Origin of the sequence: Amycolatopsis sp. NPDC052450 (assembly GCF_044547565.1) — a bacterium.
Taxonomy (GTDB): domain Bacteria; phylum Actinomycetota; class Actinomycetes; order Mycobacteriales; family Pseudonocardiaceae; genus Amycolatopsis.
This window is the reverse complement of sequence record NZ_JBIUAQ010000001.1, coordinates 290,323-343,223: the sequence shown is the minus strand read 5'-3', so window position 1 is coordinate 343,223 and position 52,901 is coordinate 290,323. Positions and strand designations below refer to the sequence as shown.

Below are 52,901 nucleotides of genomic sequence, written 5' to 3'. Positions count from 1 at the left end.
GGGGGTGGTGTTTGCCCACCCCCAGGTCCCCACCGTGGGCGTTGGCTATTGGGCCTCCCCCCACGTCGGTGGGCGACCCTTCCCGACGAGCCGCTTACCCAGCTCAGACCCGCTCGAAGATCAGGTCGTGCGAGATCCGGCCTTCGACGTCGGCGCGGTTCTCGAACTTCGTGACCGGCCGCCACTCCGGCCGCGGCGCCCACCCGCCGGGCTCGCCGGCGTGGCGGTTGCGCAGGAGCGGCTCGGCCGAGCAGACCTCCATCATCTGTTCGGCGTAGTTCTCCCAGTCGGTCGCCATGTGGAAGGTCCCGCCCGGCTCGAGCCGCGAGGCGACCAGCGACACGAACTCCGGCTGCACGATCCGCCGCTTGTGGTGCCGCTTCTTCGGCCACGGGTCCGGGAAGAACAGCCGGACCCCGGACAGCGAGCCCGGTTCGACGTGCGAGGTCAGCAGCACGACGGCGTCACCGTGCATCAGCCGCAGGTTCTTCACCCCGAGCTTCTCGGCACGCAACATCAGCTGGCCGAGGCCAGGTTCGTACACCTCGACCGCGACGTAATTGAGCTCCGGGGCGGCGGCCGCGAGCTGGGACGTGGTCTCGCCCATGCCCGAACCGATCTCCACCATGACCGGGGCCCGCCTGCCGAACCACTCGTCGAAGTCCACCGGGCCCTCGGGCAGTTCGCCGACGGTACGGCCGAGCGACGGCCAGAGTTCGTCCCAGGCTCGCTGCTGCCCGACGGTCATCCGGCCGCCGCGTTTGACATAACTGACCACGCTGCGCATCCGTGGCTGGTCCTCGTTTTCCACCCACCCATTAAACGTGGGGTTACCGGACCGCTTCGAACTCCCCCAGCCGCGAGCGCAGGCCCGCGAATCCGGCGACCGGGATCGGCGACGGCGTCGTACTGGAATGGGCGGGGAGGACGTCGATCCAGCCGTCGTGACGGCTGGTGTTCAGCACGGTGGTCGGGATCGAATGTCCGGACGCTCCGCGTTCGGAAGGCATGAACTCCCAGTAACCGGATTCTCCGTCCGCGGCCCACGGGACGAATTCCCAACCTGGCCGCCTGCCGAGCAGGCCTGCGATGCGATCTTCGATGCGGAAACCGAGTTCCCGCGATTCGAGCCTGCCGTCCACGACGGCACGGAGCCACCACGGCGCGGGAATTTCGCCGTGCATTCCACTGGACGCGCGGTACAGCGCGACAACGAGATCTTCGGGTGCGCGGTGCACCCAAGCGCGGCGGATATCGGATGGCCGCGTCGCGGACGCGACCGTGCGGGGCAGTTCGATCGCCTGTGACCATTCCAGGTCGAGCATGGGCTCGAGCCGGGGCTGCATACTTTCCGTGCGGGCTTGCGGGATCTTGCGTTCCACTCCCTGACCGGAATCCACCGTCAAGGATCACCTCCGGGGCCGAAGAGCCGAAATGGGCTCATCCCGAGCATCGCCCGGTGGGGAACAGTATGTCCGCTTCCTGTGAGAGAAGCCACAGCCTCTTAACGTGGACTTAACTCCTTTGGAGGCGGTAAAAGCTCACGCGTCCCGTCGATGGGTGATCATCAGCCCGGCCGTATACACAATCACGCAGATGCCGCCGAAATAAGCCAAATAACCCCACGGGCCCAACGGCGGTTCGAGTTTCAACATCGCCACCGTGAGATCCGGTCCGGAAAACTGATTGGCCGCGAAGAACGGCATCCACTGGTAGATGTCGCCGCCCACTTTCGGAATCAGCACGACGAGGCCCTCGATCAACTGCGTCCAGACCAGCGCGAACCCGAGGGCGAACGCGGGGTTGCGGAACAGCAGCCCGAGACCGACGCCGAGCAGCCCGGTCAGGAGGAAGGTCAGGCCCTGGCCCGCCACCGCGCGCCAGTCGGCTCCCGAGGCGATGCCAAGGCCGGCGGCCGGTTCGATCAGATACGCGACCGCCCACGAGCCGAAGCCCACCAGCAGCCCGATCAGCCCCGAGAACACCCCGACGACGGCGCCCTTCGCCAGCAGCGCGGGCACCCGCGAGGGCACCGCCTGGAAGGTGAGCTTCATCGTGCCCCAGTTGAACTCCGTCGCCGCCGCGAGGATGGCGAGGACCAGCACCACGGTGCGGCCGAGCGCGCTGGCGACCTGGGTCGAGTTGACGCCCGTCTGGCCTTCGAGCGGCACGAAGCCGAAGAAGAGCGCGGTGTAGGCGAGCGCGACCACGACCGCGATCCCCGCGCACCACCAGGGCGCGCGGGTGCTCAGCAGTTTGATCCGCTCCGCGCGGAGCATGTTCGCCGCGGTCATCGGACGACCTCCGGAACCGGGCCGGTGCCGTATTCGACGGCTCCGGCGGTGAGCTGCATGTACGCCTGTTCGAGCGAGCCGGTGAGCGGCTTCAGCTCGTGGAGGGTCGCGCCGGCGGCGAACGCGAGTTCGCCGATGTCGTCGCTGTCCATTTCGGACACGATGAGCGCGCCGTCCTCCTCGCGGAATCCGGCGCCCTTCTCGGTCAGCGCCGTCCGCAGTTCGGGCAGCTGCGGGCTGCGGACCCGGACGCCGAGGCCCTTCGCCCGGCCGATGAAGTCCTCCATCGTGCCCTGGTAGATCAGCTTTCCGCGGCCGATCACGACGAGGTCCTGCGCGGTCTGCGCCATCTCCGGCAGCAGATGGCTGGACACGAACACGGTGCGGCCCTCGGCGGCGAGCGCGTGCATCAGCTTCCGGATCCACACGATGCCCTCGGGGTCGAGCCCGTTGACCGGCTCGTCGAACAGCAGCACGCGGGGGTCGCCCAGCAGCGCCGTGGCGATCCCGAGCCGCTGCGACATCCCGAGCGAGAACTGCCCGGCCCGTTTGCGGGCGACCGGTTCCAGCCCGACCAGCCGCAGCACCTCGTCGACACGCTTGTCCGGCAGGCCGTTGGTCGCGGCGATCCACCGGAGGTGCTCGCGCGCGGTGCGGCCGGGATGCCGCCAGGTGGCGTCGATCATGCCGCCGACCGTCCGAAGTGGATCACGCAGTTCGCGGTAGGCCTTGCCGTCGATCGTCACCGTGCCCGACGTCGGGTTGTCGAGCCCGAGCATCATCCGCATGGTGGTGGACTTCCCCGCCCCGTTGGGGCCGAGGAATCCCGTCACCCGCCCTGCTTCGGCGGTGAAGGAAAGGTCGTCGACGGCGAGCTTGTCGCCGTAGCGTTTCGTGAGTCCGGTGGCCTCGATCATCAGCCCTCCCTCCGGTGGATTCCGACATTACGCGGGAAAGGACCGGGCTGCCCCCCGATTAGGCGGCCCGGTCCTTGTTCCCCTTTTTCTCCCCGCCCGGACGTCTCACTCCCCCGAGTGAGACGTCCGGCTTTCCCCTGTGGAAGTCCTTACGCGTCGCGCTTGTTCGCGACGACCAGCGAGATGACCAGCAGCACCAGCGCGAAGCCGGCGAAGTAGGCCAGCGATCCGGCCTGGCTCAACGGTGCTTCCGCCCTGGCGGGGCCCGAACCGGTGAGGAACCTGTCGGCGACACGGAACGGCATCCACTCGTAGATGTCCTTGCCGATCTTCGGGATGAGCTGGATCAGGTTCTCCACCGCGAGGGCGTAGATCAGCACGAGTGAGATGGCCCCGGCGCTGTGCCGGATCAGGATGCCGACGGCGATCGCGATCACCGAGGCGAGTGCGAACACCACGCCCACCCCGGCGACACTGGTCCACTCGGCGGCGGTGTTCAGTGCGAGGTCTTCCGGCCGCATGACCGAGGCGAGACCCCAGGCGCCGAACGCGGCGACCTCGCCGACCACGAGCGACAGGGCCGCGACCACGCCGGTCTTGGCCAGCAGCGCCGCGGTGCGGTTCGGGACGGCCTGGAAGGTGGTCCGGATGGTGCTGAAGCGGTATTCGGTGGTCACCGAAAGCGCGGCGAGCACCATGATCACGGCCATGCCGAAGCCGTAACCGAACTGGGTCAGGCTGACGTCGGTGAGTTCCCCTTCGGGTGCGGCACCGGAGACGATGGCGGCGAAACCGATCACGACCGCGAGTGCGGCCAGCGCGCACCACCAGGGTGAGCGTGTGGTGAACAGCTTGATGCGTTCCACGGCGAGCAGAGTCATGGCTTTTCTTTCTCGGAAGGTGAGCGGCTACTGGGCGGCTGTGACCACTTCGGCGGCTTCGGCTTCAAGACCCGTGTGGTACTCGACCGAATCGCCGGTGATCTGCATGAAGGCCTGCTCCAGGGAGCCGGTCTGCGGGCTGAGCTCGTGCAGCACGATCTGGTTGGCCGCGGCGATCTCGCCGATCTTGTCACTGTCCAAACCGGACACGACGAGCGAGCGGTCGGCGTCGGTGACCTGGGCGCTCGCCTGGGTCAGCGCGGCGCGCAGCGCGGGCAGTTGCGGCGACCGGACCTTGACCGTGTTCTCGGCGGCCCGCGAGACGAAGTCCTCGGTGGAGGACTGGGAGATCAGCTGCCCCTTGCCGATCACGACCAGGTGGCTCGCGGTCAGCGCCATCTCCGAAAGCAGGTGCGAGGAAACGAATACCGTGCGGCCTTCGTCGGCGAGCCGGTGCATGAACTTCCGGATCCAGAGGATGCCCTCGGGGTCGAGGCCGTTCACGGGCTCGTCGAAGAGGAGGACCTCCGGGTCGCCCAGCAGCGCCGCCGCGATCCCCAGCCGCTGCGACATGCCGAGGGAGAAACCGCCGGCGCGCTTTCCGGCGACGCTGGTGAGCCCGACGGTCTCGAGCACCTCGTCGACCCGGCTTTCCGCGATCTTGTTGGACTTCGCCATCCACCGCAGATGCGCCCGCGCCGACCGGTTGGGGTGCACCCACTTGGCGTCCAGCAGCGCGCCGACCGTCCGCAGCGGTTCCTTCAGTTCGCGGTACAGCTTGCCCCCGATGCGCACCTGGCCCGCGGTCGGATTGTCGAGGCCGAGGATCATCCGCATGGTCGTCGACTTCCCCGCCCCGTTGGGGCCGAGGAATCCGGTGACCTTCCCGCCCGCGACTGAGAAGGACAGGTCGTTCACCGCCAGTGTCCTGCCGTACCGCTTGGTGAGGCCCACTGCCTCGATCATGTCTGCTCCCCTCGGCGACTGCGAGAACAATCGTCGTCCATGTGGGTGGTCGAGCGCGTCATCCTGAGGTGCCAACCTGATACCCGACCTGAGACGTAGCTTGCCGTCTCCAGGCGGCGTACGCGATCGGTGATGCCCCTGAGAGTGACCCTGATTCGCCAGGGTTAATGAACCATGGTTCAATAACTCCCATGGCGAGGCCTCGCACCATCACCGACGAACGACTGCTGACCGCGGCGGAGACCGTGATCGGCATGGTGGGCCCGGGTTTCACGCTGGCCCAGGTGGCGGCGGAAGCCGGGGTCGCGGTCGGCACCGTCGCCCAGCGATTCGGCTCGAAAAACGGCCTCTTGCAGGCATTGAGCCGGTTGAACACGCGGTCGGTCGTCGGGCGGATGCGGGACTGCGGCGAGCTGTCCGATCCCGTCGAGGCACTGCGGGCGGCGGTCGTCGTGGTCTACGAGGGGCTGGGCACCCCGGAGACGGCGGCGAACCATCTCGGGCAGCTGGGGGCGGACATCGGGGATCCGGAACTCCGTGCCCTGCTGGGTGAACATTTCACCGCCGTGGAGGCGGAATTGCGGCGGCTGACGCGCGTCGCGGCACGGGACCTGCCGGGCGCGCCCGGCGTCGTCCGTGCGGCGCGGGTGCTGCTGGGGGTGGCGAACGGGGCCGCGCTGGACTGGTCGATCCGGCCGAAGGGCCGAATCCTCGACCGCATGGGGCAAGACGTGGACGCGGTGCTGACCGCGTGGAAAGGAGTGTCCTGAATGGACCGGAAAGTGGCCGTGGTCACGGGGGCGACGCGGGGCTGTGGCCGCGCGATCTCGGTGGAACTGGGCAGGCTCGGCTGGACGGTGTTCGTCACCGGCCGCACGACACGCGAGCACCAGTCGCCGATGAAGCGGTCGGAGACGATCGAAGACACCGCGGAACTCGTCGACGCCGCGGGTGGGCGGGGCATCCCTGTCCGGACCGACTTCACGGTGGTGTCCGATGTGGACGCGTTGAAGGCGCGGATCGAGTCCGAAGTGGACGGACGGATCGACGTACTCGTCGACGACGTCTGGGGTGGTGACCCGTTCGCGGACTTCGAGGGGGCGTACTGGGACTCCAGCCTCGACGACGCGCTGACGCTGGTGCACAACGCGATCGACACGCATCTGATCGCGTTGCATCGGCTCCTCCCGCTGGTGGTGAAGCGCGAGGGCGGCCTCGTCATCGAGGTCACCGACGGCGACCACGACGAGTACGTCGGCGCGGGGATCCCGTACTTCCTCGCGAAATGCGGGATCCGCGCGATCGGCAGGGCACTCGGCGCCGAATTGAAGAAGTACGACTGTGTCGGCATGACCGTCACGCCGGGCTTCCTGCGTTCGGAAGCCATGCTCGACTACTTCGGCGTCACCGAGGAGACGTGGCGGGACGCGGTCGGCAAGACGGCGCCTGTCGACTTCGCGATCTCGGAGACCCCGGCGTTGCTCGGGCGAGGGGTCGCGAAGCTGGTCACCGACCCGGAGGTCTCGCGGTTCGCGGGCAAGACGCTCGCGTCGTGGACGCTGATGAACGAGTACGGCCTGACCGACGTCGACGGCTCACGCCCCGACTTCGGCAAGTGGATGGCCGAAGTCCGGGACGCGGGCAAGGATGCGGAGACGGCGGACCACGCCCTGTACCGCTGAGAGCGTGCTGGCCGACCCTCGCCGAAAACCGCACATGCCGCCAGAAGGTGTCCTTTGTGGACTCTCGGCCCGTCTGGTTCCCGTCGACCGTCCGGAATAATGCCGTGAGGGCCTCCTTCCCTACTTTCAAGGTAGGGAAGGAGGCCCTCACGGCATGGCACGTTGGCCTTGCCTTCATTACTTCTTCCCGGCCAGCACGTCCAGGTAGTGCTGGTTGACCATGACGCCGAGGACGTTGCCGAACGGGTCGACGACGGCTGCGGTCACGAAGCCCGGCCCGCGCTCGATGATCGGCTCGTACTCCTTCGCGCCCTTCTCGAGCAGCTTCGCGAAGACGTCCTCGACGTTGTCGACGGCCCAGTTCGCGATGGCTCCGCCCGGGCCGGGCTGGGCCAGCGGCGGTCGGTAGTCGCCGCGGACCAGGCCGAACTCGTGCTGGTAGTCGCCGATCCGGTACTCGACGTAGGCCGGCGCTCCGTCGGGACCGTTGCGGACGAAGTACGGCTCGATCCCGAAGAGATCGGAGTACCACTCGATCGCGGCGGCCATGTCGTCGGCGTAGAACGTGGTGGTGGTGAGACCTCGCAGCATTTCCTTCTCCTCCATCAAGTGACTCTGGAGACAAGGATCCACCGCAAAGTGCTCACCGAATGACCACTTTTCCGGAGGACTTTCTCAGCTGACCCCGGGGCGCGCCAGGCCGGTCTCGTAGGCGAGCACCACGGCCTGCACCCGGTCGCGCAGGTCGAGCTTCGACAGGATCCGCCCCACGTGCGTCTTCACCGTCGCCTCGGACAGGAACAGCGTCTCGGCGATCTCCAGGTTCGAGAGGCCCTTCGCGATCAGCACGAGCACCTCGCGCTCCCGTTCGGTGAGGACGTCGAGTTCGGCCGCGTCCCGCATCGGCTTTCCGCCGCCGCCGACGAAGCGGTCGAGCAGCCGCCTGGTCACCGAAGGCGAGACCACGGCGTCGCCCGAAGCGACCGCCCGCAGCGCCGACACCAGGTGATCCGGCTGGGTGTCCTTCAGCAGGAACCCGCTCGCGCCGCCCTGCAACGCCGAATAGACGTACTCGTCCAGGTCGAACGTCGTCATCACGAGCACCCGCGCCGTCCCGGCCTCGACGATCCGTTTCGTCGCCTCGACCCCGTCCAGCACCGGCATCCGGACGTCCATCAGCACGACGTCCGGCCGCAGTTCTTCGGCGAGGCGGATGGCCTGCGCCCCGTCACCGGCCTCGCCGACGACATCGATGTCGGCCTGCGCGCCCAGGACCATCCGGAACCCGACGCGCATCAATTCCTGGTCGTCGACGACCACCACCCGTATCACGTCGCCAACCTAACCGGGAGCCTCGCGTGCACTTGCCACCCTCCACCGGGAGCGGGTCCGACCTCCAGCGTGCCGCCGAAGACGTTCGCCCGTTCCTTCATTCCGATCAATCCGTTCCCACCGGGGACGGTGAGTCTCCGCGGGCCCGACGGCGCGCCGTGCGAACCCGTCTTCGTCGCGGCGGGCACCAGCTGGTTCGCGCGGCCGGCGCCGTCGTCGGTGATCCGGACGTCGATCACGTCGGCCTCCCGGCGCACCAGCACCTCCGCCTGCGCGCCCTGTCCGGCGTGTTTCAGCGTGTTCGTCAGCGATTCCTGGACGATCCGGTACACGCCGAGCGAGACACCGGCGGGCAGCCCGGCCAGCGCTTCGGAACCGATCGCCAGCGTCACCGGCACACCGGCCTGGCGGATCCGGTCCGCGAGGTCGGTCAGCGCGCTGGCGTCCGGCTGCGGCACCCGCGGCTCGTCGTCGCCGTCACTGCGGAGCACGTCCAGCAGCCGTCGCAGCTCGGCGAGCGCGCCGCGGCCCGTTTCCGAAATCGTCTGAAGAGCCCGTTTCGCCATCTCGGGATTTCCGTCGACCGCGTAGGACGCTCCGTCGGCCTGCACGACCATCACGCTCACCGCGTGCGCGACGACATCGTGCAGCTCACGGGCGATCCGTCCGCGTTCCTCGCCGACGGCGATCCTGGTGGCCTGGTCTCGTTCCGTCTCAAGCAGATGCAACCTGGCTTCCACCTCCTCGTGATAGGCGCGCCTCGCGCCGGCGAACTCGCCGAGCGTCCAGCACAGTGCGCTGGAGAAGATGCCGATGATCGCCAGCACCCACACGTCCTCCGGCGGGTCGGCCCACAGCTGGAGCCCGGAGGTGACCAGCGTCGCCAGCAGGTACAGCAGTCCCTGTTTGCGCCCGACGTAGACCAGCACCGAGTAGATGCTGATCATCACCGCGAACGCGCTGGCCGCGCCGAGCTCCAGCGCCCCGTGCGGGATGCCGATCAGCAGCACCAGATACGCCGACCACAACGTGGCCTTCCGCCGGAAGACCAGCGGCGCGACCATCGCGATGTCCAGCGGCACCGCCACGTACCAGGGCGGCATCGACGGCACTTCCGGCGTCTCGGCGGCCGCCACGTAAAGCAGCAGGTCGGTCAGCAGCAGGACGACGGCGATGGAACTGTCCCCCGCCATGGGGTGGGCACGCATCCAGAGGCTCAACCGTCGCACCTGGTAACACTATGTCGGCCTGTGCCGTTCGCGCGTCGGTCGCCGGTACCACCTTCGGTGCGACCCGAGGATGAGCGGCATGGCACGATTCTCCTCGGCAGGCTCGACGACTGGGAGGGGCAGAGCGCCGTGACGTCACCTTCGGAGCAGGGACGGCTCGCCGGTCCGCTGTCGATGTCGGTGGCCAATCTCTGCCATCGCCTGCAACCGCAGGTGTCCGCGCGGACCGCCGCCGGCTTCGCCGAAGTGCTGCGCAGGCTGGGCGGACCACTGCAGGTCGCCGTCGCGGGCCGGATCAAATCGGGTAAGTCCACCCTGGTCAACGCCCTGATCGGGCGCCGGGTCGCGCCGACCGACGTCGGCGAGTGCACCCGGCTGGTGACCAGGTTCCAGTACGGCACCGTCGACCGCGTCGAGATCGTCTTCAACGACGGCCGCAAACAGGTGCTGCCCTTCTCCGCCGACGGGATGATCCCGGCGGAGCTGGGCATCGACATCGACAAGGTCTCGCATATCGAGGCGTACCTCACCAACGCGGTCCTGCAGGGTATGACCGTCATCGACACCCCTGGCCTCGGCTCGCTCGACGCCGCTTCGGTGTCGCGGACCGAGGAGCTGCTGGGCGCGGCGAAGCACCGCAAGCCCGACGGCGACGAGGACGAGGACGAAGGCTCCGACGAGCTGGACGACACTTCGCGCAACGCCGTCGCGGGTGCCGAGGCTGTGCTTTACGTGGTCACGCAGGGCGTCCGTGCCGACGACCAGCAGGCCTTGGCCGCGTTCACCGCCGCGACCGCGAGCCGCGAGGCGGGTCCGGTCAACGCGATCGCGGTGCTCAACAAGGCGGACACCATCGCGCCGGAGTCGGTCGAAGGCTCGGGTGGCGACGTGTGGAAGGCCGCCACGCTCCTGTCGGAGAAGCAGGCTTCGACGCTGAAGCCCCGCGTCGCGGACGTGCTGCCGGTGATCGGGCTGATCGCGGAGTCGGCCGAGTCCGGCGGCTTCACCTCCCCCGACGCCGAAGCGCTGCGCCAGCTGGCCGAGATGGACGACGACATCCTCGAGACCATGCTGATCTCGGCGGACATCTTCACCAGCTGGGAATGCGACGTCGCGGCGGGCACCCGGCTGCGGCTGCTGGAGAAGCTGGACCTGTTCGGCGTCCGGTACGCCGTCGAGGCGATCCGCAAGGAACCCGAGATCACCGCGGGCTCGCTGCGGCGGAAGCTGCTCGACGCCTCCGGGCTCGAAGCCGTCCGCCAGCGGCTGAGCATCGTCTTCGCCGCCCGCGCCGACGGCATCAAGGCCGCCGCCGCGCTGGCTTCGGTCACCGCGCTGGCCCACGCGTCCGGCGACCCGGCCGAACGGCAGCGCGTCCACGACGCGATCGAGGTCCTGCTCGCCAAGCCCGAGGCACACCAGCTCCGGCTGCTCGAAGCGCTCACGCTGGTCGCTTCCGGCGCGGTCGACATGCCCGAGGACCTGTCCGAGGAGGTCCTGCGGGTCGGCAGCAACGCCGACATCGGCGCCCAGCTCGGCAAGCCGGGTGCTCCGCGCGCCGAGCTGGCGGCCCACGCCCTGGAACGTGCCGGCTGGTGGCGCTCCTTCGCGTCCTTCGGCGCGACGCCCGCCCAGAGCCGCGTCGCGCACGTCGTGCACCGGGCCTACTTCCTCATCTGGCAGCAGATCCGCGACTGACCCCTCCGCAATTGGTCACCTACTTGCCCCGACCGCACGCGCGCGCCGGAAAGCGTCCAGGCAAGTAGGTGACCAATTGCGGGCCCGGTTTGATAAACCGAGCGCTCGGTCTAATAATGGGCGCATGGAAACGATCGTCGACGAGCCCCAGTGGCTGCGCACGGCCTCCTGGCTCGGCTGTCCGCTGGCGGGCGCCGCGATCGGCTGGTTCCTCCAGTCGATCTCCGGCTGGGTGGCGTCCCTGAGCTGGGTCCCGTTCAAGGGCCCCTTCCAGCTCGTCTCGGACATGCCGCGGCCATGGGGCGTGGTCACCGGGATCGGCGTCGGCCTGGCCTTCGGCCTGTTCTTCGCCGCGGTCTGGGCGCACGAACGGCTGATCGTCAAGGTGACACCGACCCGCATCACGCTGACCGCCAAGGGCCGCAGTCGCGCGTACGAAGCCCAGCTGGAGGCCGTCTTCTTCGACGGCAAGGAGCTCGTCCTGCTCGCCGCGGACGGCCGTGAACTGGTGCGGCAGAAGGGTGACGTCGACCGCGAAGCCGTCGCCAAGGCCCTCCTCGACCACGGCTATCCGTGGCAAGACGAGCCGCCGGCGGTGAAATGAGGACGGTCGACCCGGCCAAACACGAGGCGAAACGCCGCGCCATCCTCGACGCCGCCGCGGGCTGTTTCGCGATGAAGGGCTTCGAGAAGACGACGACGGCGGAGATCTGCCGCGCCGCGGGGATCAGCACCGGCAGCCTGTTCCACTACTTCCCGAACAAACGCGCGGTCTTCGTCGGCATCTTCGAGCAGGACGGCGACGAGACCGCGGCCCTGCTCGCGGCCGCCGAAGAGATCGAAGATCCGGGGGAAGCCATCCTCCAGGTCATCGCCCATGTGTCGGAACAGCTTCTGCACCCGGTCATCGCCAAGCTCGTCCTCGAGGTCGCCGCGCAGTGTTCCCGTGACGCCGAGCTGGCCAGGCTCATCCAGCGCAACGATCGCGCACTGCGCGACGGTCTGGTCGGCCTGGTGACGCGGGCGGTGGACGCGGGCCGGATCGATCCCGGCTTCGCTCCGAAGACGGTGGCGAGCTGGCTGGTCGCGTTGGTCGACGCACCGCTTTCACGCGTGATTCTGGAGCCGGACCTCGATCCGAAAGCGGAACTCGCGGTGATGAAGGAGCTGATCACCAGATTCCTTCGTCCCGTTCTGCCGATTTCGCCCCCGGCCGACGGGCGTTTGGTCGACACTGGTGAAATCTCCCCGGGCTGATCAGCAGGCCCGGGACACCAGTTACGGGGGTCGATTCGGGTGGGTGCTTGGCTGCGCAAGAAGGCGGTCGACGAGGTGGACCCGGACGAAGTGCCGACCGGCCAGATCTCGGCGGCGATCATCGCCGAAGCGGATGGCGCGACTTCGCCGTCCGAGGGAACCGTGGCCGTCGAAGCCACGTCGAAGACCGATGTGGAGTCCACGACCACGGGTCCGGCCGACCTCGAACAGGCTCTCGCCGACCGGCAGGCGCTGATCCAGCTCTGCCTGTACGCCCTCGATCGCGCCCGCAGCGGCGGCGTCGTCGAGCGGCTGGAACACGGTCTCGCCGGGATCGGTGTCCGTGCCCTGCGCCCGGACGGTGAGCGGTTCGACCCCGCCGTGCACGAGGCGGGCGGCGCGGTCGCGACCGAGGATCCGGCGCTCGAAGGGCTCGTCGCGGAGACCGAGGTCGTCGGGTTCGCCGATCACGACCGGGTCCTGCGCGCGCCGATCGTCATCGTCTACGCGAAGAAGGCCCAGTGACCGCTCCGAGCGCGGCGGCCAATCTGCCGGCGGTCGTGAAGAGCACGCGCGAGCAGTTGCTCACCGTCGTCCGCGAAGCCGATCCTCAGGCCGCGAAATGGGTCGAGGACATCCGGAAGGCGCGGCCGAAGAAGCCGTCGGTCGTGGTGGTCGGCGAGACCAACCGCGGCAAGAGTTCGCTCGTGAACGCGCTCCTGTCCATGCCGGGACTGTCCCCTGTGGACGCCGACGTCGCCACGGCGACGTATCTGGTCTTCGAGCACGCCGAGCAGTGGTCCGCGCAGGCCTGCTACCCGGGCCAGCTGGCGCCGGTGCCGATCAACCTCAACGGCCTGATCCACTGGGTTTCGGCCGCGCACGACCTGCCGGAGGGGCAGATCCCGCCGCGTTACGTCGAAGTCTCCGGGCCGGTCCCACTGCTCGAACGAGTGTCCATTGTGGATACTCCTGGGGTCGGCGGACTCGACTCGATGCACGGCGAACTGGCGAAGGAGGCCGCCGCGGGCGCCACCGCGCTGCTGTTCGTCGTCGACGCCTCCTCGCCGTTCACCGCGCAGGAGCTGCACTTCCTGCAGGACATGGGCGAGCGCGTCGAAACCGTGCTGTTCGCGCTGACCAAGACCGACCAGTTCCGCGGCTGGCGCGAGGTCCTCGAAGCCGACCGGCGGCTGCTCGCCGAGCACGCTCCCCGGTTCGCCGACGCGGTGTTCCACCCGGTGTCCGCGCGGATGTTCGAAACGGCGGCCAAGGCCCCGAACGAGCAGATGGCCATGATGCTGCGGGAAAAGGCCGGGATCGGCGCACTGCAGGGCGCGTTGCAGGAGATGCTGGTCGGCCGCTCGGCGATGCTGGGCGAGGCCAACACTTTGCGCGCGCTGTCGAGCGCTCTCGCCGAGCTCAAGGCGAAGTTGCAGGCCGAAAGCCGTGCGTTGTCCGCCGGCGAGGCCGAGGCGGAACAGCTCCGCCAGCGCCGCGACGACCTGACCACCGAACGGCGCTCGTCGACGCGGGGCTGGCAGCTGAAGCTGCGCGCGGAGATCCAGCGGACCCGCGTCGAGGTCGGACACGAGACCAGTAGGCAGATGCGCGACGCGTCGACGCATTTCCGGCAGCAGATCGACGGCGCGAAACGGGACGCCCTCGCCGCGTTGCCCCAGCAGGTCGACATCGCGTTGCAGACGACGTCGCAGCGGATTTCGATGCTGCTCTCCCAGCGGCTCAACCAGGTCACCAACGTCGCGCTTTCGGAGCTGTTCTCGGCCGAAGAGCTCGACATCATCCGCGGCCAGTTCGCCAGGGCGGGCGGCCCGCCGGTCGTGCTGCGCCCGCCGGACAAGAAACCGCCGACGGCCGAGGACAAACTGCTCATCTTCATGGGTGTTTCCGGCGGTCTCGGCGCCGGGAAGGTCGCCGCGCTGCCGCTGGCGGGCGTCGCGATCCTGAACCCGGTGATCCTGCCGGCCACGATCATCATCGGCCTCGGCGCCGGCTGGTGGATGGCGCGCACCCGCAAACACGCCTCGGACAAGCAGCATATGAAGCAGTGGCTGGTCGAGGCGATCGCGGACGCGCGGTCCACGCTGGACCAGCTCGTCGCGGAGCAGCTGATCGAGGCCGAACAGCAGCTGTCGATGGCGCTCGACGAGGCCCTCGGCCGCCGCATCGACGCGATCGAGGCGGAGCTGAAGGAAGTCGACAAGACGATCAAGATGGGCGCGCAGGAACGGGCGAAGAAGATCTCGGTCGTCGCGAAGCGCCTGAAGGACGTCTCGGACGGTCGCGATCGCGCTGAGGCACTGCTCGGTCGCATCCGGTCACTGCGCGACGCCTGACCAGGGTGGTCCTGTTGTGGACCGGAACCGAACCGGCCTACGGTGAGTCCTAAGCTTCGACACACCAGCAGGTCAACGAGGGGGTTATCCCATGTGGGTCGACGAGAGCGGCGGCACGGACACCGAGACGGGCTCCACGGAGGCGGTCACGGTCCACGTTGACGGCGAGGAGTACCAGGCCGAGCTCAACTACGACCTCGACAAGGACGGCGTGAACGACGCCGCGGTGATCCAGCACGAAGACGGCACCGGCCAGGCGTTCGTCGACACCGACGGCGACGGCGAGGCCGACCAGTACGCGGTGCTGGACGAGAACGGCAAGGTCGTCCAGGAAGCCGTCTACGACGAGGCGTCCGGCGCCTGGGTCGAGGCCGGTGGCGGTAGCGACGACGGCGGTTCCGACGCGGGCACCAGTGGCACCATGCACGCCGACATGCCCAGCGGCGACGTCGAGATCGGCCCGCCGACGATCGACACGAACGGTGACGGGACTCCCGACACCGCCGTCGTCCAGACGGAGGACGGCCGCACGATCGCCTTCACCGACAAGGACGGCGACGGCAACGCCGACATCGCGGTGGAGACCGACGCCTCCGGCAACTCCAAGACCTACGAGCACACCGGCCCCGGCCAGTGGACCGAGGTCAGTAGCGGCGTGGTCAACGACGACATCGGCTCGGCCTTCGCGAGCACTCCGGCCGCCGTCGACGGCGACCCCGCGGGTGACGCGGCGTGGGGCGGCGCGGGTACCGAAACACTCGAAGGTGTGGCGAAGATCGATTCTTCGACCGGCCAGTGGATCAGCCTCAACTGATTCCCGAAATGGTTTAAACCACCGCCAGAATGGTCTAGGCCATTTTGAAGACGAATTCGTGTAATCCTGGTCACAGAACAGCCCGGTACGAGCCCTCGTGCCGGGCTTTCTCATGTCCGATTCGCCCCATCGGCGTGCTGTCGATCACCGGAAGAATTTCTGCGTATGGCCCATTCCGGTGATACTGAATCGATTCCCTTATCGTTCTTGTGAGAGAACCGACAGGTCAGCTCTCGGTTACCTGCCGGTCATCCGGCTACTCTCGGGGAATCCCAAAACCTGCACACCGGCCTTCCCGCCGGTGTGCGAAGCCATTCGGTCGCCGGCATCGAAGCCCGCATCGGAACAGCGTCGTTCCCGGTGTGGGCTTCTGCCGTCGGAAGTCAGGAGTAGAGATGACCGCAGTCGCCATCCCCGGACTGGAAAATGCGCCGACGACGCACAGTGGCGTGCTGTCCTGGGTCCGGGAGGTCGCCGAACTGACCACTCCGGACCGCGTGGTGTGGGTCGACGGGTCCGACGAAGAGGCCGCGCGCATCAACGCCGAGCTGGTCTCCGCCGGCACGTTCGTGCAGCTCGACGCGAAGCCCAACTCGTACTGGGCCGCTTCCGACCCGAATGACGTCGCCCGCGTCGAAGAGCGCACCTTCATCTGTTCGGAGAACGAAGAGGACGCCGGTCCCACCAACAACTGGATGGACCCGGCCGAGATGAAGGCCACGATGACCGAGCTGTACCGCGGCTGTATGCGCGGTCGCACGATGTACGTCATCCCCTTCTGCATGGGCCCCCTCGGAGCCGAGGACCCCAAGCTCGGCATCGAGATCACCGACTTCGCCTACGTCGTCGCCTCCATGCGCGTGATGACCCGCGCCGGCAAGGCCGCGCTGGACAAGTTCGTCACCGAGGACGGCACCGAGCGCGCGTTCGTCCCGGCCCTGCACTCCGTCGGCGCGCCGCTGGAGCCGGGTCAGGAGGACGTCTCCTGGCCGTGCAACACCACCAAGTACATCTCGCACTTCCCCGAGACCCGCGAGATCTGGAGCTACGGCTCCGGCTACGGCGGCAACTCGCTGCTGGGCAAGAAGTGCTACTCGCTGCGCATCGGCTCGGTCATCGCCCGCGACGAGGGCTGGCTGGCCGAGCACATGCTGATCCTCAAGCTGATCTCGCCCGAGGACAAGGTCCACTACGTCGCGGCGGCGTTCCCGAGCGCCTGCGGCAAGACCAACCTCGCCATGCTGCAGCCGACCATCCCCGGCTGGCGCGCCGAAACCCTCGGTGACGACATCGCGTGGATGCGGTTCGGCGAGGACGGCCGCCTGTACGCGGTGAACCCCGAGTTCGGCTTCTTCGGCGTCGCGCCGGGCACCGACTGGCACACCAACCCCAACGCGATGCGCACCATCGAAAAGGGCAACACGGTCTACACGAACGTCGCGCTCACCGACGACGGCGACATCTGGTGGGAGGGCATGGGCGAGAAGCCCGCGCACGCCACCTCCTGGAAGAAGCAGGACTGGACGCCGGAGTCGGAAGAGAAGGCCGCGCACCCGAACTCGCGGTACTGCACGCCGATGTCGCAGTGCCCGATCCTCGCGCCCGAGTGGGACGACCCGCAGGGCGTGCCGATCTCGGCGATCCTGTTCGGCGGCCGCCGCAAGACCACGGTCCCGCTGGTGAACGAGGCCCGCGACTGGCAGCACGGCGTGTTCATGGGCGCCACCATGTCGTCGGAGACCACCGCGGCCGCCGCCGGCGCGGTCGGCAACGTGCGCCGCGACCCGATGGCCATGCTGCCGTTCCTCGGCTACCACGCCGGTGACTACTTCAAGCACTGGCTGGACCTCGGCAAGAACGCCGACGCGGACAAGCTGCCGAAGATCTTCTACGTCAACTGGTTCCGCCGCGGCGACGACGGCCGCTTCCTGTGGCCGGGCTTCGGCGAGAACTCGCGGATCCTGAAGTGGGTCATCGAGCGCGTCGAAGGCAAGGGCAACGCGAACGAGACCCCGGTCGGCTTCGTGCCGAAGGCCGAGGACCTCGACACCGAGGGCCTCAAGGAGCCGCTGGCCGACATCCAGGCCGCGCTCGACGTCTCCGCCGACGAGTGGCGCCAGGAACTGCCGCTCATCGAGGAGTGGTTCGAGAAGATCGGCGACAAGGTCCCGGCTTCGCTGCGTGACGAGCTGGACGCACTGAAGCAGCGTCTCGGCTGATCGACCTCGGCGTCGCTCAGGTTTCGTTGAGGTGAGTGGGGAGGATTCAGGACGTTCAACGTCCTGAATCCTCCCCACTCGACTGCTTTGTGGGCGCGACGGAGGAACGGTGCCGAGGCACACTCGCGACGATGTAGGAATCGGGACACTGAACGTCCCGATTCCTACATCGTCAGCGCCGTCCGCTCCCACCTCACGGTGGCGCCCCCTTCATGACCTGTGAGCCTCATCCTCGGAGTCATTCCGGGGGATGAGGCCTTCTTCTTTCGCGCTCGGTACCGTGGCCGCATGGTCAAATTCGGCGTCAACATGGTCGTCCCGGAGACCCGCGCGGCGTGGGTCGGCAAGTGCCGCAAGGCCGAAGACCTCGGGTTCGACGTGATCGGCGCGGCGGACCACCTCGGCATGGCACCGCCCTTCCCGGCGCTCGTGCTCGCCGCCGAGGTGACGAGCCGCCCCAGGCTCAACACCTTCGTCATCAACACGGCCTTCTACAACCCGGTGCTGCTCGCCCGCGACGTCACCGGCACCGACCAGTTCACCGAGGGAAGGCTGGAGCTCGGCCTGGGGGCCGGTTACGTGAAGGCCGAATTCGAAGCGGCGGGAATGGAGTTCCCCCGCGCCGGACAGCGCGTCGCCCACCTCGAAAAAACGATCAAAGAACTCAACCGGCGCTATGCCGACGAAAAGCACAAACCGGCCACGGTGCAGAAACCGGGGCCGCCGCTGATGATCGCCGGCCGCGGCGACAGGCTGCTCACGCTCGCCGCCGAACACGCCGACATCATCGGGTTCACCGGCACGGCCGCCGTTCCCGACGGAGGAGAACTCGCCGTCGACGACGCCGCCGGGATCGCGGAGCGGGTGGACTTCGTCCGCGGAAAACTCAAGGGCCGCGCCGCCGAATTCAATATCCTCGCGCATTTCGTCGCCGTGGTCGAAGACCGGCGAGAGGGTTTGGAGAGTCTGCGAGAGCTACTCGAAGGCAAGCTCACCGTCGACCAGCTCGCCGAGCTGCCGACGGCTCTGGTCGGCACGCACGAGCAGATCGCCGAACAGGTCCTGGCGCATCGCGAGCGGTTCGGGTTCACCTACTTCACCGTGCTGGAGCACAACATGGACGCGCTCGCACCGGTGATCGAGTTGTTGCGCGCCACATGATCGACGTACGCGGGCTCGGCGTCCAGGCCGGGGATCTCTGGTTGTTCGACGGCCTCGACTTCGAGGTCGAGGCAGGCGAATGCGCGGTCATCGTCGGCCCCAACGGGGTGGGCAAATCGACCCTGTTGCGGTGTCTGTACGGAACGCAGACCCCGCAGCGTGGACGCGTCGTCGTCGCGGGCGGGAAACCCGACGAACGCGATGTTTCCTTCCGCCGCAAGGTTTCCGTGCTGTTCGACGACTCCGATTTCTTCGCCGAACTGACTCCGCTCCAGCATCTCGAGCTACTGGAGGGCTCCTTCGGGGCCGACCTCGGCGATTTCGACGCGCTTCTGGCGGACGCGGGACTTTCGGAACGCGCGAAGGTCACCGCGGGCAAGTTCTCGGCCGGGCAACGCCGTCGCCTGCTGCTCCTCGGCGCGACCGCGCGGCCGCACGACGTCCTGCTGCTCGACGAGCCCGAGCGGGCGCTCGATGCCGCCGGGAAGGAATGGCTGACGTCGTTGATCAAGCGGTCGACCGACGCCGGGGCGGCCGTCGTCGTGGCCACGCACCATCCCCCGCTGCTCGAAGCGGCCGACTCCACCCTCGAGTTGTGGTGACCACGAAAGCCCCCACGCACGTCCCGGGACGACAGCGATTCGGCGGGTTGTTCAACGGGGATTACCAGACCTTCCTGGCACTGTTCGGCTTCGGCGCGTTGTTCACCGCGTTCCAGAACCTGCCGAAACTCCGCGATTTCCTTTTTGGACAGTCCGTTGTGGACTTCCCGGCGGTGTTCGGCCTGCTGGTGGTGCTGTGCGCGATGTTCTGGCGCAGCCTGCTCCGCCGCGGCTTCGTCTGGGCCGAGCCGGCGGCGCTGACCTGGATGGACTTCGCCCGCGTCGACAGGCGCCGTGTCGTCGTGAAGCGGATGTGGACGCTCTGGTCCGGGCTGGTCGTCGTGGTCGGCTACACCGGGGCGCTGGTCACCGCGATCGGTGGCGGATCGAAGGACGTGTGGATCGCGATGTCGGCGTTGACCGCCTCCGGCGCGATCCTGGCCGCCGTCACCGCGCGGCGGACGGCGATCCGCGGGGAAACGGCGGGCCCGGTCGTGCTCGCGCTGGCCGGTCTGGCGACGGCGGCCGCGGAGCTGGGGCCGATCGCGATCGAGGTGCTGGCCGGCGGGCTGCTCGTGGTGGCGGTGGCGGTGGCCTTCGGCGGCGAGCCGATGTCCGGGGCCGGGCGCCAGGAACTCGTCGACGGCTGGAACGCGCGGCTCCTGCGGGCGATGGCCGCGGTCTTCATGGACCCCATGCTGCTGATCCCGGAATCGAAGCCGGTGCCGTGGCTGACGTTGCGGCGGCCGACCACGCTGCGGCTCGCCTGGGCGGGCGTGCTCGGCCGGATGCGCTACGCGGCGGCCGGCGTGGTGATCGCTTGCCTGGTCGGTCTCGGGCACCTGGCCTTCCCCGCCGTCCCGGTGGTGCCGCTGTTCGCGCTCGGCGCGTACGCGGCGCTCGTGCCGTTCGTCGGCGGGCTCGGCGAACTGTGGCGCAATCCCGGCCGCAGGCGATGGCTCGGCGCGTCCGACTGGGAGTTGCGGCTGGTCAACGGCCTGGTCGTCGCCCTGCTCGGCCTCGGCTGGGGAGTGCTGCTCGGCCTGGTGACGCTGACCCTCGGGGTGACCCCGGCCTGGCAGGCGTGGCTCGCGATCCCGCTCGCCGTGGTCGCCGCGCTGCGGACGGCGACCCGGCCGCCGATGAACTACGACGTCGGCGGCGGGGCGGCCGGATTCCAGGCCCTGCGAGGCGTGGACGTACTGGCCGTCGGCACCGTCTTGCTCAGCGTGATGGCCTGAGGTCACCCGTTCCCGCGTTCGGATCATCCGGATACTCCGAACGCGGGTTACCCTCGATGCGACGAAAGGAGCACGAGTGGGCGGCGGGCACGCACCGGGAAAGGGACGGCGGGCGACCAGCGAGTTCCCCGCGGGCTGGACCGACGAGCAGATCATCGCGGTCATCAAGGACGTCGCGAACGATCCGAGCGAACCCCGCGTCAGACTGCACAACGGCCGCTGGCGCTGCGCCGGCGAGCGCTACGGCGTGCATCTGATCGTGCTGGTCGAGGACAACGGCCACGTCAAAACGGGCTATCCGGTGGCGGGCCCCGGCGTGGTCCGCAATCCCGACGCCGCGGCCGACCCGGCGAACCCGACCGTCGCCGACCTCGCCGCCGGCCGCATCAGCTTCTTCGGCGACAGCCTGCTCGACCAGATCGCCGGCCGGATCACGCCGGACGTCCTGGCCTTCTACCGCACGCTGCACTGGTCGGGCGAGTGGGAAGAACTGGCCGACGTCCTCGTCGCACACGCGATGAAGGAGAACCTGCGGCTCGGCGTGGACGAATACGCCACCTTGGAAAGCCTGCTGAGCAGCTTCGACCTGCCGATCGACGGCTTCCTCTACCTGAACGACCGGGCTCACGCCCTGGCCGCGTTGCGCCCCTAGCTCGCTTCGGCGACCTGTTCAGTACTGGCCTCGGCGACCGCGCGCAGTGAGTCCAGCGGCAGCCCGACGGCGTCCGCGATCGCCATCACCGTGAAGAAGGCGGGCGTCGGGATCCGGCCGGTCTCGATCTTGCGGAGCGTCTCCACCGAGATCCCGGCCTCCGCGGCGACCTCGACCATGCTCCGCGACGCCGACGCGCGCGCGTCCCGGAGCGCCAGCCCCAGCCGCTCGCCGCGTTCGCGTTCTTCGTCCGTCAACGGCACTCGCACCATGGCGCCAATACTAATACCGGCCCGGCCAGGCGCACGCGAGTTACGCCTTCAATCACGCGAGTTACGGCCCCGATCACGCGAGTTCCGCCTCGGCGACCGAGTTGTCCCCACCGAGTTACCCCCAGCCTGTGGACAACTCTGTGCACAGGTCGTGGACAACCCCAAAGAAAGGGCCCCGCCGAGCCGAAGCTCGACGGGGCCACAATCCCTAGTGGCTTCAGGCGCCCGCGGGCACCGGAAGTGGGAGTCCGGGGAGGCTCTGGTCGTTCGGCACCTTGCCGTCGACGAGGAAGTCCTCCACGACCTTGTCCACACCCGCGTTGCCGCCGGCGTAGATACCGTGGTCGCCTTCACCGGTCACCGTGATCATCCGCGAGCCGGCGAACGCGCGGTGCGCACGGGTCGCACCCTCGATCGGGGTCGCGGGGTCGTTCACCGACTGGACGATCAGCACCGGCGGGACGCCGCGGCCGTCGAGCTTCGGCAGGTCGACCGGCTTGTTCTTCCAGAAGATGCACGGCTGGATCAGCCAGCCGGCGCCGAGCAGCGGCAGGTCGCGGTCGATCAGCTTCTGCGACTGGCGGATGACGCTCTGCCGGTTGCCGGTCCACTTGCCCTCGTTGCAGGGGATGGTCCAGAAGCTGGCGTTGTAGGAGTCGCCGTCGGTCGGGACGAACAGCGGCTGCGGGCCGATGACGCCGTCACCGTCCACCGTCTCCGCCTTGACCTTCTGCGCGGCGGCCGACTTCTGCTGCTGCGTCGAGGTGCCTTCGGTCAGCGTCTTCAGGTTGACCAGGTAGTCGGCCAGCGCGGGGAAGTTGCGCTTCGAGTAGAGGTACCCCGCGATGGTCGAGTCGAGGGCGTTGGCCGAAACCGGGACGCCGTCCACCTCGACCGGGTTCTGCGTCAGCGCGAAGCGGACCTTCTCGTAGGTCTGGCGCGCGGCTTCACCGGTCTTGCCGAAGCCGTAGACCTTGTCGTACTTGCCGATCCACGGCAGGAAGTCCTGACGCCAGCGGCGCTCGAAGCCGAGCGGCTGCCCGTCGAACGAGTTCTGCCAGGTGGTGGTGAACTCGGTCGAGGAGTCGAGCAGGAACTTGCCGGTCCTGGTGGGGAACTGCTGCGCGTAGTGCGCGCCCATCCAGGTGCCCGCCGAGTAGCCGACCCAGTTGATCTTGTCGCGGCCGAGGAGGACGCGCAGCAGGTCGATGTCGCGGATGGTCTGCGCGGTGTTGATGAGCGGGCCCAGCTCGCCGGACTTCACCTGGCAGGAGTCCGCCGCGTACTTGGTGGCGTCCAGGATCAGGTTGAGGTTCGCCCGGCTGCGGTCGCGCGGGTCGAGGTCGGAGCCGGTGCCGATCGCGTTGCCGCAGGTGATGTTGGTGCTCTTGCCGGTGCCGCGCGGGTCGAGACCGATGATCTCCTGGTTCGCGCGCAGCTTCGTCTGGTTACGCAGACGGGCCGGGAAGTTACGGCCCGGAGCGCCGGGGCCACCCGGGTTGGTGATCACGCTGGCGGTCGCGTTGCCGCTGGTGGCGGCGAGGCGGCTGACGGCGATCGTCAGGTCGATGGCCTCGTTCGTCTTGTACCAGTTGCGCGGTGCGCGGTAGGTCGCGCACTCGATGTTCTCGGCCCCCGGAGGCGGCGCGGACGGCAGTTCACTGGCGGTGCACTTGTGCCAGTCCAGCTTCTGGTCCGCGTACTTCGCCGGAATGTTGGTGGAGTTCAGCGGCTGCTGCCGAGCAGCCTCCGGTCCTGCGAACGCAGGAGTGAACCCGGCCAGCATGGTGCCGGCGACAGCCGGGATCACCACCGCATAGCGGAGTTTCTTCATCCGATGCCCCTTTGATCTTGCGTGCGAAGTTCCTGTTCGCGACTTGCGGCTATTGATATCCGGCGGGGAGCGGGACGGCAACCGCCCTTCGTCGTATGGAGCGCCGCTGATCAAATCGATATCGGCCACGCGTGACCCGGGTGGGGGAGAGGTTCTAGGGTCATCGGGTCCATCCGGGGGTACGGGAAACGTTAGGTGAGGTCCGATGGCGTCAGGTAAGGCAGACGGGAAGGTGAGGGGCTTTCAGTTCAGCCCCTGGAACCTCCTGTTGATCATCCCGTTGCTGGTGCTGATCACGTCCTTGTTCAATTCGGACGGGCCGCGCGTGTTCGGGATGCCGTTCTTCTACTGGTTCCAATTCGTGTTCGTGGCCGTCGGCGTCCTGTGCACCTGGGTCGTCTACGTGATGACCAAGGACAAGCCGACCAGTGAGCGTCCCGACCGGCTGTCCGTGGACGAGCTCGACGAGGGGGACGCCAAGTGAGCAACATCCAATGGCCAGAGCTGATCATCTTCACGATCCTCTTCGCGGTGGTCACCGTGCTCGGCTTCGTCGCTTCCCGCTGGAAGGCCGGCAACACCCTCGACCACCTGGACGAATGGGGCCTCGGCGGCCGCAAGTTCGGTTCGTGGATCACCTGGTTCCTGCTCGGCGGTGACCTCTACACGGCGTACACGTTCGTCGCCGTCCCCGCGCTGATGTTCAGTGCCGGCGCGATGGGCATGTTCGCGCTGCCGTACACGATCATCGTCTATCCGATCGTGCTGATGCCGGCGCTGCGCATGTGGTCGGTTTCGCGCGTCCGCGGCTACGTCACCCCCGCCGACTTCGTCCGCGGCCGCTTCGGTTCGCCGACGCTGGCGCTGCTGATCGCGATCACCGGAATCATCGCGACGATGCCGTACATCGCGCTGCAGCTCGTCGGCCTCGAAGCGGTGCTGCGGACCATGGGCATCAACGGCTCCGGCGTCGTCGGTCACCTGCCGCTGCTGGTCGCCTTCATCATCCTGGCGGTCTACACCTACCAGTCCGGCCTTCGCGCGCCCGCGCTGATCGCGTTCGTCAAGGACATCCTGATCTACCTCGTGATCATCGTGGCGATCATCTACCTGCCCTCGAAGCTCGGCGGCTGGTCGGCGATCTTCGACGCGGCCGACGCCAAGTTCGACAAGTCGCCATCCCAGGCGGACGGCATCCTGCTCAACGCGAACAACCAGTTGCAGTACGCGACACTGGCGCTCGGTTCGGCGCTCGCGCTGTTCCTGTATCCGCACTCGCTCACCAGCGTGCTCGCGTCGCGCGGCCGCAGCGTGATCAAGCGGAACATGGTCGCGTTGCCGGCGTACTCGCTGGTGCTGGGCCTGCTGGCGCTGCTCGGCTACGTCGCGATCAGCGCGTCGGTCTCGCCGATCACCAACAACGCCACCGGCAAGCCCGACACGAACACCGTCGTCCCGGTGCTGTTCGACTCGCAGTTCTCGTCGTGGTTCGCCGGGATCGCGTTCGCCGCGATCGGCATCGGCGCGCTGGTGCCCGCGGCGATCATGTCGATCGCGGCGGCCAACCTGTGGACCCGCAACATCTATAAGGAGTACATCAAGAAGGACGCGACACCGGGCCAGGAGGCGAAGCAGGCCAAGCTCGCTTCGCTGATCGTGAAGTTCGGCGCGGTGGCGTTCATCCTGTTCATCGACCCGCAGTTCTCGATCGACCTCCAGCTCATCGGCGGCGTGCTGATCCTGCAGACGCTGCCCGCGGTCGCGATCTCGCTCTACACGCGGTGGTTCCACCGCTGGGGCCTGATCGCCGGCTGGGTGGCCGGCATCGGCTGGGGCCTGGTCATGCTCTACAACATCCCGAACGCGTCGACCGGCAAGGCGCACTTCGGTGGCTCGGCGCTGAAGCTCGGCGACCTGTCGATCTTCGGCTGGCACCCGCTCAGCGGCTCGCAGCTGCAGATCTACGTCGGTTTCGTGGCGCTGGCCGCGAACCTGCTGATCGCCGTGATCTTCACGGTGATCGCGCGGCAGCTGAAGGTCTTCAACGGCACGGACGACACCGAGGCCGAGGACTACCACGCCGACGAGCACGACAAGGATCTCCGCGAGATCGGCGTCCACTAGCCGCTGGTGATCGAAGGGGCCGCGTCCTGCCGGGACGCGGCCCCTTTTTCTCTGTCGCGTCCGCCGGATCACGCGTGTCGTCCATCGGATCACGCGTGTCGTCCACTCAGTCACACCTGTCGACCCGTTCAAGGAGTCTCGGAGCAGTCCTCCAGGCGTCGGGTCAGGAAGCGGCGTTGCGGTTCCGAGCAGGGCAACGCAAGCGCTCGCCGATAGTGCTCGGCGGCTCGCACAGGGTCGCCGGCCCGCAGCCACAGCGCGCCGAGGACGGCGGGCAGCAGGGTGTAGTCCGGCAGGTCGGCCTCGATGGCTTCGAGTTCGGCGATCCCGGCGACGGCACCGTCCACCATGGACAGAGCGATCGCGCGGTTCAGCCGCGCCACCGGCGACGGGCGCAGCGCCAGCAGGTCGTCGTACAGGCCGACGATCCGGCGCCAGTCGGGCGGCTGGGCCGTGCTGTGGCACAGCGCGATCGCGGCCTCGACGTGGTACGCCGACATCTCCGGCCCGGTGCACGCCCGCTCGAACTGCCGCGTCCCCTCGGCGATCATCGCGTGGTCCCAGCGGTCGTGATCCTGTTCGTCGAGCAGCAGCAGATCACCGTCCCGGTCGACCCGCGCGGGCAGCCTGCTCCCCTGCACCAGCATCAGCGCCACCAGCGCCCGCACCCTCGGCAGATCCGTCTTCGGCTCGGCGAGCAGCAGCCGTCCCAGCCGGATCGCCTCACCGCACAGTTCGCCGCGCACCGCGACCTCTCCGGTCGTCGTGTCGTAGCCTTCGTTGAACAGCAGGTACAGCACGGCAAGCACACTGTCCACTCTGGACTCAAGCGCGTCCGGCCCCGGCAGGCTGAGCGGTTTCCCCGACGCGCGCAACCACTTCTTCGCCCGCACGAGGCGCTGCGCCACCGTCGCCGGTTTCGTCAGCAAGGCCGCCGCGATCTCGTTCACCCCGAGCCCGCCGACGGTCTTCAAGGTCAGCGCCACCTGCGACACCATCGGCAGCGCGGGATGGCAGCACAGCAACATCAACACGAGTTCGTCGTCCGTGCGCCGATCGGCTTCGTAGCCGTCGAGCTCCACGAGCCGCGGCAGCAGCGCGCGCAGGGTCTGCTCGCGCCGGACGACGTCCATCGCCCGGTTCCGCGCGGCCCGGAACAGCCAGCCCCGCGGATTGTCCGGGATCCCGCACCGCGGCCAGGTGCGCAACGCCTGTTCCAGTGCGTCGGCGACGGCCTCTTCGGCCAGGTCCAGCCGTTCGGGGCCGAGCGCCCTGGCCAGCGTGGCGACGATCCGCCCGGCACTGTGCCGGAACAGATGCTCCACCACGCCGGCCGGGCGGCTCATGACAGCACGAACTTCGGCATCATTCCTCGCAACCGCGTTCGCCGACCTTGCGCACCTCGATCGGCCCGAACTCCAGATGCGGATGCGTCGCGAAGATCTTCTCCGCCTGGTCGAGGTCCGCGGCCTCGATCACCTGGTAGCCGCCGACGATCTCGGTGGCCTCGGTGTGCGGCCCGTCGGTCACGCCGACGTCGCCGCCGGAACCACGCAGCACCCGGCCGCTCTTCGACAGCCCGCCGCCGTCGACGAAGCGGCCTTCCTTCGTGCGCTCCTCCGCCCAGGCCATGTAGTTCTCGAGCACGCGTTGCGCTTCGTCAGGGCCGAGGTGGTCGTGCGAGTCCTTCGTGGCGCGGATGAAACCGATGTAGTGGGGCATGGTGTCCTCCTTGGGATCGATGGTCCCTAGACGAACAAGCGCTCCGCGAATCGACATCGTCCGGACAGGTCACAGCTCCAGCCGCCAGGTCTGGCCGGTCAGCTCGTAACCGAAGCCCTCGATCGTCTCCTCGCTCACCAGCCGGAAACCCGCCTTCCGGTAGATCGCCCTCGCCGCGTCCAGCAGGGAGACCGTCCAGAGTTCCATCGCCGGGTAGCCGGCCGCCCTCGCGAACTCGACGCATTCGGTGACCAGGCGTTTCCCGACGCCGCGGCCCCGCGCGGCCGGTTCGAGGAGCAGCATCCGCAGCTTCGCGGTGATGCCGTCTTCGGCGGGCATGCAGAAGATGCTGCCGACGCGTTCCCCGTCGAGTTCGGCGATCCAGCCCGCTTGGCGAGGGTCTCCGCGCCTGTCGACGTACTCGGCGACGACGCGGGCGACGAGTGCTTCGAAGCGTTCGTCCCAGCCGTATTCGCGGGAGTAGAGGGCGCCGTGGCGGTGGACCACCCAGCCGAAGTCGCCGGGCCGGGGCGGGCGCAGGACCAGCGTGGGATTCGGCGCGCGCTCGCCGACCAGCGAGGTGATCGTGTCCATGGCGCCGAGCAGCCGATCTTGCTCGTCTTCGCCGAACTTGCCGAGCAGCGAGCCGATCCTGCCCACCGACCGTTGGTCGAGGACGGCGAACGCCTTGCGGCCGTCCTCGGTCAGCCGGACGATCTGACGGCGGGCGTCCTCGTCGCTGCGTTCGCGGGTGAGGAGGCCTCGCCCCTCGAGCCTCGCGAGCAGCCTGCTCGCGTATCCGGCGTCGAGGTCGAGACGTTTGCGCAGGTCGGTGACCTGGGTGGGGTCCTGCTGCGCGAGTTCGAAGAGGACCCTGGCCTCGCTCAGGGAGTACTCGGCGTCGGCCGGTCCTTCGTCGAGGACGCCGATCACGCCGGTGTACAGACGGTTGAAGGCCCGGACGGTCGCCACCCGGTCCGCGGAACGATTCATTTGACCACCTCAACAGATTCGTTGACTAGGTCAAGTGTTACTCCACGAAGCGGTGAAGGCAAGAAATCTTTCCGGGGGTGGACATATGGAAACCCCGTGATGCTGCCAGGTCGGGGGTCCGCCAGCATCACGGGGTCGTAGTGGGTATCGACGCCACGTTCCGCGGCGTTACACCTCACGCACTATGTGTCGTAGGTCACTCGAACGGGCGACACCTACAACGGTTGTTGTCGGGTCAGCGCATGTGCGTGTGACGCGCCTGGGAGATAGCGATGAGCTCCTGACGAACGGTCGCGGTGGCCGCGGTGTCGATCGCCCGGTTCAGGGCCCGGCGAGTGCGAGCCTCGGCGCGACGGGCACGGAGCTTGGCGGCGATGTTGTTCATCGGTTTTTGTCATCCCCTTGGGAGTAGATCTTGCGTCTTCGTGGCTGTGCTTCTAGTATGCACCCTTTTTCACAAGGAAGCCAACGATTATCCGGTGACTTGGCACACCTGCCGATGAATCATCGGCAACAAGAGCGTAAAACCGGAGAGATTTGGTGGTGCCGGTCACTTCTTGGTAACGCTGGAGGTCTCTAGCGCCTGCCCTATACGGCGGAAGAGGGCGCGATGAAGCGACGGTAGGAGTCTCTACCGCTTTCTAGAGCTGAGGCGATAAAGCCGCAGAGAGGCTTAGGCGCTGTCCTGTGAGTCATCTTCGCGGTGACGGGACGGGTGGACCGACCCGGAGGCGAGAGCAAAGGTCCCCCGCTCCCTTTCCGCAGGTCAGCACACCCGGCGATACTTACAGGACAGCGCTTAGTCGCGGCCGAGCAGATAGTGGCCGAAATGCGGGACGGTGAAGGCGATGTGGCCGCGCTCGGCGGAGTACACGAGGCCCTTCTTCATCAGGCTGTCCCGCGCCGGCGACAGCGACGAAGGCTTCCGTCCCAGGTAGACGGCCACATCGGCGGTGCCGGCGGACTCGTCCCTGCCCTGGGTCAGCTCGGCCATCGCGAGCAGGTACTCACGCTCTGCGGGCGTCGCGCGTTCGTACCGGGAGCCGAAGAAGCCGACCGCGAGTTCCGATTCGGCCTCCGGAGCGGCGACCTGGACGTCCTTCACGGTGATGGGGTCGGCGGGCGCGGCATCCCAGGCGGCCTTGCCGTACGCCTGGATGAAGTACGGATAGCCGCCCGACGCGTCGAACAGGGCGTCCAGCGCCTCCGGCTCGATGCCCGCGTCCTCGCGTTCGATGGGCGCCATCACCGCGAGGTCGGCGTCTTCGCGATCGAGCCTGTCGATGCGCGCGTAGCGGAAGAGGCGCTCCGAGTACGACTTTGATGCCGAAAGGACCGCGGGCACGTGCGGCAGGCCCGCGCCGACCACGACCAGCGGTGCACCGGACTGCGAAAGCTCGTGGCAGGCGGCGCAGAGCGCGGAGACGTCCTCGGGCAGCAGGTCCTGGATCTCGTCGATCAGCAGCGCGACCCCGGTGCCGACGTCGGCCGCCAGCTCCGCGACCTCGGTGAACAACTCGACCAGGTCGATCTCGATGTCGCCCGAATCGGCGCGACCCTGTGCGGCGGGCACGTCGATGCCGGGTTGCCAGCGGTCGCGGAGCTTCGCGTCCGGCTTGTTGGCGCGCAGCGCGAACGCCTTGAGCACGCCGAGCACCTGCTCGACCCGGTCGGGTGCGCGATGGCGCACGGCGAGGTCGCGGATCGCGCGATGCAACGCGGCCGAAAGCGGCCGCCTGAGTTCGGTGTCCGGGCGGGCTTCGATCTTGCCGGCGCCCCAACCGTGCTTGATGGCCCGCGAGCGCAGCTCGCCCAGCAGCACGGTCTTCCCCACGCCACGCAGGCCGGTCAGCATCAGGCTGCGTTCGGGTCTCCCGCGCGCGACCCGTTCGAGCACGACCTCGAAGGCCTGGAGCTCGCGCACGCGGCCTGCCAGCTCGGGCGGCCGTTGACCGGCGCCCGGGGCGAAGGGGTTGCGGATGGGATCCACTCTCACACGCTATCGGCGTTTCTAGCGTGGAGCCGATATTCCGCCATAGAGGGATAGGCGTGTCGCGCGGGTTACGCCGACCGGCTTGAGATGAAGGGGCCTTTCATAGCAAATTTTGCAATGAAAGCGTCCTTCATGGCGTCCTGGTGGCTCCGAGCGGACGGGTCTGCAGCCCCGCCCCTCGGTCATCAGTCGCGCAGGTTGCGCTCGGCGTACGCCGCCATCGCGTCACGGATGTACTCCGCGGTGCCCGCGCCGTGCTTCTCGTCGTACTGCCCGTAGCGCGGGTCGTCGACGTACAGCTGCCCGAGACCGGCGAAGTAGCCCTTCGACACGGCCCGCACGGCCGGCCGAAGCCACTCGTACAGCCGCTGCGTGATCGCCTGGGCCTCGTCGCCGTCGGCGGGCAGGCCCTTGGCGTGCGCTTCGCCGAAGGCCGCCGCGATGTCCTTCTGTTCCTGCTGGTGTGCCTTCTTGTCCTCGACGCTCAGCGACTTCCACCACCGGTCGCCCTGCTTGTAGGCGTCGGCGCCCCAGCGTTCGGTGACCTCCTGCTCGTACTTCGTGTGGTCGAAGCCGTCGAACACTTCCGTTGCCATCAGTTGTTCACCTCTTTCCGTCTTCTTCAAGGTCGTCCTGACCGATTCGATCTGCCGTCCGAGCCGCTGTCGCTCCTGCTCCAGCCACTTCAGGTGCGTGCGTAGCGCCGCTGTCGTGTCCTGCTCTCCTTCGAGCACTTCGCCGATCGCGGGCAGGCTCAGCCCGAGTTCGCGAAGCAGCAGGATCCGTTGCAGCCGCACCAGCGCGTCCTGGTCGTAGTAGCGGTATCCGTTGTTCCCCACCCGGCTCGGTTCGAGCAGCCCGATCTCGCCGTAGTGGCGCAGCGTGCGGCTCGTGGTCCCGGCCGAGCGGGCGATGTCCTGGATCGACCACTCCTGCTCGTTCGGCATGTCCACGAAGGTAGAGGTTGACGTCGCGTCAAAGTCAATCGAAGTTCACCCGACCGTGGCATGGTTCACGAATGAAGACATTCGCGCTGGTCATGGCCGCTGCGCTGACCTTGACGACGGCCGGGGTCGCCGACGCGCATCCGCGTCGCGCCTTCGACATCCAGGCCCACCGCGGCGGGCTCGGCCTCACGGTCGAGAGCACGCTCGCGTCGTTCGGCAAGGCGATGGAGCTGGGGGTGACCACGCTCGAACTCGACCTCCAGATCACCAAGGACGGTCGCGAGGTGATCACCCACGACCGCAAGACGACAGCCGCGAAGTGCCGCGACACCGCGCCCGCGACGCCCGGCGACCCGGCGTACCCGTATGTCGGCAAATACGTGAAGGACCTGACGTTCGCGCAGGTCCGCACGCTCGACTGCGGGTCGATCCGCCAGCCCGCGCATCCCGGCCAGACGCTCTCCCCCGGCGCCAAGATGCCGACGCTCGCCGAGCTGTTCCAGCTGGCAAGGGACCATCGGGCCTGGGGGATCAAGTTCAACATCGAGACGAAGGTCGAGGCCGCCGCACCACACGAGACGGCGCCGCGTGAGCAGTTCGTCCAGCGGGCGGTGCGCGAGATCGTGCGCGGCGGCTTCGCGCACAACGTCTCGATCCAGAGCTTCGACTGGGGCGCGCTGATGCGGTTTCGCGAGGTCGCGCCGTGGCTCCCGACGGTCGCGCTGACCCAGCCCGAGTTCCTGCAGGTGGGTCAGCCGGGCAAGTCGCCGTGGCTCGGCGGGCTCGACGTCGACGACTTCGGCGGCAGCCCCGTCCGCGCGGTGAAGTCGTTCGGCGCGAAGGCGCTCTCACCGGTGCACGGCAACCCTCAGGGCGGCAAGGTTGGCGACCCGGACTACCGGCCGTTCACGACGAAGGCGCTGGTCACCGAGGCGCATCGCGCGGGGATCAAGGTCGTGCCCTGGACGATCGACGACCCGGCCACCATGCACAAACTGATCGACGACGGGGTCGACGGCATCATCACCGACTATCCCGACCGCTTGCGGGAGGTCGCGGCCGACCGTGGCTTCAAGCTGCCGAGGGCGTATCGGGACCACTAAGGAAATCTAGAGCTCTCTAGTGGCAGAGAAATATTTCGGGATACTCCGTTAGCGCGGTTCGGCGATGTGGCGGGCGGGAAGACTGGGGATAGGTTTGTTTCCCGGGTCCGGATCAGAAAGGTTACGACCGTGATTCTCCGTCGCGTCGCACGTCCGCTCCTCGCCGCGATCTTCATCTCCGGTGGGATCGGCGCGCTGAGGGACACCCAGGGGCACGCCAAGGCGGCGGAGCCGTTCCTCACCGAGTCCTTCGACAAGCTGGAAGGCGTGGTGCCGGAGTCGGTGCCGCGCGACCCCGCCACCCTCGTCCGGATCGACGCCGCGGTGAAGGTCGGCGCCGGAGTCGCGCTCGCCGCGGGCAAGGCGCCGCGCCTGGCCTCGCTGCTGTTGCTCGGCAGCCTCGTCCCGACCACGCTGGCCGCGCACCGGTTCTGGGAGATCAAGGAACCGGCCGAACGTCAGCAGCAGCAGATCCAGTTCATCAAGAACGCCGGTCTCGCCGGTGGCCTGCTGCTGGCCGCCGCCGACACCGCCGGCAAGCCGTCGCTCGGCTGGCGTGCCCGCCGCGCCGCGTCGAAGACGGAAAAGCGCGCCGAGAAGCTGGCGAAGAAGGCCGAGAAGGCGATCACCAAGTAGCGCTCCGCAATTAGTCACCTACTTGCGCCGCGAAGAGGTCGCAAGTAGGTGACTAATTGCGTGGGATCACGAGGTGAGGGCGGCGATGTCCTCTTCCTCGACGACGGTGCGCACCTCGACCTCGATCTCGTCGAACAGCGCGGCGTAGGACTCGGCGAACGAGACGGCCTCGGCCAGGTCCTTGGCGTTGATCAGCGCGAACCCGCCGATGACCTCTTTGGCCTCGGTGAACGGACCGTCGGTCGCGGTGATCTTGCCGCCGCGCACCTTGCGGACCTTCGCGCCCTTCTCCGACGGGTGCACGCCCTCCGCCGTGATCAAGATGCCCTTCTCGAACGAGTCCTGGATGAAGGCGCCCATCTGCTCGATGAACTCCTTGCTGGGGTTCCAGGCTTCCGGGGCGCTCTCGTCGAGCCGGTGCATCATCAGAAACCGCATCGCTGCTCCTCAGTGTCTTGGCGGGGCTGTTTCTACCCCGCCTTCACCGACGCGTCGAGCGGCTCGACGGCGGTTCGACATTTCGACGGAGAAGTTTTTCTAGCGGCTCGCGACCTTCTTGTACTGGGCCGTCGCGAGCGGCGCGAAGATCGCGATGATGGCGACGCAGCACAGGATCGCGTACAGCGAAGCGTTCTCGGCCGGCCAGCCCGTCGGTGCCGCGCCGAAGCGGTTGCCGAACAGGTCACGGGCCGAGTTGATCACCGCGGTGAACGGGTTCCAGTCGGCGATCGCCTTCAGTACTCCCGGCAGTTTGTCCGCCGGGACGAACGCCGTCGAGATGAAGCTCAGCGGGAACATCCACATCAGCCCGGCGCTCTGCGCGACCTCGACACTGCGCGCGACGAGCCCGATCCACGCGCCGACCCAGGACAGCGCCCAGGCGAACATCAGCATCACGAGGTAGCCGAGCACCGCGTCGAGGAAGCTGCCGCGGATCCGCCAGCCGACGAGCAGCCCGCACAGCGACATGACGATCAGCGCGACCACGCTGATCACCAGATCCGACGTCGTCCGGCCGAAGATCACCGCGAGGCGGGAGATCGGCAGCGAACGGAACCGGTCGATGATGCCCTTCTGCAGGTCGTTCGCGAACCCGATCACGGTGAACGCCGAGTTGAAGGCGACGGTCTGCGCGAAGATGCCGGCGATCAGGAACTCCCGGTACGCGAGCCCGCCCGCTTCCCCGCCGATCGCGTCGCCGAAGACGTACGCGAACAGCAGCACGAACATGATCGGCTGCAGGGTCGCCGCCATCAGCCAGTCCGGGTTGCGCTGGACGTTCTTCAGGTTCCGCCAGGTGATCACGCCACCGTCGGAAAAGGCCTTCGCGACCGCGCTCACTTCTTGTCCCCCTCGTCCGTCGCGTGCCCCGTCAGCGAAAGGAACACGTCGTCGAGCGTCGGCCGGTGCAGCGCGACGTCCTGAATGGCGACGCCGTGGCCGTCCAGCCGCCGCAGCGCCTCGATCAACGCCTTCGGCCCGCCCTCGACCAGGACGTCGACCTTGCGGGTGTGCTCGTCGACCGACGGCGTCCCCGAGCCGACCTCGGTCAGCACCTGCGTGGTGACGGCGAGGTCGCTCGTGTTCGCCACGACCAGCTCCAGCCGCTCGCCGCCGATCTCCTGTTTGAGCTCGTCGGCCGTGCCGCGCGCGATGACCTTCCCCTTGTCGATCACCACGATCGAGTCGGCGAGCTGATCGGCCTCCTCCAGGTACTGCGTGGTCAGCAGCACCGTGGTGCCGTCGGCGACGAGTTCCTTGATGACCTCCCAGGTGTCGATCCGGCCGCGCGGGTCGAGCCCGGTGGTCGGTTCGTCCAGGATCACCACGGTCGGCTCGGCGACCAGCGCCCCCGCGAGGTCGAGCCGTCGCCGCATACCGCCGGAGTACGTCTTGGCGGGGCGATCCGCCGCGTCCTCCAGCCGGAACCGGGCGAGCAGTTCACGTGCCCGCGTTTTCGCCGCGGCCTTCTTGCTCCCGTACAGCCTGCCGACCATGTACAGGTTTTCGAACCCGGTGAGGTTCTCGTCCACGGCGGCGTACTGCCCGGACAGCCCGATCGACCGCCGGACGGCGTCGGGCTGGGCCAGCACGTCGTGCCCGGCCACCTCCGCCTCGCCCGAATCCGGGCGGAGCAGGGTGGTCAGGATGCGGACCGTCGTCGTTTTGCCGGCACCGTTCGGCCCCAGCAGGCCCAGCACCTTGCCCTTCGGGATCGACAGGTCGACCCCGTCGAGCGCCCGTGTGGACCCATAGGTCTTGACCAGCGCTTTCGCCTGAACTGCGAACATGCGCACACGCTAGACCCGGGCACCGACAAAGGCACCCGGGTTTTTCCCCGATCCGCTCCCGGCGAACGGTTACTTTTCGAGGATCGCGGTGACGCCCTGGCCGCCCGCGGCGCAGATCGAGATGAGTCCGCGGCCGGAGCCCTTCTCGCCCAACAGCTTCGCGAGCGTGGCGACGATACGGCCGCCGGTCGCGGCGAACGGGTGCCCGGCCGCCAGCGACGAGCCGTTGACGTTCAACTTCGCCCGATCGATGGCGCCGAGCGGCTCGTCGAGACCGAGCTTCTCCTTGGCGAAGGCCGGGTCCTCCCACGCCTTGAGGGTGGCGAGCACCTGCGACGCGAAGGCCTCGTGGATCTCGTAGAAGTCGAAGTCCTGCAAGGTGAGCCCGGCGCGCGTGAGCATCTGCGGGACGGCGTACGCGGGCGCCATCAGCAGGCCCTCGTCGCCGTGGACGTAGTCGACGGCCGCGGTCTGCGAGAACGTCAGGTACGCCAGCACCGGCAGCTTCCTGGCCTTCGCCCACTGCTCGGTGGCGAGCAGGACGGTCGACGCGCCGTCGGACAGCGGCGTCGAGTTGCCCGCGGTCATCGTGCCGTCAGGACCACCGAAGGCGGGCTTCAGCTTCGCGAGCTTCTCGGCGCTGGAGTCCGGCCGCAGGTTCTGGTCGCGGGCCAGCTTCAGGTACGGCGTCACCAGGTCGTCGAAGAAGCCCTTGTCGTACGCGGCGCCGAGGCGCTGGTGGCTGGTCGCGGCGAGTTCGTCCTGCGCCTCGCGCGTGATCTCCCAGACCTTCGCGGTCAGCGCCGCGTGCTCGCCCATGGACAGGCCGGTGCGCGGCTCGGAGTTGCGCGGGATCTCGGGGACGATGTGGCCGGGGCGCAGCTTCGCGGCGAGCTTCAACCGGTCGGGGAGCGTCTTCGCGGCGTTGAGCTGCACGAGGATTTGGCGCAGGTCGTCGTTGACCGCCAGCGGCGCGTCGGACGTGGTGTCGACGCCGCCCGCGATGGCCGAGTCGATCTGGCCGAGCGCGATCTTGTTGGCGACGTTGATGATCGCCTGGAGGCCGGTGCCGCAGGCCATCTGCACGTCGGAGGCGGGGGTGGCGGGGTTCAACCTGCTGCCGAGGACGCTTTCGCGGGCGAGGTTGAAGTCGCGGGCGTGCTTGAGCACGGCGCCGGCGGCGACCTCACCGATCACCTCGTCCTGGAGGGAAAAGCGGCTGACCAGGCCGTCGAGGGCGGCCGTGAACATGTCCTGGTTCGACGCTTTCGCGTACGGGCCGTTCGAGCGGGCGAAGGGGATCCGGTTGCCGCCGATGATCGCGACCTTGCGCACGGGTGCCGTCCTTTTCGTGGCCATTTTTTCCACTCCTCCGTAGGCTCTCTCACACTGTAACCTACTAGCGAGTAGGTTAGAATGCGACGTGACGCAAACTGCACGGGAGGCATGTAATGGCTGACAGGTACCAGCAGTTCACGAAATCCCCGGTGGGGAAGTTCGTGGTGCCGAAGCTCGGCCTGCCGAATCCCGCGACGCTCCGCCGGTACAAGCCCGGTCAGCCCCCTCTCGAGGGTCCCGCACTTCTCGGTGCCGCGCCGGGCGGTCGCCTCGAAAAGGTGATCGAGGCGCAGCTGCACCGCGCGGGCATCGAGGTCGTTTCGACGGCTGCCGACAAGCACGCCGCGCTCGTCTTCGACGCGACTGGCGTGAAGGACCCGAAGCAGCTTCGCGAGGTCTACTCCTTCTTCCACCCGGTTATCCGGAGCGTCGGGCCGTCGGGCCGTGTCGTCGTCCTCGGAACGCCGCCGGAGCTGGCCGAAGGGCACGAGAGGATCGCGCAGCGCGCCCTCGAAGGCTTCGTGCGTTCCGTCGGTAAGGAACTGAAGCGCGGCGCGACCGCCCAGCTCGTGTACGTCGCCGAAGGCGCCGAAGAGGCCACCGAGTCCACGCTCCGGTTCCTGCTGTCGTCGAAGTCCGCGTTCGTCGACGCCCAGGTCATCCGCGTCGGCACCGAGACCAAGACCGCGTCCGCCCCGGCCGACTGGACGAAGCCCCTCGAAGGCAAGGTCGCCCTGGTCACCGGCGCTTCCCGCGGTATCGGCGCCGCCATCGCCGAGGTACTGGGCCGCGACGGCGCCCACGTCGTCGCGCTCGACATCCCCGCGCAGGGCGCGGACCTGTCCAAGGTGGCCAACAAGGTCGGCGGCTCGTCGCTGCAGCTGGACATCACCGCCGCCGACGCGCCGGAGAAGCTCGCCGAGTACCTGACCACGCGCCACGGCGGCGTCGACATCGTCGTGCACAACGCGGGCATCACCCGCGACAAGACGCTCGGCAACATGACCGAGGGCGGCTGGGACTCGGTCATCGCGGTCAACCTCGCGTCGCAGCTCGCGGTGAACGAGAAGCTCGTCGCCGGCAAGGTGCTGCACGAGAACGGCCGGATCATCGGCGTCTCCTCGATCGCCGGGATCGCGGGCAACGTCGGCCAGACCAACTACGCCACCAGCAAGGCGGGCGTCATCGGCATGGTGAACGACGGCGCGCCGAAGCTCGCCGAATACGGCGGCACGATCAACGCCGTCGCGCCCGGTTTCATCGAGACCAAGATGACCGCCGCCGTTCCGCTGTTCATCCGCGAGGCCGGGCGGCGGCTCTCCAGCCTCGGCCAGGGCGGGCTGCCGGTCGACGTCGCCGAGACGATCGCCTGGTACGCGAACCCGGCTTCGGCCGCGGTCAACGGCAACGTGGTCCGCGTCTGCGGCCAGGCACTGCTGGGGGCGTGATCATGGCGGTCAAGGAACTCCGCGAATCGCCGAGCCTGTCTTCGCTGTACCCCAAGGCGTTGCTCGGCTCGCTGCGCAAGAGCGGCGGGAACACGCTGCCCGGCACCGAGTTCGTCCGCGAGGGCGTCGTCGTCGACCCGGCGCATCTCGCCGCGTACAACCAGGTGTGCGGATTCCGGCTGGACGACGTCCTCCCGGCGACGTATCCGCACATCCTCGCGTTCCCGCTGCAGATGGCGCTGATGACCGAGGCCGACTTCCCGTTCCCGTTGCTGGGCATGGTGCACGTCGCGAACCGGATCACCCAGCACCGGCAGCTGCGGCTCGACGAGACGTTCACCCTGCGCGTGCGTGCCGAGGATCTGCGCCCGCACGAGAAGGGCAAGCAGTTCGACGTCGTCAGCGAGCTGCTGGTCAACGACAGTCCGGTGTGGACGGACGTCAGCACGTACCTGCGCCGCGGTGGCGGCAGCGGCGAGAAGACCTCACGCGGTCAGCTCTCCCAGCCGACGGCCAACGCGATCTGGCAGGTGCCCGGCGACATCGGCCGCCGCTACGCCGAGGTCTCCGGCGACCGCAACCCGATCCACCTGCACCCGATCACCGCGAAAGCGTTCGGCTTCCCGTCCGCGATCGCGCACGGCATGTGGACGAAGGCGCACGCGCTCGCGGCGTTCGAAGGCAGGCTTCCGGAGGCGTTCACCGTCGACGTGAAGTTCAAGCAGCCGGTGCTGTTGCCGGCGAAGGCGGCGTTCACGACGTGGAGTGAAGGCGAGGGCTGGGCCTTCGAACTCTGGAACGCGCGCAAGCCGAAGCCGCACCTGGAGGGCTCAGTCGTCGCTCTCTGACGGCTTCCAGATCTCGCCCTCGACGAGGTCGTTGAACCCGAGCCACACCAGGTTCATCAGCCACGAGGCGAGTACGCCGTCGGAGACATCGGGGTGGTCGAGGGCCCAGTCGGCCAGCGACTCGGCCGCCCCGACCAGCGCGGCGGACAGCCCGGCGCCGGAGAACTCGGCCTGCTCGCCGAGACCCTTGCGGGTGCCCGCGGAGACGACGAGCGCGGCGACCAGCTCGATCGCGCGGGTGCGCATGTCGGTGATCTCCGCGGCGAAGGTGCCGCCCACGGTCATGGCCTGGCGGTGCAGCACCGTCCAGGACTCGCGGTAGTCGGCGACGAACCGGTAGAACGCGCGGAGCCCGTGCCAAAGCTGCATGTCGGGCGGCAGATCGGGTTTGATCCCGTCCTGCACCGCCTCCAGCAGGCGGGTGGCTTCGCGGCGGATGCACGCGCCGAAGAGGTCTTCCTTCGAGCCGAGATAGGTGTAGATCATCGGCTTGGACACGCCGGCGACCTCGGAGATCTCGTCCATCGACGCGGAGTGATAGCCGTAGCGCGAGAACACCGAGACCGCTGCGTCCAGGATCTGGCGTTCCCGCACCGCTCTCGGCAGCCTTTTGGCGCGTTCGGCGGGACGCGGTACTTCCTCGGACACTCAGGACCTCCCATTAGTTCGCGTGAGACGCTACCGGGCTACCACCGGCAAGGGTGATTTCGGCACGCTTGCCCGCGTACCTACTCACGGGTAGCCTTACGCTCGGGTAGGCGGAACTGGAGGGAAGATGACCGAGACCGTGGGGCTGACCGGCCGCGCGCTGGTCGACGCGCTGGAGCGGATCGAGCCGGATTCCGCCGAAGCGCACTCTCTCGACGTCAACGAGGTCGCGGGCGCCATCGACCCGAAGGACCTCGGCAAGGACGACGTCCGGCGGTTGCTGGCCGCACTCGGACGGCTCGCCGAATCCGCGCCCGCGTTCGACCTCCGCAAGGTCGACCCGGCCCGCTTCGCGAACCTCGTCGCGCGCGCCTCGCGTACACAACTCGAGAGCGTCGTCGCCGAACGGCCGCTCCGGGACCGGGTGCTGCGCGAGATCTTCGACCGCATGGGCGCGCACATCCGGCAGGACCGCGCGAAGACCCTGCACGCGGTGGTGCACTGGCGGCTGTCCGGCGGCACCGGCGACGGCGGGTACGACCGCTATGAGACGGTCATCTCGCATGGCGAGTGCACGGTCAGCCGGGACATGAGGGAGAAACCGAGGGTGACGATCACGATCGCGCCCGTCGATTTCTTCCGGCTCATCACCCATCAGGCGACACCCGCTGTGCTATTCGTCACGGGAAAGATCAAAGTAAAAGGTGACCTGGCATTCGCGGCGGGGTTGATCGGTTTCTTCGACCTGCCGAAGCCGTCCTGAACCCGGCCGAGCAGATACACTTCCGTGCCGTGCCCCGAAATTCTCCGATCCGGCGCTGGCGGGACAAGGTACGCGTTTCCCGCCCGTTGCGGCTGCACAAGACGCGCACCGGTGGCGAGCACGTCGTCAACGCTTTCGCGGAGAAGCTCGAGCTCGCCAAACTGAGCCCCGAGCAGTTCACCCAGGTCCTGGAAACCCTGCACATGCTGGGCGAAACCGGTGCGGGCATCGAGCTGAGCTCGCTGGAGACAGAGGTGCTCGTGGACGTCGTGCAACGCGCGTCACGCGAGCAACTCAAGGCGATCGCCGATCACCCGGAACTGCGTGCGGCGTTCCTCGACGAGATTTTCCGCAGAATGTCGGACCATTTCGCACCGGAACGCGCACGGCATGTCGACTTCGTCGTCGCATGGCGTTTTACCGACGGTCACGGAGAAGACGGTTTCGATCGCTTTCAAACGGTCATCGAAGACGGCGTCTGCGTTTCCAGCACCGACCTCGCCCGCACTCCGGACACCACCATCACGCTGTCCGTCGACGACTTCATCCGGATGGCCACCGGCAACGCGGCCGTGGCGGCGATGTTCGTGACCGGCAAGGTGAAGGTCAAGGGCGAGTACGCGCCGGCGGTGCGGTTCAGCGGGTATTTCGACATTCCGAAGCCGAGCGGAAGTTAGCGGCCGGTCTCGTCAAGAGTTCGCTGAGTCGTGCGGCGATAGCGGACATTCGGACTGCGTAGATTCTTCTCTGTCGCTTCGATCAGGCCTTGGCGTAGCAGGACAGTCAGCCATCTTGTCATCGTGCGGTCATGCAGTCCGGTCGCCGCCACCAGATCGGCACGCGTCGCCTCGTCGTCACCCAGCGCGTCAAGGATCTCTTCGCGTCGGTCGGCGCGCCGCCTGGGAGGTGACGGACTGTCGGTGGACGTGGGTGCCACGTCCTCGGCAAGGGTGTAGTGCGCGTACCGGCGACCGCCGGCGGGGACCAACAGGCCTCTTGCCACAAGGTCACCGAGCTCCTCCGTGGCCACACGAGAGTCGAGATCGTTGGCGTTTCGGTAGGCCTGGTTGTTGAGCGTCTCGCCGTGGAACAGCATCGCGAGACCATGACATTGGCTATCGGTAAGGCCATGCTCGTCGAGCGAAGCGATCCAATGAACCGCGTCCTCTCCCATCAGAGTGTGGTTCGGGAAAGTCGCCTTGAAAGTGGAAATGTCATCGGCGAACCGTGGCGGACTGAGCTTCGCGTCTCGCATGGCGGCCAGCATTGCCGGGATCCCGGAGCCACGGTTCTCGCAGATCGGCCGGTCCGACCCGGGCAACGGGGTGTCTTCGAGAATCTTCAGCAACGTGGCGTTGCGAGCTGAAGAGGTCCCTTCGACGCCGAGGTTCTCTTCGCGGACCGATCCATAAAGGCCGCCTGGGTTGCGGATGAGTAGGCGGTCGGGATACATCTCGACCTGCACCTGTGTCCCCTGCGAAGGGCCTGAGTAGTCGCGGTGTACCAACGCGTTCACCACCGCCTCGCGGAGTGCGGTCTCGGGATACTCGTATGTCTCGGCCCGGCCGGCGCCGCGAACGGTCGATCGTCGTTTCATGTTGCGGCGGAGAGCGATGAGCGCTTCGTCCACCATCACCGGAATCGGTCCTTCGGCCGCCACGTTGTCGATGAACCGTGTTCCATTCCGTGGATCAGGCCCGGATTTCGTCGGATAATGAACGAAGGTCAGCATGAGCTGCGGGAAGAATTCCTGAGGGTATTCCCCCAGCGCCAGGAGCCCCGCGAGAGACAGTTCGTCTCCGATGAGGACCTTCGCACGTCGCAATGCCGCAGGGGTCTCCAGGTTCGCGAACGCCCTGCTGCGATGGCGGCGGAGCCGACTCAGGAAAAGGTCGACCAGGGCTTTGTCGAGGTTCGCGACGGTCGTACCGGTCACAGGCTGCTCGTCGTCCCGAGGCTGGCCTCGATTCGCCATCATCAGCTGTACTTCGTACGGACTCAGCCTGCGATCTCCGTCGGCGACCCTGATGAAGCTTCCCTGCGTCATGCCCGCACCGCGGTTGTACGAAGGCTTACTGGCCTGCGGCAACTCAGGGATCTCCGCGACCACCAGGTCCGCGCCGTCGAAGCGATGAGTTCCGATAAGGGGACGTAGCGGCGGCTCCATGTTCTCCGAACACAACGCGGCCAGATCGGCCTCCATTTTCGCCGGGTCGCGAACTCCGGTCGCCTCGAACCCGTTGGCCTCGTCGAGGCCGAGGATCAGAACGCCCCCGCTGGTGTTGGCAAACGCCGAAAGTGTTTCGCGGACGCTCTTGGGGAGCTTGGTCTCGGCCCGTTTGGCCTCGACAAAGGCGTGGTCACCACCGAGATCGCGAAGGTTCGTGATGATCTCGGCGAGTTCGTCGTAGAGCATGCCGCCGTCCTAGCTTAGACACTAGCTTGGACACTAGCTTAGACACTGGAGTCTAGTGGCGAAGCTAGTGTCTAAGCTGGAGCGGCACTCAGCCCTCGACGATGCGGCCCTCGATCACCTGCGGCTGCTTCTTGGCGGCCTCGGCGGGCGGGGTGTCCGCGACGACCTCGCTGTCCACCACCATCACCGGCCCGCGCGTGCGGTTGGCGAACTTGACCGCGCGGCGCGCCATCCGCTTCTGCCAGACCTTGCGCGCGACACTCCGCGTCGGCGGCAGGATGAACAGCAGGCCGATGACGTCGCTGACGAAACCGGGCAGCAGGATCAGCAGACCGCCGAGCCCGATCAGCATCCCGTCGGTGAGTTCCTTCTCCGCGTCGGCCGGTCGCCCGAGCCGCGCGGACTCGGCGAACGCGCGGAAGGCGCGGCCGCCTTCGCGGCGGGCGAGCCAGGAGCCGATGAACGCACCGGCGAAGAGCAGCGCGATCGTGCCGAGCACGCCAACGGCCGAGCCCACCGCCCACACGGCGGCGATCTCGGCGACGACATAGAGCAGGAACGCGACAGCCATACTTGGACAACGTACGGCTTGCCCGTTTTGCTCCCAACCCCCGATACGGTGACCGAGGTCAACCGATCCGGCGCAGGAACTCCTCCGTCTCACGCGGCCTGGTCAGCACGATCCGCCGCGCGTGCGTCCCCTGGTCCGCCAGCCGCCGCACCGTCCGTTCCCGGTGGTCCTTCGGCCAGCGCCAGACGTAGGAGTAGAACTCCCGGTCGAAGCGTTCGGGGCAACCGGGCGCCTGTTTGTCCCGCCCGTACTCGCGCAGGGACCGCATCAGCACCCGCCGGAGGCAGATGCGGCGCGGGAAGTCGAGGAAGACGATCGTGTCCGCCCGCGGCAGCCGCAGATGCATCGACGCCCCGTAGTTGCCGTCGATCACCCAGGCGTCCGACGAGACGATCTGCTGCTGCGCGGCGTGGAACTCGTCCTCTGGCGCCCGGGTCCACCCCGGCTGCCAGAAGAGCCGGTCGAGGTGGGTGACCGGCAGGCCGAGAGCGGCGCCGAGCCGACGCGAGAACGTCGACTTCCCGGCGCCGCTGCAACCGACGACCATGATCCGCCGCATCGTCAGGCTTCGTCGAGATAAGCGGCGGCCTGCAACGTGAACAGGTCGGCGTAGCCGGCCTTCGCTGCCATCAGCTCGTCGTGTGTTCCGTATTCGGCGACTTTTCCGTTCTCCAGCAATAGAATCCGCTCCGCTTGCCGCACCGTGGAGAACCGGTGCGAGATGTACAGCGTCGTGCGCCCCTCCGAAAGCTCTCGCAGCCGTGAGAAGAGGTCGTGCTCGGCTTGGGCGTCGAGCGCGGACGTCGGTTCGTCGAGGATCAGGATCGGTGCTTCCCGCAGGAACGCCCTGGCCAGCGCGATCTTCTGCCATTCGCCGCCGGAGAGGCTGACGCCCTGGTCGAACCAACGGCCGAGTGGAGTGTCGTAGCCGCTGGGCAGGCGCTCGATCCGCTCGTCGGCGCCGGCCCGTTTCGCCGACGTCTCGATCTGTTCGCGGTCGACGAGATGTGTCAGGTCGCCGAGCCCGATGTTCTCGGCCGCGGTGCCCTGGTAGGTCACGTAGTCCTGGAACATCGCGCTGATCCGCCGTCGCAGTTCCACCGGGTCGTATTCGCGGATGTCGACGTCGTCGAGCAGGATCCGCCCGCCCGTCGGGTCGTACAGCCGGCACAGCAGCTTGAACAGCGTCGACTTCCCGGCTCCGTTGCGGCCGACGACGGCGACCGTCTCGCCCGGCCGGATCTCGAAGCTCACGCCGTCGAGCGCGGGGTCGGGTGCTCCGGGATAGGTGAAGGACACTTCTTCGAAGCGGATGTGTCCCTCCACAGTGGACGGAAGGGGTCGCGGCTCCGGCGGCGCGACGATCTCCGGTTTCGTCCCGAGGAAGCGATACAGCGTGTCGAGGTAGAGATTGTTCTCGTACATCCCGGAAAACGCGGTGAACAGGCCCTGGACGGACGTCTGCACCGACGCCGCGGCGGCCGTGTACAGCGCGAGATCGCCGAGGGTGAGCCTGCCGCCGACGGCCTCCAGCGCGATGTACAGCGCGATCGCGGATCCGGCGGCGGTGCTGAGCAGCCCCCACGACGTCGAGCTGACGCTGCGTTTGCGGGTCAGTGTCCGTTGACGGTCGTAGGAGACCTGGCCGAGCCGCTGGAACCGGTCGACGAAGTACGGGCCGAGCCCGAAGAGCTTGGTCTCCTTGGCGTAGGTGTCCGTGGTGACCAAAGAGGACAGATAGTCCATGCGCCGTTTCAGCGGGGACATCATCAACGTCAGCCAGAACGCGCGGGCGCCGTACTTCGACTGTGAGATGAACGCGGGGATCGGCGCCACCAGCGCGACGAGCGCCAGCAGCGGGCTGATCGAGACGAGCAGCGCGATCATGCTGCCGAAGGTGATCAACGTCCGGATCAAGCCCAGCGCCGAGTTCATCATCGACAGTGGCCGCGTCGGCGCCTCCTGCGCGGCTTGGCGCAGCATGTCGTAGGACGCGGAACCCTCGAAGTACGCAAGCTGCAGTTCGCTCGCGTGGCTCATCACCTGGTGGCGGATGGTCAGCGTCATCCGTTCCTGCAGCAGTGTCTGGCCGTAGGTGGTCAGCGCCTGCGAAACCGCGGTGAGCACGAGGACGCCGAACTGGAAGAGGGCGACGCCGACGATCGCGCTCTTCGTCCCGTGTCCCTGGATCGCCGCGACCACGGAATCGATCAGCAGCTTCGCGATGTACGCGGTCGCCGTCGGGAGGAGACCGGAAAGCAGGGTCACCAGGGTGATCACGATGGTCAGCGCCGGGCTCGCCTGCCAGGTCAGCTTCGCGACCTTCGGCAGGCCGCGGACCGTGCCCGCGACGTTGACCCACATGCGGTTGAGCCGGGACTTCAGGTCTTTCGGGAGGGCTTCGGGTTCGGGCTCCGGGATGTCGACCGGGCCGGTCAGGCCACTGTCGGGCACCGTCGACGGCGGGCGACGGCGCCTGCCGCCGCGTGCCATGAACAGTTCCAGGCCGCCTCCGGGCGGGCCGATCACGCGGCCCCCAAGGCGCCGTTGAGGAACACGTCGACGAGTTCCATCGTGGTCGGTTCGTCGCCGGTCTCGCTGAACCGGATCCGGCCGCTGAACAGCAACGACAGGAACAGCGCCGCGGACTGCGCCGGCGGCAGGCGGAGCCGGTCCTTCTCCGGCTCGAACAGTTCGGCCATGGCGTCGCGCATCGCGCTCATCGACTCTTTCCGCCGGTCCCGCCGGTCGTCATGGCGATGCTCCGGCCGCTTGCCGGAGCCGTGCATGACCGCCATCAGCGCGCCCATCCGCTGGAGATGCGCGCTGAGCGCGTCGGCCGCCTCGATGAGCCTGTCGTCGAGGGGCTGGTCGAGGTCGATGACCGCGATGGCGTCGAGCACCTGGTCGGGTTTCAGGGCCTCCGCGAAGCAGGTGGCGAACAGTTCGTCCTTGTCCTTGAACACGCGGAAGACGGTGCCCTCGCCGATGCCCGCGGCCCGGGCGATCTGGCTGGACGTGACACCGGCGCCGTACTCCACCAGCAAGGGCAGCACGGATTGGACGATCATCCGGCGCCGCTCGTCGGCACTCATTCCCGGCGCTCTCCGCCGGGAGGCGGTCTCTGTCATGCTTCCAGTGTGCGGAGTGAGTGCTCACTCCGTCAAGCGATTAAGCCAGCGGTCCGTGAGGGCCTCCTTCCCTACCCTGAGAGTAGGGAAGGAGGCCTTCACGGACTTTGGCTCAGTAGGTGATCGCGACCGCGGGGTCGGCCAGCAGAGCGCCGACGTCGGCCAGGAACTCCGAACCCTGCTGCCCGTCGACCACGCGGTGGTCGAAGCTCAGCGAAAGCTGGAGCACCTTGCGCACCTTGATCTCGCCGTCGACCACCCACGGGGTGTCCTTGATCGCGCCGAGGCACAGGATCGCGGACTCGCCGGGGTTGATGATCGGCGTCCCGGTGTCGACGCCGAAGACGCCGACGTTGGTGATGGTGATCGTGCCGCCGAGCATGGCCGCCGGGGTGGTCTTGCCCTCGCGGGCGACGTCGGTCAGCTCGGTGAGCGCGATCGCGAGTTCCTTGAGGGACATCGAATCCGCGTCACGGACCTTGGGCACGACGAGCCCGCGCGGGGTGGCCGCGGCGATCCCGAGGTGCACGTAGTCCTTGTAGACGATCTCCTGCGCCGCCTCGTCCCACACCGCGTTGACGTCCGGAGTGCGCTTGGCCGCCAGGCAGACGGCCTTCGCCGCGAAGGTCAGCGGGGTGACCTTGACCCCGGCGAACTCGCGCGACTTCTTCAGCTTCTCCCGGAATTCCATCATCGGCGTGACGTCGATGGTGAGGAATTCCGTGACGTGCGGGGCGGTGTAGGCGCTCTGCACCATCGCGGCGGCGGTGGCCTTGCGGACGCCCTTGATCGGCACCCGGCGTTCCCGTGTCGCGGGGTCGTAGCCACTGTCCACACTGGACACAGTGGCGGCCGGAGCGGCGGAACCGTTGGCGGCCGCCTGCACGTCGTCACGGGTGATGACGCCGCCCTCGGCGGTGCCGGTGAGCGCGTGCAGGTCGACGCCGAGGTCCTTGGCGAGTTTGCGCACCGGCGGCTTCGCCAGCGGCACGTACCCGCCCTTCGGCTTCGAAGCCACAGCAGGCGCGACAGGCTTGGCAGGAGCGGGCGCCACGGCCACCGGGGCGGCGGCGGAAGCGGCGGGAGCCGCGCCCTTCCGCGCGCGCCGCTGCGTGACGACGGCCTTGGAGCCGTAGCCGACCAGCGGCTTCATCTCCTCTTCCGCCGGCTCTTCCGCCACGGGGGCGGCGGTGGGTGCCGGGGCGGCCTTGCCGTCCGGGTCGACGTCGATGGTGAGGATCGGCGCGCCGACCTCCACCGTCTGGCCCGGTTCGACGAGCAGTTCGGTGACCACGCCCGCCCACGGGATGGGCAGTTCGACGGCGGCCTTCGCGGTCTCGACCTCGACCACGATCTGGTTCACCGTCACGGTGTCACCCGGTTTGACCTGCCAGGCGATGATGTCGGCTTCGGTCAGCCCCTCCGCTGTGTCGGCGAGGGGGAATTGTTTGTACTCGGGCATTTCAGGAACTTCCCCCTTACCAGGTGAGTGAACGGTCGACGGTGTGCAGGACCCGGTCCAGATCGGGGAGGTAGTGCTCCTCGAGTTTGGCCGGCGGGTACGGCGTGTCGAATCCGGTCACCCGCAGCACGGGGGCTTCCAGCGAGTAGAAGCATTCCTGCTGCACACGCGCGGCGATCTCCGAGGTCAGCGACGACTCCGACGGCGCCTCGCTCAGCGCGATGAGCCGTCCGGTCTTGCGGACCGACTCGAAGACCGGCTCCAGGTCGAGCGGGGACAGCGTCCGCAGGTCGATGACTTCGAGCGATTTGCCCTCGTCCTCGGCTGCTGCCGCCGCGTCGAGCGCGACCTTCACCGACGGGCCGTACGCGACGACCGTGGCCGTCGTGCCTTCGCGGATGACGCGGGACTTGAACAGCTCGTCCGGCGTGGCGTCGGTGTCGATCTCGGCCTTCAAAGCGCCCGAGTGGTACAGCTTCTTCGGTTCGAAGAACAGGATCGGGTCGTCGGACTTGATCGCCTGCTGGATGCCCCAGTAGGCGTCGACGGCGTTCGAAACCGACACGACCTTGAGCCCGGGGATGTGCGCGAACAGCGATTCCGGCGACTCCGAGTGGTGCTCGACCGCGCCGATGCCGCCGCCGAACGGCACCCGGATCACGATGGGCATCTTGATCTTGCCCTGCGTCCGGTAGTGCAGCTTCGCGACCTGGCTGGAGATCTGGTCGAAGCCGGGGAAGATGAAGCCTTCGAACTGGATCTCGCACACCGGGCGGAAACCGCGGACGGCGAGGCCGACCGCGGTGCCGATAATGCCCGATTCGGCCAGCGGCGTGTCCAGGACGCGCTGCTCACCGAAGTCCTTCTGCAGGCCGTCGGTGATGCGGAAGACACCGCCGAGCTTGCCGACGTCCTCGCCCATGACCAGGACCTTCGGGTCCTCTTCCATGGCGCGCCGGAGGCCGAGGTTGATCGCCTTGCCGATGGTGAGTTTCTGGAGGTCGGCCATTTCAGTGTTCACCTGCCCCGACGAAACCGTCCATGTAGGACAGGAACTCTTCGCGCTGCGCGTCCAGCAGCGGCGTGGATTCCGCGTACACGTTGGAGAAGATCCGCTCGGGTGGCGGTTCGGGCATGTTGAAGCAGTACTCGCGCAGCTCGGCCGCGAACGCGTCCGAATCGGCCTGCACCTGGTCGAAGAACGCCTGGTCGGCGCCGCCGCCGCGGGCGAGATAGGCCCGGACGCGCTCGATCGGGTCCTTCAGCTTCCACTCCTCCAGCTCGTCGGAGAGCCGGTAGCGGGTGGGGTCGTCGGTGGTGGTGTGCGCGTCCATCCGATAGGTGAACGCCTCGATCAGCACCGGGCCGTTGCCGTGGCGGCATTCGTCGAGCGCCCAGCGGGAGACCGCGAGGCAGGCGAGGACGTCGTTGCCGTCCACGCGGATGCCGGGGAAGCCGTAACCGCGGGCGCGCTGGTACAGCGGCAGCCGCGACTGGCGTTCGGTGGGCTCCGAGATCGCCCACTGGTTGTTCTGGCAGAAGAACACGAGCGGCGCGTCGTAGACGGCGGCCCAGACGAAGCCTTCGTGCACGTCGCCCTGCGAAGTCGCTCCGTCACCGAAGTAACAGATGGTCGCTTCGCCGTCGTCGTCGCCGACCTTGCCTTCGAACTTCTGGCCCATCGCGTAACCGGCGGCGTTGAGCACCTGGTTGCCGATCACGATGGTGTACGGGTGGAAGCCGTGTTCCTTGTAGTCCCAGCCGCTGTGGTCGGTGCAGCGGAAGATGCCGAGCACCTCTTTGAGGTCGACGCCGCGGGCGTACGCGACACCGTGCTCGCGGTAGCTGGGGAACGCCATGTCCGTCTTCCGCAGCGCGCGGCCGGAGCCGATCTGCGCGGCCTCCTGCCCCAGCAGCGGGACCCAGATGCCGAGCTGGCCCTGGCGCTGCATCGCGTTGGCCTCGCGGTCCGCGCGGCGGACCAGGACCATGTCGCGGTAAAGGCCCTTGAGGGCGTCGACGTCGATGTCGTCGACGTAGCGGTCGAATTGCGGCGAGGCGACTCGTTCGCCTTCGGGGGTGAGCAGCTGAGTCAGCTCAGCGCCACCTTCGCTCGTTGCTCGCAAACCGGCGATCACCTGTTCGGGGGACGGTTGCGCCGCTACGGCGGCGGGACCATCTCCAGGCTCCGGGTGCGTCCAGTGTTCGGACGGCATGCGCTGCTCTCCTTGATGTCGGCGCCTCTGGCGGCCACTTGTGGCGGCCACAGTGACTGCGCCGGCGGGGACCAGCGCGTCGGATCTGAAGCGCTGGGTCACCATCGGCGTTGACGGTTCGTGCGCACATCCTGGCATGCCGGACGCCGTTTTGGTCAGTGGCGGATGCTGATTTGTTGCTGAGAAAGGGTGCCTGATCAGGGAAAATGCTAGGAAGCCCGAGTGTGGGGCCGCCGAAAGTAGGGGATTCACCCGCGGGCCGACCAGCGGACGACTCGTCCGGACGGGTGTCCTGCGTGGCTTGATCGATGACGATCCGTGCCCACCGCTGTGATCCATCCCACCCTCCCGGAGCCGTGGCAGGATGGCGGACGTGGAGCAGAAATCCGTACGCGAAACCGTGGTTTCGAACTGGACGAACGACGTCCTTCCCAGCCTGTCCGGCCTGGTGGCGATCCCCGCCTTGTCGCCGGCGTTCGACTCCGAGTGGGCGAAGACCGGTCATCTGGCCGCCGCCGTCGAGCACGTCCGTTCCTGGATCGCCGCACGGGAGATCCCCGGCGCGACGCTCGAGGTCGTGGAGCTCGAAGGCCGCAGCCCGCTGCTGGTCGTCGACATCCCGGCGACGTCCGCGGCGGCCGACAAGGGCACCGTGCTGATGTACGGGCACCTCGACAAGCAGCCTCCGGTGGGCGGCTGGTCCGAGGGGCTCGACCCGTGGACGCCGGTGATCCGCGACGGGCGGCTGTACGGCCGCGGCGCGGTCGACGACGGCTACTCGGGCTACGCGGCGACGACGGCGATCGAGGCCGTGCGCGCCGCCGGTGGCGAGCACTCCCGCGCGGTCGTGCTGCTGGAGACCGGTGAGGAGTCCGGCAGCCCGGACCTGCCCGCCTACGTCGAGCACCTGAAGGAGAAGCTCGGCGCCGTCTCGCTGGTCGTCTGCCTCGACGCCGGCGGCACCGACTACAAGCGCCTCTGGCTGACCACCAGCCTGCGCGGCATGCTGCACGTCAACGTCACCGTGAAGGTGCTCGAGTCCGCGCAGCACTCGGGGATGGCCAGCGGCATCGTCGCGAGCTCGTTCCGGGTCCTGCGTGCCCTGCTCGACCGGATCGAGAACGCCGAGACCGGCGAGATCAAGCTCGCCGAGCTGAGCGTCGACATCCCGGAGAACCGCGTCGAGGAAGCCCGCGGTGTCGCCGAGATCGCGCCCGGCGCGGCGAAGACGCTCTTCCCGGTGGTCGGCCGGACGGTGTCCGACGACGACCTGGAACTGCTGCTCAACAACTCGTGGCGGCCGACGCTTTCGGTGATCGGCGCGGAGGGCTTCCCGCTCCCGGCCGAGGCGGGCAACGTGCTGCGCGGCAGCACCACGCTCACCCTGAGCTTCCGCCTGCCGCCGACCGCCAACGCGCAGGCCGCGATGGAGGCGGTCCGCCGCGTCCTCACCACCGACGTGCCGTATGACGCTTCGGTGGAGCTCGGCGACTTCCAGGCCGAGAACGGCTGGAACGCGCCGGCCACCGCGCCGTGGCTCGACGACGTCCTGCACCACGTGAGCGGCGAGGTCTTCGGCGCGCCGCACAAGAGCTACGGCATGGGCGGATCGATCCCGTTCATGGGGCTGCTCGGCGAAAAGTACCCGGAGGCGCAGTTCGTGGTCACCGGCGCCTGCGGGCCGGACTCGAACATCCACGTGCCGGACGAGTGGCTGAACATCGACTTCGCGCAGCGGGTCACCGAAGCGGTCGCGCACATCCTGGACGCGCACGCACGGAGCTGATCTCCCCGCTCACGCTGCAATGAAGGGGCCTTTCATAGCAAAATTTGCAATGAAAGGCTCCTTCATTGCGGCCCCGGGAGGAACGTGTTCGAGGGTTTCGAGCTCGAAAACGTCGATGTCGGCGAAGTGAACCTGAGGGTCCGCCACGGCGGATCGGGACCGCCTCTCGTGCTCCTGCACGGACATCCCCGCACCCACACCACCTGGTACGACGTCGCGCCCCGGCTCGCCGACGCGTTCACCGTCGTCTGCCCGGATCTCCCCGGCTACGGCCAGTCCTCGAAACCCGAGACCCTCGAGGATCACTCCGCACACTCGAAACGCGCCATGGCCCGGCACATCGTCGCGCTCATGCGTCACCTCGGTCACGAGCGGTTCGCCGTCGCCGGTCATGATCGCGGCAGCGCCGTCGCCTATCGCCTCACGCTCGATCACCCCGGGGTCGTCACGAAACTCGCCATCCTCGACGGCATCCCGATCGGCGAGCATCTTTCCCGCGCGGACGCCACGTTCGCGCGGGCCTGGTGGCACTGGTTCTTCTTCGGCCAGCTCGCGAAACCCGCTGAGCGCGTGATCAACGCCGACCCGGACGCCTGGTACGGCGGCGATCCCGAGGCGATGGGCGCGGAGAACCACGCCGACTTCCTGCGCGCGATCCACGACCCCGAGACCGTCCACGCGATGCTCGAGGACTACCGCGCCGGCCTCGGCCCCGACCGCGAAGCCGACGACGCCGACAAAGCGGCCGGGAAGAAGATCGAGTGCCCGCTCCTCGTGCTGTGGTCCAGCCTGGACGACCTCGAAGACCTCTACGGCGATCCGGTCGCCGTCTGGCGTGAGTGGGCCCAGGACGTCCGCGGCTTCGCCATCGAGTCCGGGCACCACGTGGCCGAGGAGAACCCGGCCGACCTCGCCGCGGCGTTACGGGAGTTCCTCGGCTGAGTTGGGGGGGGGGGGGGGGGGGTGGTTGGAGGGCGACCCAAACCACACAAACCAACCCCCCCCCCACCACCCCCCCCCCCACCCCCCCCCCCCCCCCCCCCCCCCCCCCCCGCAC

53 protein-coding genes are annotated in these 52,901 nt (G+C 68.0%); 23 read left to right on the top strand and 30 right to left on the bottom strand.

Annotated features, from left to right (window positions below; all coding sequences use genetic code 11):
• Nucleotides 1-103: 103 nt before the first annotated feature.
• The 6 genes from trmB to ACIHAO_RS01735 form a co-directional block, all read right to left on the bottom strand.
• Nucleotides 104-787: a tRNA (guanosine(46)-N7)-methyltransferase TrmB gene (gene trmB / locus ACIHAO_RS01760; RefSeq protein WP_396554778.1), complete on the bottom strand. Its 684-nt coding sequence runs from the start codon at nt 785-787 to the stop codon at nt 104-106.
• 43 nt (nt 788-830) lie between these two features.
• A complete protein-coding gene (locus ACIHAO_RS01755) occupies nt 831-1,346 on the bottom strand; it encodes a hypothetical protein (RefSeq protein WP_370305303.1) in 516 nt (171 codons plus the stop codon).
• A 195-nt stretch (nt 1,347-1,541) separates the two neighbouring features.
• Nucleotides 1,542-2,294 (bottom strand): hypothetical protein, encoded by a 753-nt coding sequence (locus tag ACIHAO_RS01750; protein ID WP_396554269.1) that lies wholly within the window; start codon nt 2,292-2,294, stop codon nt 1,542-1,544.
• Nucleotides 2,291-3,211 carry an ABC transporter ATP-binding protein gene (locus ACIHAO_RS01745; protein WP_396554268.1) on the bottom strand — a complete coding sequence of 307 codons (921 nt, stop codon included), beginning with the start codon at nt 3,209-3,211 and terminating at the stop codon, nt 2,291-2,293. The genes ACIHAO_RS01750 and ACIHAO_RS01745 overlap by 4 nt, the downstream gene beginning before the upstream one ends.
• A gap of 149 nt (nt 3,212-3,360) precedes the next feature.
• A complete protein-coding gene (locus ACIHAO_RS01740) occupies nt 3,361-4,092 on the bottom strand; it encodes an ABC transporter permease (RefSeq protein ID WP_034314254.1) in 732 nt (243 codons plus the stop codon).
• Nucleotides 4,093-4,119: 27 nt separating this feature from the next.
• The gene (locus ACIHAO_RS01735) at nt 4,120-5,058 is read right to left on the bottom strand and encodes an ABC transporter ATP-binding protein (protein WP_396554267.1); all 939 of its coding nucleotides are present in this window, start codon (nt 5,056-5,058) and stop codon (nt 4,120-4,122) included.
• Between the two features lie 191 nt (nt 5,059-5,249).
• On the opposite strand from ACIHAO_RS01735, the gene ACIHAO_RS01730 reads away from it, so the two are divergent.
• Nucleotides 5,250-5,828 (top strand): TetR/AcrR family transcriptional regulator, encoded by a 579-nt coding sequence (locus ACIHAO_RS01730; protein ID WP_396554266.1) that lies wholly within the window; start codon nt 5,250-5,252, stop codon nt 5,826-5,828.
• Complete coding sequence (locus ACIHAO_RS01725; RefSeq protein ID WP_396554265.1) at nt 5,829-6,740, top strand: SDR family NAD(P)-dependent oxidoreductase; 912 nt, start codon at nt 5,829-5,831, stop codon at nt 6,738-6,740.
• A gap of 177 nt (nt 6,741-6,917) precedes the next feature.
• On the opposite strand, the gene ACIHAO_RS01720 is transcribed toward ACIHAO_RS01725, so the two are convergent.
• From ACIHAO_RS01720 to ACIHAO_RS01710, 3 genes are all read right to left on the bottom strand, one after another.
• Nucleotides 6,918-7,331 carry a VOC family protein gene (locus tag ACIHAO_RS01720; RefSeq protein WP_396554777.1) on the bottom strand — a complete coding sequence of 138 codons (414 nt, stop codon included), beginning with the start codon at nt 7,329-7,331 and terminating at the stop codon, nt 6,918-6,920.
• Between the two features lie 84 nt (nt 7,332-7,415).
• Entirely contained in the window at nt 7,416-8,072 is a 657-nt protein-coding gene (locus ACIHAO_RS01715; RefSeq protein ID WP_037307422.1) for a response regulator transcription factor, read from the bottom strand.
• Nucleotides 8,069-9,265 (bottom strand): sensor histidine kinase, encoded by a 1,197-nt coding sequence (locus ACIHAO_RS01710; protein ID WP_396554776.1) that lies wholly within the window; start codon nt 9,263-9,265, stop codon nt 8,069-8,071. The genes ACIHAO_RS01715 and ACIHAO_RS01710 overlap by 4 nt, the downstream gene beginning before the upstream one ends.
• Nucleotides 9,266-9,430: 165 nt before the next feature.
• Here ACIHAO_RS01710 and ACIHAO_RS01705 point away from each other — a divergent pair, with 165 nt between their 5' ends.
• The 11 genes from ACIHAO_RS01705 to ACIHAO_RS01655 all read left to right on the top strand — a co-directional run bounded on the left by ACIHAO_RS01705 (nt 9,431) and on the right by ACIHAO_RS01655 (nt 21,302).
• Complete coding sequence (locus ACIHAO_RS01705) at nt 9,431-10,999, top strand: dynamin family protein (RefSeq protein ID WP_396554775.1); 1,569 nt, start codon at nt 9,431-9,433, stop codon at nt 10,997-10,999.
• A 124-nt stretch (nt 11,000-11,123) separates the two neighbouring features.
• Nucleotides 11,124-11,603 (top strand): hypothetical protein, encoded by a 480-nt coding sequence (locus ACIHAO_RS01700; RefSeq protein WP_396554264.1) that lies wholly within the window; start codon nt 11,124-11,126, stop codon nt 11,601-11,603.
• Nucleotides 11,600-12,256, top strand: a complete 657-nt coding sequence (locus ACIHAO_RS01695) for a TetR/AcrR family transcriptional regulator (RefSeq protein ID WP_396554263.1) — start codon at nt 11,600-11,602, stop codon at nt 12,254-12,256. The genes ACIHAO_RS01700 and ACIHAO_RS01695 overlap by 4 nt, the downstream gene beginning before the upstream one ends.
• Nucleotides 12,257-12,295: 39 nt before the next feature.
• Nucleotides 12,296-12,781: a nucleotide exchange factor GrpE gene (gene grpE / locus ACIHAO_RS01690; protein ID WP_125779965.1), complete on the top strand. Its 486-nt coding sequence runs from the start codon at nt 12,296-12,298 to the stop codon at nt 12,779-12,781.
• Nucleotides 12,778-14,613 (top strand): dynamin family protein, encoded by a 1,836-nt coding sequence (locus ACIHAO_RS01685; protein WP_396554262.1) that lies wholly within the window; start codon nt 12,778-12,780, stop codon nt 14,611-14,613. The genes grpE and ACIHAO_RS01685 overlap by 4 nt, the downstream gene beginning before the upstream one ends.
• A gap of 91 nt (nt 14,614-14,704) precedes the next feature.
• On the top strand, nt 14,705-15,427 hold the full coding sequence (locus tag ACIHAO_RS01680) for a DUF6802 family protein (protein WP_396554261.1): 723 nt from the start codon (nt 14,705-14,707) through the stop codon (nt 15,425-15,427).
• Between the two features lie 395 nt (nt 15,428-15,822).
• Nucleotides 15,823-17,646 (top strand): phosphoenolpyruvate carboxykinase (GTP), encoded by a 1,824-nt coding sequence (locus tag ACIHAO_RS01675; protein WP_396554260.1) that lies wholly within the window; start codon nt 15,823-15,825, stop codon nt 17,644-17,646.
• A gap of 288 nt (nt 17,647-17,934) precedes the next feature.
• Nucleotides 17,935-18,807: a TIGR03621 family F420-dependent LLM class oxidoreductase gene (locus ACIHAO_RS01670; protein ID WP_396554259.1), complete on the top strand. Its 873-nt coding sequence runs from the start codon at nt 17,935-17,937 to the stop codon at nt 18,805-18,807.
• Entirely contained in the window at nt 18,804-19,409 is a 606-nt protein-coding gene (locus ACIHAO_RS01665; RefSeq protein WP_396554258.1) for an ATP-binding cassette domain-containing protein, read from the top strand. Before ACIHAO_RS01670 ends, ACIHAO_RS01665 begins: the two co-directional genes overlap by 4 nt.
• Nucleotides 19,403-20,650 carry a hypothetical protein gene (locus tag ACIHAO_RS01660; RefSeq protein ID WP_396554257.1) on the top strand — a complete coding sequence of 416 codons (1,248 nt, stop codon included), beginning with the start codon at nt 19,403-19,405 and terminating at the stop codon, nt 20,648-20,650. Before ACIHAO_RS01665 ends, ACIHAO_RS01660 begins: the two co-directional genes overlap by 7 nt.
• 76 nt (nt 20,651-20,726) lie before the next feature.
• Nucleotides 20,727-21,302, top strand: coding sequence for an EndoU domain-containing protein (locus ACIHAO_RS01655; RefSeq protein ID WP_396554256.1), 576 nt, complete (start codon nt 20,727-20,729; stop codon nt 21,300-21,302).
• Here ACIHAO_RS01655 and ACIHAO_RS01650 read toward each other — a convergent pair.
• The gene (locus ACIHAO_RS01650) at nt 21,299-21,574 is read right to left on the bottom strand and encodes a helix-turn-helix domain-containing protein (RefSeq protein WP_396554255.1); all 276 of its coding nucleotides are present in this window, start codon (nt 21,572-21,574) and stop codon (nt 21,299-21,301) included. The genes ACIHAO_RS01655 and ACIHAO_RS01650 overlap by 4 nt on opposite strands.
• A 217-nt stretch (nt 21,575-21,791) precedes the next feature.
• Nucleotides 21,792-23,408: an alpha/beta hydrolase gene (locus ACIHAO_RS01645; protein WP_125779948.1), complete on the bottom strand. Its 1,617-nt coding sequence runs from the start codon at nt 23,406-23,408 to the stop codon at nt 21,792-21,794.
• 205 nt (nt 23,409-23,613) lie between these two features.
• Between ACIHAO_RS01645 and ACIHAO_RS01640 the strand changes: the two genes are divergently transcribed.
• Both ACIHAO_RS01640 and mctP read left to right on the top strand, forming a co-directional pair.
• The gene (locus ACIHAO_RS01640; RefSeq protein ID WP_396554254.1) at nt 23,614-23,892 is read left to right on the top strand and encodes a DUF3311 domain-containing protein; all 279 of its coding nucleotides are present in this window, start codon (nt 23,614-23,616) and stop codon (nt 23,890-23,892) included.
• Nucleotides 23,889-25,532: a monocarboxylate uptake permease MctP gene (gene mctP / locus ACIHAO_RS01635; RefSeq protein WP_396554253.1), complete on the top strand. Its 1,644-nt coding sequence runs from the start codon at nt 23,889-23,891 to the stop codon at nt 25,530-25,532. The genes ACIHAO_RS01640 and mctP overlap by 4 nt, the downstream gene beginning before the upstream one ends.
• 128 nt (nt 25,533-25,660) lie before the next feature.
• On the opposite strand, the gene ACIHAO_RS01630 is transcribed toward mctP, so the two are convergent.
• The 6 genes from ACIHAO_RS01630 to ACIHAO_RS01605 form a co-directional block, all read right to left on the bottom strand.
• Nucleotides 25,661-26,878 (bottom strand): RNA polymerase sigma factor, encoded by a 1,218-nt coding sequence (locus ACIHAO_RS01630; RefSeq protein WP_396554252.1) that lies wholly within the window; start codon nt 26,876-26,878, stop codon nt 25,661-25,663.
• A gap of 19 nt (nt 26,879-26,897) precedes the next feature.
• Nucleotides 26,898-27,254: a YciI family protein gene (locus ACIHAO_RS01625; RefSeq protein ID WP_396554251.1), complete on the bottom strand. Its 357-nt coding sequence runs from the start codon at nt 27,252-27,254 to the stop codon at nt 26,898-26,900.
• Nucleotides 27,255-27,323: 69 nt separating this feature from the next.
• Nucleotides 27,324-28,247, bottom strand: coding sequence for a GNAT family N-acetyltransferase (locus ACIHAO_RS01620; protein WP_396554250.1), 924 nt, complete (start codon nt 28,245-28,247; stop codon nt 27,324-27,326).
• Nucleotides 28,248-28,482: 235 nt separating this feature from the next.
• On the bottom strand, nt 28,483-28,632 hold the full coding sequence (locus tag ACIHAO_RS01615; protein ID WP_007032374.1) for a hypothetical protein: 150 nt from the start codon (nt 28,630-28,632) through the stop codon (nt 28,483-28,485).
• A gap of 414 nt (nt 28,633-29,046) precedes the next feature.
• Nucleotides 29,047-30,237 carry an ATP-binding protein gene (locus ACIHAO_RS01610; RefSeq protein ID WP_125779934.1) on the bottom strand — a complete coding sequence of 397 codons (1,191 nt, stop codon included), beginning with the start codon at nt 30,235-30,237 and terminating at the stop codon, nt 29,047-29,049.
• Nucleotides 30,238-30,425: 188 nt separating this feature from the next.
• On the bottom strand, nt 30,426-31,187 hold the full coding sequence (locus ACIHAO_RS01605) for a MerR family transcriptional regulator (RefSeq protein ID WP_396554249.1): 762 nt from the start codon (nt 31,185-31,187) through the stop codon (nt 30,426-30,428).
• 71 nt (nt 31,188-31,258) lie between these two features.
• On the opposite strand from ACIHAO_RS01605, the gene ACIHAO_RS01600 reads away from it, so the two are divergent.
• Both ACIHAO_RS01600 and ACIHAO_RS01595 read left to right on the top strand, forming a co-directional pair.
• On the top strand, nt 31,259-32,290 hold the full coding sequence (locus ACIHAO_RS01600) for a glycerophosphodiester phosphodiesterase family protein (RefSeq protein ID WP_396554248.1): 1,032 nt from the start codon (nt 31,259-31,261) through the stop codon (nt 32,288-32,290).
• A 129-nt stretch (nt 32,291-32,419) separates the two neighbouring features.
• On the top strand, nt 32,420-32,926 hold the full coding sequence (locus ACIHAO_RS01595; protein WP_037307370.1) for a DoxX family membrane protein: 507 nt from the start codon (nt 32,420-32,422) through the stop codon (nt 32,924-32,926).
• Nucleotides 32,927-32,992: 66 nt separating this feature from the next.
• Here ACIHAO_RS01595 and ACIHAO_RS01590 read toward each other — a convergent pair whose 3' ends face one another.
• From ACIHAO_RS01590 to ACIHAO_RS01575, 4 genes are all read right to left on the bottom strand, one after another.
• Nucleotides 32,993-33,364: a YciI family protein gene (locus tag ACIHAO_RS01590; RefSeq protein WP_125790800.1), complete on the bottom strand. Its 372-nt coding sequence runs from the start codon at nt 33,362-33,364 to the stop codon at nt 32,993-32,995.
• Between the two features lie 99 nt (nt 33,365-33,463).
• Nucleotides 33,464-34,267, bottom strand: a complete 804-nt coding sequence (locus tag ACIHAO_RS01585) for an ABC transporter permease (RefSeq protein ID WP_125679465.1) — start codon at nt 34,265-34,267, stop codon at nt 33,464-33,466.
• Nucleotides 34,264-35,217, bottom strand: coding sequence for an ATP-binding cassette domain-containing protein (locus ACIHAO_RS01580; RefSeq protein ID WP_396554247.1), 954 nt, complete (start codon nt 35,215-35,217; stop codon nt 34,264-34,266). The genes ACIHAO_RS01585 and ACIHAO_RS01580 overlap by 4 nt, the downstream gene beginning before the upstream one ends.
• A gap of 69 nt (nt 35,218-35,286) precedes the next feature.
• A complete protein-coding gene (locus ACIHAO_RS01575; RefSeq protein ID WP_396554246.1) occupies nt 35,287-36,576 on the bottom strand; it encodes an acetyl-CoA C-acetyltransferase in 1,290 nt (429 codons plus the stop codon).
• 92 nt (nt 36,577-36,668) lie between these two features.
• Here ACIHAO_RS01575 and ACIHAO_RS01570 point away from each other — a divergent pair, with 92 nt between their 5' ends.
• Entirely contained in the window at nt 36,669-38,003 is a 1,335-nt protein-coding gene (locus tag ACIHAO_RS01570) for a 3-oxoacyl-ACP reductase (protein WP_396554245.1), read from the top strand.
• A gap of 2 nt (nt 38,004-38,005) precedes the next feature.
• Nucleotides 38,006-38,851, top strand: coding sequence for a MaoC family dehydratase (locus ACIHAO_RS01565; RefSeq protein ID WP_396554244.1), 846 nt, complete (start codon nt 38,006-38,008; stop codon nt 38,849-38,851).
• Here the strand turns inward: ACIHAO_RS01565 and ACIHAO_RS01560 are convergent.
• Nucleotides 38,834-39,499 carry a TetR/AcrR family transcriptional regulator gene (locus ACIHAO_RS01560; RefSeq protein ID WP_016338219.1) on the bottom strand — a complete coding sequence of 222 codons (666 nt, stop codon included), beginning with the start codon at nt 39,497-39,499 and terminating at the stop codon, nt 38,834-38,836. The two genes, ACIHAO_RS01565 and ACIHAO_RS01560, sit on opposite strands and share 18 nt — an antisense overlap.
• A gap of 127 nt (nt 39,500-39,626) precedes the next feature.
• Between ACIHAO_RS01560 and ACIHAO_RS01555 the strand changes: the two genes are divergently transcribed.
• A complete protein-coding gene (locus ACIHAO_RS01555; RefSeq protein WP_396554243.1) occupies nt 39,627-40,262 on the top strand; it encodes an SCP2 sterol-binding domain-containing protein in 636 nt (211 codons plus the stop codon).
• An 86-nt stretch (nt 40,263-40,348) separates the two neighbouring features.
• Nucleotides 40,349-40,939, top strand: a complete 591-nt coding sequence (locus ACIHAO_RS01550; RefSeq protein WP_125780076.1) for an SCP2 sterol-binding domain-containing protein — start codon at nt 40,349-40,351, stop codon at nt 40,937-40,939.
• Here the strand turns inward: ACIHAO_RS01550 and ACIHAO_RS01545 are convergent.
• The 8 genes from ACIHAO_RS01545 to pdhA all read right to left on the bottom strand — a co-directional run bounded on the left by ACIHAO_RS01545 (nt 40,936) and on the right by pdhA (nt 50,058).
• Nucleotides 40,936-42,678, bottom strand: a complete 1,743-nt coding sequence (locus ACIHAO_RS01545; protein WP_396554242.1) for an ATP-binding protein — start codon at nt 42,676-42,678, stop codon at nt 40,936-40,938. The two genes, ACIHAO_RS01550 and ACIHAO_RS01545, sit on opposite strands and share 4 nt — an antisense overlap.
• Before the next feature lie 88 nt (nt 42,679-42,766).
• Nucleotides 42,767-43,249 carry an FxsA family protein gene (locus ACIHAO_RS01540; protein ID WP_396554241.1) on the bottom strand — a complete coding sequence of 161 codons (483 nt, stop codon included), beginning with the start codon at nt 43,247-43,249 and terminating at the stop codon, nt 42,767-42,769.
• 58 nt (nt 43,250-43,307) lie between these two features.
• Nucleotides 43,308-43,808 (bottom strand): DNA topology modulation protein FlaR, encoded by a 501-nt coding sequence (locus ACIHAO_RS01535; protein ID WP_396554240.1) that lies wholly within the window; start codon nt 43,806-43,808, stop codon nt 43,308-43,310.
• Nucleotides 43,809-43,810: 2 nt separating this feature from the next.
• Nucleotides 43,811-45,754: an ABC transporter ATP-binding protein gene (locus ACIHAO_RS01530; RefSeq protein WP_396554774.1), complete on the bottom strand. Its 1,944-nt coding sequence runs from the start codon at nt 45,752-45,754 to the stop codon at nt 43,811-43,813.
• 20 nt (nt 45,755-45,774) lie between these two features.
• Nucleotides 45,775-46,344 (bottom strand): TetR/AcrR family transcriptional regulator, encoded by a 570-nt coding sequence (locus tag ACIHAO_RS01525; RefSeq protein WP_396554773.1) that lies wholly within the window; start codon nt 46,342-46,344, stop codon nt 45,775-45,777.
• A 148-nt stretch (nt 46,345-46,492) separates the two neighbouring features.
• Entirely contained in the window at nt 46,493-47,842 is a 1,350-nt protein-coding gene (locus ACIHAO_RS01520; protein WP_396554239.1) for a dihydrolipoamide acetyltransferase family protein, read from the bottom strand.
• 16 nt (nt 47,843-47,858) lie between these two features.
• On the bottom strand, nt 47,859-48,851 hold the full coding sequence (locus ACIHAO_RS01515) for an alpha-ketoacid dehydrogenase subunit beta (RefSeq protein ID WP_396554238.1): 993 nt from the start codon (nt 48,849-48,851) through the stop codon (nt 47,859-47,861).
• A 1-nt stretch (nt 48,852) separates the two neighbouring features.
• Nucleotides 48,853-50,058, bottom strand: a complete 1,206-nt coding sequence (gene pdhA / locus ACIHAO_RS01510; protein ID WP_396554237.1) for a pyruvate dehydrogenase (acetyl-transferring) E1 component subunit alpha — start codon at nt 50,056-50,058, stop codon at nt 48,853-48,855.
• Nucleotides 50,059-50,431: 373 nt separating this feature from the next.
• Here pdhA and ACIHAO_RS01505 point away from each other — a divergent pair, with 373 nt between their 5' ends.
• Both ACIHAO_RS01505 and ACIHAO_RS01500 read left to right on the top strand, forming a co-directional pair.
• Nucleotides 50,432-51,844, top strand: coding sequence for a M20/M25/M40 family metallo-hydrolase (locus ACIHAO_RS01505; RefSeq protein ID WP_396554236.1), 1,413 nt, complete (start codon nt 50,432-50,434; stop codon nt 51,842-51,844).
• Between the two features lie 84 nt (nt 51,845-51,928).
• A complete protein-coding gene (locus ACIHAO_RS01500; RefSeq protein WP_396554235.1) occupies nt 51,929-52,786 on the top strand; it encodes an alpha/beta fold hydrolase in 858 nt (285 codons plus the stop codon).
• Nucleotides 52,787-52,901 lie beyond the last annotated feature (115 nt).

Coding starts and splice junctions, on each gene's coding strand:
- trmB (WP_396554778.1), bottom strand. CDS start 787: ATGCGCAGCGTGGTCAGTTATGTCAAACGCGGCGGCCGGATGACCGTC.
- ACIHAO_RS01755 (WP_370305303.1), bottom strand. CDS start 1,346: ATGCAGCCCCGGCTCGAGCCCATGCTCGACCTGGAATGGTCACAGGCG.
- ACIHAO_RS01750 (WP_396554269.1), bottom strand. CDS start 2,294: ATGACCGCGGCGAACATGCTCCGCGCGGAGCGGATCAAACTGCTGAGC.
- ACIHAO_RS01745 (WP_396554268.1), bottom strand. CDS start 3,211: ATGATCGAGGCCACCGGACTCACGAAACGCTACGGCGACAAGCTCGCC.
- ACIHAO_RS01740 (WP_034314254.1), bottom strand. CDS start 4,092: ATGACTCTGCTCGCCGTGGAACGCATCAAGCTGTTCACCACACGCTCA.
- ACIHAO_RS01735 (WP_396554267.1), bottom strand. CDS start 5,058: ATGATCGAGGCAGTGGGCCTCACCAAGCGGTACGGCAGGACACTGGCG.
- ACIHAO_RS01730 (WP_396554266.1), top strand. CDS start 5,250: ATGGCGAGGCCTCGCACCATCACCGACGAACGACTGCTGACCGCGGCG.
- ACIHAO_RS01725 (WP_396554265.1), top strand. CDS start 5,829: ATGGACCGGAAAGTGGCCGTGGTCACGGGGGCGACGCGGGGCTGTGGC.
- ACIHAO_RS01720 (WP_396554777.1), bottom strand. CDS start 7,331: ATGCTGCGAGGTCTCACCACCACCACGTTCTACGCCGACGACATGGCC.
- ACIHAO_RS01710 (WP_396554776.1), bottom strand. CDS start 9,265: ATGGCGGGGGACAGTTCCATCGCCGTCGTCCTGCTGCTGACCGACCTG.
- ACIHAO_RS01700 (WP_396554264.1), top strand. CDS start 11,124: ATGGAAACGATCGTCGACGAGCCCCAGTGGCTGCGCACGGCCTCCTGG.
- ACIHAO_RS01695 (WP_396554263.1), top strand. CDS start 11,600: ATGAGGACGGTCGACCCGGCCAAACACGAGGCGAAACGCCGCGCCATC.
- ACIHAO_RS01680 (WP_396554261.1), top strand. CDS start 14,705: ATGTGGGTCGACGAGAGCGGCGGCACGGACACCGAGACGGGCTCCACG.
- ACIHAO_RS01675 (WP_396554260.1), top strand. CDS start 15,823: ATGACCGCAGTCGCCATCCCCGGACTGGAAAATGCGCCGACGACGCAC.
- ACIHAO_RS01670 (WP_396554259.1), top strand. CDS start 17,935: ATGGTCAAATTCGGCGTCAACATGGTCGTCCCGGAGACCCGCGCGGCG.
- ACIHAO_RS01665 (WP_396554258.1), top strand. CDS start 18,804: ATGATCGACGTACGCGGGCTCGGCGTCCAGGCCGGGGATCTCTGGTTG.
- ACIHAO_RS01650 (WP_396554255.1), bottom strand. CDS start 21,574: ATGGTGCGAGTGCCGTTGACGGACGAAGAACGCGAACGCGGCGAGCGG.
- ACIHAO_RS01645 (WP_125779948.1), bottom strand. CDS start 23,408: ATGAAGAAACTCCGCTATGCGGTGGTGATCCCGGCTGTCGCCGGCACC.
- ACIHAO_RS01640 (WP_396554254.1), top strand. CDS start 23,614: ATGGCGTCAGGTAAGGCAGACGGGAAGGTGAGGGGCTTTCAGTTCAGC.
- ACIHAO_RS01630 (WP_396554252.1), bottom strand. CDS start 26,878: ATGAGCCGCCCGGCCGGCGTGGTGGAGCATCTGTTCCGGCACAGTGCC.
- ACIHAO_RS01625 (WP_396554251.1), bottom strand. CDS start 27,254: ATGCCCCACTACATCGGTTTCATCCGCGCCACGAAGGACTCGCACGAC.
- ACIHAO_RS01620 (WP_396554250.1), bottom strand. CDS start 28,247: ATGAATCGTTCCGCGGACCGGGTGGCGACCGTCCGGGCCTTCAACCGT.
- ACIHAO_RS01615 (WP_007032374.1), bottom strand. CDS start 28,632: ATGAACAACATCGCCGCCAAGCTCCGTGCCCGTCGCGCCGAGGCTCGC.
- ACIHAO_RS01605 (WP_396554249.1), bottom strand. CDS start 31,187: ATGCCGAACGAGCAGGAGTGGTCGATCCAGGACATCGCCCGCTCGGCC.
- ACIHAO_RS01600 (WP_396554248.1), top strand. CDS start 31,259: ATGAAGACATTCGCGCTGGTCATGGCCGCTGCGCTGACCTTGACGACG.
- ACIHAO_RS01590 (WP_125790800.1), bottom strand. CDS start 33,364: ATGCGGTTTCTGATGATGCACCGGCTCGACGAGAGCGCCCCGGAAGCC.
- ACIHAO_RS01580 (WP_396554247.1), bottom strand. CDS start 35,217: ATGTTCGCAGTTCAGGCGAAAGCGCTGGTCAAGACCTATGGGTCCACA.
- ACIHAO_RS01575 (WP_396554246.1), bottom strand. CDS start 36,576: ATGGCCACGAAAAGGACGGCACCCGTGCGCAAGGTCGCGATCATCGGC.
- ACIHAO_RS01570 (WP_396554245.1), top strand. CDS start 36,669: ATGGCTGACAGGTACCAGCAGTTCACGAAATCCCCGGTGGGGAAGTTC.
- ACIHAO_RS01565 (WP_396554244.1), top strand. CDS start 38,006: ATGGCGGTCAAGGAACTCCGCGAATCGCCGAGCCTGTCTTCGCTGTAC.
- ACIHAO_RS01555 (WP_396554243.1), top strand. CDS start 39,627: ATGACCGAGACCGTGGGGCTGACCGGCCGCGCGCTGGTCGACGCGCTG.
- ACIHAO_RS01545 (WP_396554242.1), bottom strand. CDS start 42,678: ATGCTCTACGACGAACTCGCCGAGATCATCACGAACCTTCGCGATCTC.
- ACIHAO_RS01540 (WP_396554241.1), bottom strand. CDS start 43,249: ATGGCTGTCGCGTTCCTGCTCTATGTCGTCGCCGAGATCGCCGCCGTG.
- ACIHAO_RS01535 (WP_396554240.1), bottom strand. CDS start 43,808: ATGCGGCGGATCATGGTCGTCGGTTGCAGCGGCGCCGGGAAGTCGACG.
- ACIHAO_RS01525 (WP_396554773.1), bottom strand. CDS start 46,344: ATGAGTGCCGACGAGCGGCGCCGGATGATCGTCCAATCCGTGCTGCCC.
- ACIHAO_RS01520 (WP_396554239.1), bottom strand. CDS start 47,842: ATGCCCGAGTACAAACAATTCCCCCTCGCCGACACAGCGGAGGGGCTG.
- ACIHAO_RS01515 (WP_396554238.1), bottom strand. CDS start 48,851: ATGGCCGACCTCCAGAAACTCACCATCGGCAAGGCGATCAACCTCGGC.
- pdhA (WP_396554237.1), bottom strand. CDS start 50,058: ATGCCGTCCGAACACTGGACGCACCCGGAGCCTGGAGATGGTCCCGCC.